Annotated in this window: 52 protein-coding genes, 3 pseudogenes and 2 riboswitches (1 of these 57 running past the window's edge); of the genes and pseudogenes, 23 read left to right on the forward strand and 32 right to left on the reverse strand. The window is 71.4% G+C overall.

The features are described from left to right. The 3 genes in view from ACZ4SW_RS30325 to ACZ4SW_RS30335 are tightly spaced (at most 30 nt apart) and all read right to left on the reverse strand, a layout consistent with a single transcriptional unit that may run on beyond the window. Nucleotides 1–793, reverse strand: partial view of a methionine synthase gene (locus ACZ4SW_RS30325; protein WP_468251902.1) — the 5' portion only. 215 nt of this gene lie to the left of the window's left edge; only the first 793 of its 1,008 coding nucleotides appear in the window; the start codon lies at nt 791–793; its stop codon lies off the left edge, out of view. Nucleotides 794–823: 30 nt separating this feature from the next. After that, nucleotides 824–1,522: an SDR family oxidoreductase gene (locus ACZ4SW_RS30330; protein ID WP_468251903.1), complete on the reverse strand. Its 699-nt coding sequence runs from the start codon at nt 1,520–1,522 to the stop codon at nt 824–826. Between the two features lie 15 nt (nt 1,523–1,537). Continuing rightward, nucleotides 1,538–2,077, reverse strand: a complete 540-nt coding sequence (locus ACZ4SW_RS30335; RefSeq protein WP_468251905.1) for an LOG family protein — start codon at nt 2,075–2,077, stop codon at nt 1,538–1,540. A 51-nt stretch (nt 2,078–2,128) separates the two neighbouring features. Here ACZ4SW_RS30335 and ACZ4SW_RS30340 point away from each other — a divergent pair, with 51 nt between their 5' ends. Both ACZ4SW_RS30340 and ACZ4SW_RS30345 read left to right on the forward strand, forming a co-directional pair. Next, nucleotides 2,129–2,452, forward strand: coding sequence for a DUF427 domain-containing protein (locus ACZ4SW_RS30340; RefSeq protein WP_468251906.1), 324 nt, complete (start codon nt 2,129–2,131; stop codon nt 2,450–2,452). 36 nt (nt 2,453–2,488) lie between these two features. After that, nucleotides 2,489–3,271 carry an alpha/beta fold hydrolase gene (locus ACZ4SW_RS30345; protein WP_468251907.1) on the forward strand — a complete coding sequence of 261 codons (783 nt, stop codon included), beginning with the start codon at nt 2,489–2,491 and terminating at the stop codon, nt 3,269–3,271. A gap of 19 nt (nt 3,272–3,290) precedes the next feature. Here the strand turns inward: ACZ4SW_RS30345 and mnmA are convergent, their stop codons facing one another. Continuing rightward, complete coding sequence (gene mnmA / locus ACZ4SW_RS30350; RefSeq protein ID WP_468251909.1) at nt 3,291–4,415, reverse strand: tRNA 2-thiouridine(34) synthase MnmA; 1,125 nt, start codon at nt 4,413–4,415, stop codon at nt 3,291–3,293. 83 nt (nt 4,416–4,498) lie between these two features. Here mnmA and ACZ4SW_RS30355 point away from each other — a divergent pair, with 83 nt between their 5' ends. Then, entirely contained in the window at nt 4,499–5,155 is a 657-nt protein-coding gene (locus ACZ4SW_RS30355) for an N-acetylmuramoyl-L-alanine amidase (RefSeq protein WP_468251910.1), read from the forward strand. A 16-nt stretch (nt 5,156–5,171) separates the two neighbouring features. Here ACZ4SW_RS30355 and ACZ4SW_RS30360 read toward each other — a convergent pair whose 3' ends face one another. The 3 genes from ACZ4SW_RS30360 to ACZ4SW_RS30370 form a co-directional block, all read right to left on the reverse strand. Continuing rightward, nucleotides 5,172–6,335 (reverse strand): cysteine desulfurase family protein, encoded by a 1,164-nt coding sequence (locus ACZ4SW_RS30360; RefSeq protein ID WP_468251912.1) that lies wholly within the window; start codon nt 6,333–6,335, stop codon nt 5,172–5,174. A gap of 87 nt (nt 6,336–6,422) precedes the next feature. Further along, the gene (locus tag ACZ4SW_RS30365) at nt 6,423–6,755 is read right to left on the reverse strand and encodes a DUF4190 domain-containing protein (protein WP_468251913.1); all 333 of its coding nucleotides are present in this window, start codon (nt 6,753–6,755) and stop codon (nt 6,423–6,425) included. A gap of 38 nt (nt 6,756–6,793) precedes the next feature. Beyond that, nucleotides 6,794–6,961: a hypothetical protein gene (locus tag ACZ4SW_RS30370; RefSeq protein ID WP_468251914.1), complete on the reverse strand. Its 168-nt coding sequence runs from the start codon at nt 6,959–6,961 to the stop codon at nt 6,794–6,796. Between the two features lie 134 nt (nt 6,962–7,095). On the opposite strand from ACZ4SW_RS30370, the gene ACZ4SW_RS30375 reads away from it, so the two are divergent. Further along, complete coding sequence (locus tag ACZ4SW_RS30375; RefSeq protein ID WP_468251916.1) at nt 7,096–7,722, forward strand: TetR family transcriptional regulator; 627 nt, start codon at nt 7,096–7,098, stop codon at nt 7,720–7,722. Between the two features lie 170 nt (nt 7,723–7,892). Here ACZ4SW_RS30375 and ACZ4SW_RS30380 read toward each other — a convergent pair whose 3' ends face one another. Continuing rightward, a complete protein-coding gene (locus ACZ4SW_RS30380) occupies nt 7,893–8,891 on the reverse strand; it encodes a helix-turn-helix transcriptional regulator (RefSeq protein WP_468251917.1) in 999 nt (332 codons plus the stop codon). 120 nt (nt 8,892–9,011) lie between these two features. On the opposite strand from ACZ4SW_RS30380, the gene ACZ4SW_RS30385 reads away from it, so the two are divergent. Continuing rightward, a complete protein-coding gene (locus ACZ4SW_RS30385) occupies nt 9,012–9,593 on the forward strand; it encodes a TIGR03086 family metal-binding protein (RefSeq protein ID WP_468251918.1) in 582 nt (193 codons plus the stop codon). Nucleotides 9,594–10,003: 410 nt separating this feature from the next. Here ACZ4SW_RS30385 and ACZ4SW_RS30390 read toward each other — a convergent pair whose 3' ends face one another. Continuing rightward, nucleotides 10,004–10,864 (reverse strand): thioesterase family protein, encoded by an 861-nt coding sequence (locus ACZ4SW_RS30390; protein WP_468251920.1) that lies wholly within the window; start codon nt 10,862–10,864, stop codon nt 10,004–10,006. A 556-nt stretch (nt 10,865–11,420) separates the two neighbouring features. Here ACZ4SW_RS30390 and ACZ4SW_RS30395 point away from each other — a divergent pair. Further along, a pseudogene (locus ACZ4SW_RS30395) lies at nt 11,421–12,104 on the forward strand (alpha/beta hydrolase); the annotation flags it as partial. A 67-nt stretch (nt 12,105–12,171) separates the two neighbouring features. On the opposite strand, the gene ACZ4SW_RS30400 reads toward ACZ4SW_RS30395, so the two are convergent. The 10 genes from ACZ4SW_RS30400 to ACZ4SW_RS30445 all read right to left on the reverse strand — a co-directional run bounded on the left by ACZ4SW_RS30400 (nt 12,172) and on the right by ACZ4SW_RS30445 (nt 23,902). Next, the gene (locus ACZ4SW_RS30400; protein ID WP_468251975.1) at nt 12,172–12,870 is read right to left on the reverse strand and encodes a trimeric intracellular cation channel family protein; all 699 of its coding nucleotides are present in this window, start codon (nt 12,868–12,870) and stop codon (nt 12,172–12,174) included. Between the two features lie 68 nt (nt 12,871–12,938). After that, nucleotides 12,939–14,339: a M1 family metallopeptidase gene (locus tag ACZ4SW_RS30405; protein ID WP_468251921.1), complete on the reverse strand. Its 1,401-nt coding sequence runs from the start codon at nt 14,337–14,339 to the stop codon at nt 12,939–12,941. Between the two features lie 105 nt (nt 14,340–14,444). Then, complete coding sequence (locus ACZ4SW_RS30410; protein ID WP_468251923.1) at nt 14,445–15,914, reverse strand: ABC transporter ATP-binding protein; 1,470 nt, start codon at nt 15,912–15,914, stop codon at nt 14,445–14,447. Nucleotides 15,915–15,937: 23 nt separating this feature from the next. After that, nucleotides 15,938–17,035 carry an ABC transporter ATP-binding protein gene (locus tag ACZ4SW_RS30415; RefSeq protein WP_468251924.1) on the reverse strand — a complete coding sequence of 366 codons (1,098 nt, stop codon included), beginning with the start codon at nt 17,033–17,035 and terminating at the stop codon, nt 15,938–15,940. Further along, nucleotides 17,032–18,030, reverse strand: a complete 999-nt coding sequence (locus ACZ4SW_RS30420) for an ABC transporter permease (RefSeq protein ID WP_468251925.1) — start codon at nt 18,028–18,030, stop codon at nt 17,032–17,034. The genes ACZ4SW_RS30415 and ACZ4SW_RS30420 overlap by 4 nt, the downstream gene beginning before the upstream one ends. 111 nt (nt 18,031–18,141) lie before the next feature. Then, complete coding sequence (locus ACZ4SW_RS30425; protein WP_468251927.1) at nt 18,142–19,932, reverse strand: ABC transporter substrate-binding protein; 1,791 nt, start codon at nt 19,930–19,932, stop codon at nt 18,142–18,144. Between the two features lie 67 nt (nt 19,933–19,999). Further along, a complete protein-coding gene (locus ACZ4SW_RS30430; protein WP_468251928.1) occupies nt 20,000–21,007 on the reverse strand; it encodes an ABC transporter permease in 1,008 nt (335 codons plus the stop codon). Nucleotides 21,008–21,330: 323 nt separating this feature from the next. Then, a complete protein-coding gene (locus ACZ4SW_RS30435; protein WP_468251977.1) occupies nt 21,331–22,125 on the reverse strand; it encodes an enhanced serine sensitivity protein SseB C-terminal domain-containing protein in 795 nt (264 codons plus the stop codon). Nucleotides 22,126–22,338: 213 nt separating this feature from the next. Beyond that, a complete protein-coding gene (locus tag ACZ4SW_RS30440) occupies nt 22,339–23,142 on the reverse strand; it encodes an enhanced serine sensitivity protein SseB (protein WP_468251978.1) in 804 nt (267 codons plus the stop codon). Between the two features lie 67 nt (nt 23,143–23,209). Continuing rightward, complete coding sequence (locus ACZ4SW_RS30445) at nt 23,210–23,902, reverse strand: AAA family ATPase (protein ID WP_468251979.1); 693 nt, start codon at nt 23,900–23,902, stop codon at nt 23,210–23,212. Between the two features lie 458 nt (nt 23,903–24,360). Continuing rightward, a riboswitch (glycine riboswitch) is annotated at nt 24,361–24,472 on the forward strand. Next, a riboswitch (glycine riboswitch) is annotated at nt 24,473–24,590 on the forward strand. Nucleotides 24,591–24,630: 40 nt separating this feature from the next. Here ACZ4SW_RS30445 and gcvT point away from each other — a divergent pair. The 7 genes and pseudogenes from gcvT to ACZ4SW_RS30480 all read left to right on the forward strand — a co-directional run bounded on the left by gcvT (nt 24,631) and on the right by ACZ4SW_RS30480 (nt 30,185). Further along, nucleotides 24,631–25,752 carry a glycine cleavage system aminomethyltransferase GcvT gene (gene gcvT / locus ACZ4SW_RS30450; protein WP_468251930.1) on the forward strand — a complete coding sequence of 374 codons (1,122 nt, stop codon included), beginning with the start codon at nt 24,631–24,633 and terminating at the stop codon, nt 25,750–25,752. 109 nt (nt 25,753–25,861) lie between these two features. Beyond that, nucleotides 25,862–26,239 carry a glycine cleavage system protein GcvH gene (gene gcvH, locus ACZ4SW_RS30455; protein WP_468251931.1) on the forward strand — a complete coding sequence of 126 codons (378 nt, stop codon included), beginning with the start codon at nt 25,862–25,864 and terminating at the stop codon, nt 26,237–26,239. Nucleotides 26,240–26,253: 14 nt separating this feature from the next. After that, nucleotides 26,254–27,516 (forward strand): serine hydroxymethyltransferase, encoded by a 1,263-nt coding sequence (glyA, locus tag ACZ4SW_RS30460; protein WP_468251933.1) that lies wholly within the window; start codon nt 26,254–26,256, stop codon nt 27,514–27,516. Nucleotides 27,517–27,617: 101 nt separating this feature from the next. After that, a complete protein-coding gene (locus tag ACZ4SW_RS30465; RefSeq protein ID WP_468251934.1) occupies nt 27,618–28,985 on the forward strand; it encodes an L-serine ammonia-lyase in 1,368 nt (455 codons plus the stop codon). 144 nt (nt 28,986–29,129) lie between these two features. Further along, nucleotides 29,130–29,363: pseudogene (locus tag ACZ4SW_RS30470) on the forward strand (DNA-binding protein); the annotation flags it as partial. Between the two features lie 186 nt (nt 29,364–29,549). After that, entirely contained in the window at nt 29,550–29,957 is a 408-nt protein-coding gene (locus ACZ4SW_RS30475; RefSeq protein ID WP_468251935.1) for a hypothetical protein, read from the forward strand. A 9-nt stretch (nt 29,958–29,966) separates the two neighbouring features. Continuing rightward, complete coding sequence (locus tag ACZ4SW_RS30480; protein ID WP_468251937.1) at nt 29,967–30,185, forward strand: helix-turn-helix transcriptional regulator; 219 nt, start codon at nt 29,967–29,969, stop codon at nt 30,183–30,185. 91 nt (nt 30,186–30,276) lie between these two features. Here the strand turns inward: ACZ4SW_RS30480 and ACZ4SW_RS30485 are convergent, their stop codons facing one another. From ACZ4SW_RS30485 to ACZ4SW_RS30495, 3 genes are read right to left on the reverse strand one after another with little or no spacing between them, the layout of a single operon-like run. Beyond that, entirely contained in the window at nt 30,277–31,137 is an 861-nt protein-coding gene (locus ACZ4SW_RS30485; RefSeq protein ID WP_468251938.1) for a class I SAM-dependent methyltransferase, read from the reverse strand. Beyond that, nucleotides 31,134–31,484: a VOC family protein gene (locus ACZ4SW_RS30490; protein WP_468251939.1), complete on the reverse strand. Its 351-nt coding sequence runs from the start codon at nt 31,482–31,484 to the stop codon at nt 31,134–31,136. The genes ACZ4SW_RS30485 and ACZ4SW_RS30490 overlap by 4 nt, the downstream gene beginning before the upstream one ends. 1 nt (nt 31,485) lies before the next feature. Beyond that, entirely contained in the window at nt 31,486–31,665 is a 180-nt protein-coding gene (locus tag ACZ4SW_RS30495) for a CopG family transcriptional regulator (protein WP_468251941.1), read from the reverse strand. A 141-nt stretch (nt 31,666–31,806) separates the two neighbouring features. Here ACZ4SW_RS30495 and ACZ4SW_RS30500 point away from each other — a divergent pair, with 141 nt between their 5' ends. Together ACZ4SW_RS30500 and ACZ4SW_RS30505 are read left to right on the forward strand one after the other, a co-directional pair. Further along, nucleotides 31,807–32,844, forward strand: a complete 1,038-nt coding sequence (locus ACZ4SW_RS30500; RefSeq protein WP_468251942.1) for a phosphatidylinositol-specific phospholipase C domain-containing protein — start codon at nt 31,807–31,809, stop codon at nt 32,842–32,844. Nucleotides 32,845–32,942: 98 nt separating this feature from the next. Next, nucleotides 32,943–33,500 carry a glycoside hydrolase family 25 protein gene (locus ACZ4SW_RS30505; RefSeq protein WP_468251943.1) on the forward strand — a complete coding sequence of 186 codons (558 nt, stop codon included), beginning with the start codon at nt 32,943–32,945 and terminating at the stop codon, nt 33,498–33,500. A 61-nt stretch (nt 33,501–33,561) separates the two neighbouring features. Here ACZ4SW_RS30505 and ACZ4SW_RS30510 read toward each other — a convergent pair whose 3' ends face one another. Both ACZ4SW_RS30510 and ACZ4SW_RS30515 read right to left on the reverse strand, forming a co-directional pair. Then, a complete protein-coding gene (locus tag ACZ4SW_RS30510) occupies nt 33,562–34,332 on the reverse strand; it encodes an NADPH-dependent F420 reductase (RefSeq protein ID WP_468251981.1) in 771 nt (256 codons plus the stop codon). A gap of 136 nt (nt 34,333–34,468) precedes the next feature. Further along, nucleotides 34,469–35,161, reverse strand: a complete 693-nt coding sequence (locus ACZ4SW_RS30515; protein WP_468251945.1) for a FadR/GntR family transcriptional regulator — start codon at nt 35,159–35,161, stop codon at nt 34,469–34,471. A gap of 197 nt (nt 35,162–35,358) precedes the next feature. Between ACZ4SW_RS30515 and ACZ4SW_RS30520 the strand changes: the two genes are divergently transcribed. Next, nucleotides 35,359–37,083: a 2-isopropylmalate synthase gene (locus tag ACZ4SW_RS30520; protein ID WP_468251946.1), complete on the forward strand. Its 1,725-nt coding sequence runs from the start codon at nt 35,359–35,361 to the stop codon at nt 37,081–37,083. Beyond that, complete coding sequence (locus ACZ4SW_RS30525) at nt 37,080–37,868, forward strand: ABC transporter ATP-binding protein (RefSeq protein ID WP_468251947.1); 789 nt, start codon at nt 37,080–37,082, stop codon at nt 37,866–37,868. Before ACZ4SW_RS30520 ends, ACZ4SW_RS30525 begins: the two co-directional genes overlap by 4 nt. A 45-nt stretch (nt 37,869–37,913) precedes the next feature. Here ACZ4SW_RS30525 and ACZ4SW_RS30530 read toward each other — a convergent pair whose 3' ends face one another. Together ACZ4SW_RS30530 and ACZ4SW_RS30535 are read right to left on the reverse strand one after the other, a co-directional pair. Continuing rightward, nucleotides 37,914–38,126: an EF-hand domain-containing protein gene (locus ACZ4SW_RS30530; protein WP_468251949.1), complete on the reverse strand. Its 213-nt coding sequence runs from the start codon at nt 38,124–38,126 to the stop codon at nt 37,914–37,916. 59 nt (nt 38,127–38,185) lie between these two features. Next, nucleotides 38,186–39,097, reverse strand: coding sequence for a MerR family transcriptional regulator (locus tag ACZ4SW_RS30535; protein ID WP_468251950.1), 912 nt, complete (start codon nt 39,095–39,097; stop codon nt 38,186–38,188). Nucleotides 39,098–39,174: 77 nt separating this feature from the next. On the opposite strand from ACZ4SW_RS30535, the pseudogene ACZ4SW_RS30540 reads away from it, so the two are divergent. Beyond that, nucleotides 39,175–39,393, forward strand: a pseudogene (locus ACZ4SW_RS30540) (hypothetical protein); the annotation flags it as partial. Here the strand turns inward: ACZ4SW_RS30540 and ACZ4SW_RS30545 are convergent. The 6 genes from ACZ4SW_RS30545 to ACZ4SW_RS30570 form a co-directional block, all read right to left on the reverse strand. Continuing rightward, nucleotides 39,308–40,480, reverse strand: a complete 1,173-nt coding sequence (locus tag ACZ4SW_RS30545) for a YncE family protein (protein WP_468251951.1) — start codon at nt 40,478–40,480, stop codon at nt 39,308–39,310. The pseudogene ACZ4SW_RS30540 and the gene ACZ4SW_RS30545 sit on opposite strands and share 86 nt — an antisense overlap. After that, nucleotides 40,480–41,334 (reverse strand): polysaccharide deacetylase family protein, encoded by an 855-nt coding sequence (locus ACZ4SW_RS30550; RefSeq protein WP_468251953.1) that lies wholly within the window; start codon nt 41,332–41,334, stop codon nt 40,480–40,482. The genes ACZ4SW_RS30545 and ACZ4SW_RS30550 overlap by 1 nt, the downstream gene beginning before the upstream one ends. 62 nt (nt 41,335–41,396) lie before the next feature. Further along, complete coding sequence (locus ACZ4SW_RS30555) at nt 41,397–41,900, reverse strand: ATP-binding protein (protein ID WP_468251954.1); 504 nt, start codon at nt 41,898–41,900, stop codon at nt 41,397–41,399. A gap of 408 nt (nt 41,901–42,308) precedes the next feature. After that, complete coding sequence (locus ACZ4SW_RS30560; RefSeq protein WP_468251956.1) at nt 42,309–43,076, reverse strand: enoyl-CoA hydratase/isomerase family protein; 768 nt, start codon at nt 43,074–43,076, stop codon at nt 42,309–42,311. A gap of 86 nt (nt 43,077–43,162) precedes the next feature. Next, nucleotides 43,163–44,392, reverse strand: a complete 1,230-nt coding sequence (locus ACZ4SW_RS30565) for a L,D-transpeptidase (protein WP_468251957.1) — start codon at nt 44,390–44,392, stop codon at nt 43,163–43,165. Nucleotides 44,393–44,777: 385 nt separating this feature from the next. Beyond that, nucleotides 44,778–45,971 carry a L,D-transpeptidase gene (locus ACZ4SW_RS30570; protein ID WP_468251982.1) on the reverse strand — a complete coding sequence of 398 codons (1,194 nt, stop codon included), beginning with the start codon at nt 45,969–45,971 and terminating at the stop codon, nt 44,778–44,780. A 166-nt stretch (nt 45,972–46,137) separates the two neighbouring features. On the opposite strand from ACZ4SW_RS30570, the gene glgX reads away from it, so the two are divergent. From glgX to ACZ4SW_RS30595, 5 genes are all read left to right on the forward strand, one after another. Further along, complete coding sequence (gene glgX / locus ACZ4SW_RS30575) at nt 46,138–48,399, forward strand: glycogen debranching protein GlgX (RefSeq protein WP_468251958.1); 2,262 nt, start codon at nt 46,138–46,140, stop codon at nt 48,397–48,399. A 304-nt stretch (nt 48,400–48,703) separates the two neighbouring features. Beyond that, nucleotides 48,704–50,539: an ABC transporter ATP-binding protein gene (locus ACZ4SW_RS30580; protein WP_468251960.1), complete on the forward strand. Its 1,836-nt coding sequence runs from the start codon at nt 48,704–48,706 to the stop codon at nt 50,537–50,539. Beyond that, on the forward strand, nt 50,536–52,404 hold the full coding sequence (locus tag ACZ4SW_RS30585; protein ID WP_468251961.1) for an ABC transporter ATP-binding protein: 1,869 nt from the start codon (nt 50,536–50,538) through the stop codon (nt 52,402–52,404). Before ACZ4SW_RS30580 ends, ACZ4SW_RS30585 begins: the two co-directional genes overlap by 4 nt. 48 nt (nt 52,405–52,452) lie before the next feature. Then, nucleotides 52,453–54,183, forward strand: a complete 1,731-nt coding sequence (locus tag ACZ4SW_RS30590; protein ID WP_468251963.1) for an ABC transporter ATP-binding protein — start codon at nt 52,453–52,455, stop codon at nt 54,181–54,183. After that, on the forward strand, nt 54,180–55,934 hold the full coding sequence (locus tag ACZ4SW_RS30595) for an ABC transporter ATP-binding protein (RefSeq protein WP_468251964.1): 1,755 nt from the start codon (nt 54,180–54,182) through the stop codon (nt 55,932–55,934). Before ACZ4SW_RS30590 ends, ACZ4SW_RS30595 begins: the two co-directional genes overlap by 4 nt. The last annotated feature ends 227 nt before the right edge of the window (nt 55,935–56,161 follow it).

Genomic DNA, 56,161 nt, shown 5'->3' on the forward strand with positions numbered 1-56,161 from the left:
CGACCCCGGCGAACAGCCGCGTACCCCCCTCCACGGCTTCCCCGATCGCCTCGTCGTCACGCTCGGTGAGCAGCGAGAAGTCGAAGGAGACGGCCGCGGCACCGGCCCGGCGCAGGAGGGCGAAGGGGACGTCCGGCGCACACGAGTGCACCACGACCGGGCCGTCCGTGTGCACGCCGACCACGTCCCGCAGCGTGGCCTCGACGATCTGCCGGTCGACGGCGCGGTGGGTGCGGTAGCCGCTCGCGGTCTTCACCCGGCCGCGCAGGACGGCGGTCAGGGACGGTTCGTCGAGCTGGAGGACGAGCCGGGCGCCCGGGATCCGGCGCCGCACCTCGTCGAGGTGGAGCCGCAGGCCCTCGGCGAGCGAGCCGGCGAGGTCCCGGCAGGCGCCGGGGTCGGACAGGGCGGCCTCGCCGTTCTTCAGCTCCAGCGCGGCGGCAAGCGTCCACGGGCCCACCGCCTGCACCTTCAGCGGCCCCTCGTAGTCCTGGGTGAACTCCTCCAGCGCGTCGAGGTCCTCCCCGAGCCAGGAGCGGGCCCGCCGGGTGTCCCGCCCCGGCCGGTCCCCGAACCGCCAGCCGCTGGGCTCCACGCGCGCGTACAGGTCGACGAGCATCCCGGCGGTCCGCCCGATCATGTCCGCGCCGGGCCCACGCGCCGGCAGCTCGGCCAGAAACGGAAAGTCCTCGAAGCTCCCGGTGACGGTCTTGGCGGCCTCCCGGGCGTCCCCACCGGGCATGGACCCTACGCCGGTGGCGGCACCGAACGTGAACTGGCTGCTTTCACTCACCCCGGCAGCCTATGCAATCGCGCGGTGCGCTCACCGCCCCGGCCGTACCGTCACGTCGTTGACCTCCGCGTCCCGCGGCAGGTCCAGGCACATCAGGACCGTCGTCGCCACCGACTCGGGGTCGATCCACCGGGACGGGTCGTACTGCTTGCCCTCCTGCTGGTGGACCTTGGCCTGCATGGGGCTCGCCGTGCGGCCGGGGTAGACGGAGGTGACCCGGACGCCCTGCGCGTGCTCCTCCTCGCGCAGGGAGTCCGCGAGGGCCTTCAGGCCGTGCTTGGAGGCCGCGTACGCCGACCACTCCGCGTGGGCGTTCAGGCCCGCCCCCGAGTTCACGAACACCACGTGGCCGCGTGCGGCGCGAAGCTGGGGCAGGAAGAGACGGGTCAGCTCGGCGGGCGCCACCAGGTTGACGTCGAGCTGGTGGTGCCAGGACTTCGGGGTCAGCTCGCCGATCCGGCCCAGGTCGACCACGCCCGCGATGTGCAGCAGGGAGTCCACCCGGTCCGGAACGCTCTGGTGCGAGAACGCCCAGGACAGCCTGTCGGGCTCCGCGAGGTCGCCGACCAGCGTGCTGGCCCCGGGGAACGCCGCCGCCAGTTCCTTCGCCCGCCCCGCGTCGCGCGCGTGCAGCACGAGGTCGTCCCCGCGCGCGTGCAGGCGGCGGGCGACGGCCGCGCCGATGCCGGAGCCCGCACCGGTGATCACATGAGTAGCCATGCCCGCCATGCTCGCACCACGGCGTCACTGGATCCCCAGCGACTCCTCCAGGTACGCCAGCGCCCCCACCGGCTCCTCCGCGAAGAACACCAGGTCGGCGAGGGGCCTGGGCAGGAAGCCCTCGTCCTCCATGCGCCGGAACTGCTCCTTGAGGCCGTCGTAGAAGCCCGCCGTGTTCAGCAGGACCACCGGCTTGTCCGTGTGCCCGTGCTTCTTCAGCTCCAGGATCTCGGTCGCCTCGTCCAGCGTCCCGGTCCCGCCGACCATGATCACGACACCGTCGGCCTTCTCCAGGAGCAGCTTCTTGCGCTCGGCGAGGTCCTTGGCGACCACCATCTCGTCGACGCCCGCCCTCGCCCTGTCCGAGAGGAACTCGACGGAGACGCCCACCAGCCGCCCGCCGGCCTCGTGCACCCCGTCCGCGACCACTTTCATCAGCCCGACGTCGGAGCCGCCCCACACCAGGGTGTGCCCGCCCTTGCCGAGCAGTTCGGCGAACTCGCGGGCGGGCCGCGTGTAGGTCTCGGAGAGGTCGGCGGCGGAGAGGAAGACGCAGATGTTCATGCCGACCACCGTACGCGGGAAGAACCGGGCCCCCGCGAGCGCTTTTCCGGTATGGCCGAAGGACACACGATCACCATCGAGCAGGGCGACCGGCACGTGCGCGTGGTGCACGACGGACAGGTCCTGGCGGACAGCGACCGCCCCCTGGTACTGCGCGAGACCGGCTGTCCCGTGCGGTACTACATCCCCGTCGAGGATGTCCGAATGGACCTCCTGACACCCTCGGACACCCACACGGTCTGCCCCTTCAAGGGCACGGCGTCGTACTGGTCCCTGCCGGACGCGCCGGACCTCGTCTGGGCGTATCCGGACCCCAAGCCGGACGTCGCCCGGATCAAGGACCACCTCTGCTTCTACGAAGTGGAGGTGTCGTGACCGATTAGCGCCGCGGTCTGCGGCAGTCTCGAAAGCATGGACAAGCAGACCATCTCGCGCGACGGCACCCCCATCGCCTACGAACGCACCGGCAAGGGCCCGGCGGTCGTCCTCGTGAGCGGCGCGATGTCCACGGGCGCCACGGTGGCGCCCCTGGCCGCGCGGCTCTCGGACCGCTTCAGCGTCATCGTGTACGACCGCCGGGGCCGTGGCGCGAGCGGCGACACGGCCCCGTACGCGGTGGACCGCGAGGTCGAGGACCTGGCGGCGCTCATCGAGGCGGCGGGCGGCGAGGCCTCCCTGTACGGCGTCTCGTCGGGCGGCGCGCTGGCGCTCCGGGCGGCGGCGAGCGAGCTGCCGGTCCGTCACGTCGCCGTGTACGAGGTGCCGTTCGCCGACTACGGGCCGAGCGGCGCCGAGGTGCGCGCGGCCTACAGCCGGAACCTGGGCGAGGCGCTGGCGGACGGCCGGCGCGGGGACGCGGTGGAGCTGTTCCTGCGGCTGACCGGACTGGCCGAGGCGGTGATCGCGACCGCGCGCCAGTCCCCCATGTGGGCGGACATGGAGGCGATCGCGCACACCCTCGCCTACGACGACGCCGCGATGGGCGACGGCCTGGTGCCCCGGGAGCTGCTGGCCTCGATCACGGTCCCGGTCCTGGCGGTCGCGGGCGACGCCGGCCCGCAGTGGCTGCGCGAGGCGGCCGAGGCGATCGCCCGGGCGGCACCCCGGGGCACGTACCGCACGCTGGCGGGCCAGACCCACATGGTGGATCCCGAGGTGCTCGCGCCGGTGCTGGCGGAGTTCTTCGACCGGTAGCCCGCCGGTGTGCCGAGGGCTACGCGACCGCCGTGGTCGCCCGCGTCGTCGACGCGATCGTCGCCGAGCCCACCACGCGCGTGCCGTCGTACAGGACGATCGCCTGGCCGGGGGCCACGCCGCGGACCGGCTCGGTGAAGCGGACCCGGAGTTCGCCGTCGATCAGCTCGGCGGTCACCTCGGTCTCGCCGCCGTGGGCGCGGAGCTGGGCCGTGTAGGTGCCGGGGCCGGTGGGGGCCGTTCCGCACCAGCGGGGCTTGATGGCGGTCAGTGCCGAGACGTCCAGGGCGGACGCGGGGCCGACGGTGACCGTGTTCGTCACCGGGGAGATGTCCAGGACGTAGCGCGGTTTGCCGTCCGGGGCCGGGGTGCCGATCCTGAGGCCCTTGCGCTGGCCGATCGTGAAGCCGTACGCGCCGTCGTGCGTGCCCAGCCTGGCGCCGGACTCGTCGACGATGTCGCCCTCCGCCCTGCCGAGCCGGCGGGCCAGGAAGCCCTGGGTGTCGCCGTCGGCGATGAAGCAGATGTCGTGCGAGTCGGGCTTCTTGGCGACCGCGAGACCGCGGCGCTCGGCCTCCGCGCGGATCTCGTCCTTGGTGGTGAGCGTGTCACCGAGCGGGAACATGGCGTGCGCGAGCTGCCTCTCGTCGAGCACGCCGAGGACGTAGGACTGGTCCTTCGCCATGTCGGAGGCCCGGTGGAGCTCGCGGGTGCCGTCGGGCAGGGTCACGATCTTCGCGTAGTGGCCGGTGCAGACGGCGTCGAAGCCGAGGGCCAGCGCCTTGTCGAGGAGCGCAGCGAACTTGATCTTCTCGTTGCAGCGCAGGCACGGGTTCGGGGTGCGCCCGGCCTCGTACTCGGCGACGAAGTCCTCGACGACGTCCTCGCGGAACCTGTCGGCGAGGTCCCAGACGTAGAACGGGATGCCGATGACGTCCGCGGCGCGGCGGGCGTCCCGCGAGTCCTCGATGGTGCAACAGCCGCGGGCGCCCGTGCGGAACGACTGCGGGTTCGCGGACAGCGCGAGGTGGACGCCGGTCACGTCGTGGCCCGCCTCGGCGGCGCGGGCGGCGGCGACGGCGGAGTCGACCCCGCCGGACATGGCGGCGAGGACGCGGAGGGGGCGCTGCGGGGTGTCAGTCATAGCCCTTCAAGGGTACGGGGCCGCGGGAACCGCTGTCGGCGAGTATCCGTTGACGATCACAGCGGGGATCACAGGGGGGTCACATGGCGGACAGGGACGGCGACCGGCGGCTCGGGCGGCGGGCGCTGGTCCTCGGCGGCACGGCGGCCGCCGTGGGCACGGCCGTGCTGGCCCGGCGGGAGCTGGGGCACGTGTGGTGGCGGCTGCCCGGCGTCGAGAAGCCGCGGGTGGAGGGCGCGGTCGACTTCGCGGGCGCCCGGTGGGTGGCGGCGTCGCCGGCGAACCTGCGGCGCGCGGACCGGCCGGACGACTACGGCATAGACCGTGTGATCATCCATGTCACCCAGGGCGGCTACAGCAGCGCGGTGAAGGCGTTCCAGGACCCGGGACACGGCGCGGCGGCGCATTACATCGTGCGCCGGGACGGCCGCATCACACAGATGATCCGCGAGCTGGACGTGGCGTTCCACGCGGGCAACCGGGAGTACAACGAGCGCAGCGTCGGCATCGAGCACGAGGGGTTCGTGGAGCGGGCCTCGTCCTTCACCGACGCGATGTACGCCGCGTCGGCGCGGCTCACGGCGGCGGTCTGCGGGCGGTACGGGATACCCGTCGACCGTGAGCACATCATCGGGCACGCCCAGGTGCCGGGGACGGACCACACGGATCCGGGGCCGCACTGGGACTGGGAGCGGTACATCGGGCTGGTGGGGCGGGAGCGGGCGGCGCGGGCGCGGTAGGGCTCGGACGACCCGGTCAGGTCAGTCCCGCCGTGCGCGCGCGCTCCACCGCCGGGCCGATCGCCTTCGCGACCGCCTCCACGTCGGCCTCCGTGGACGTGTGGCCCAGGGAGAAGCGCAGGGTGCCGCGGGCGAGGTCCGGGTCGGCGCCGGTGGCGAGCAGGACATGGCTCGGCTGGGCCACCCCCGCCGTGCAGGCGGAGCCCGTGGAGCACTCGATGCCCTGTGCGTCCAGCAGCAGGAGCAGGGAGTCGCCCTCGCAGCCGGGGAACGTGAAGTGGGCGTTGGCCGGGAGCCGGTCCACCGGGTCGCCGCCCAGGATCGCGTCCGGGACGGCCTTGCGGACCTCCTCGATCAGGTCGTCGCGCAGGGCGCCGATCTCGCGGGCGAACCACTCGCGCTGCTCGGCGGCGAGCCGCCCGGCGACCGCGAAGGAGGCGATGGCGGGCACGTCCAGGGTGCCGGAGCGCACATGGCGTTCCTGGCCGCCGCCGTGCAGCACCGGGACGGGGCTGTACTGGCGGCCGAGGACCAGCGCGCCGATGCCGTACGGGCCACCGATCTTGTGGCCGGAGACCGTCATCGCGGCGAGGCCCGAGGCCTCGAAGTCGACGGGGACCTGGCCGAAGGCCTGGACGGCGTCCGCGTGCAGCGGGACGTCGAACTCGTGCGCGGTCTCGGCCAGTTCGCGGACCGGCATGACGGTGCCGATCTCGTTGTTGGCCCACATCACGGTGGCGAGGGCCACGTCGTGGGGGTCCCGGGCGATGGCCTCGCGCAGGGCCTCGGGGTGGACACGGCCGTAGGAGTCGACGGGCAGGTACTCGACGGTGGCGCCCTCGTGTTCGCCGAGCCAGTGGACGGCGTCCAGCACGGCGTGGTGTTCCACGGGGCTCGCGAGGACCCGGGTGCGGGCCGGGTCGGCGGCGCGGCGGGCCCAGTACAGGCCCTTCACGGCGAGGTTGTCGGCCTCGGTGCCGCCGGAGGTGAAGACGACCTCGCTGGGGCGGGCGCCGAGGGCCTCGGCGAGGGTTTCGCGGGCCTCTTCGACGGTGCGCCTCGCGCGGCGGCCCGATGCGTGCAGCGAGGAGGCGTTGCCGGTGATGCCGAGGTGCGCGGTCAGCGCCTCTGCCGCCTCGGGGAGCATCGGGGTGGTCGCGGCGTGGTCGAGGTATGCCATGGTGCGGCCAATTCTAGGCCCCCCTCTTTTCCCGGCCGGTGCCGCCGGGCCTCGGCGCCGCCTCACCCGGCGCCGCGGTGGCGGCGGTCAGAAGTTCCAGGACACCGTGTGGTCGAGCTGCATGAACGTCACCAGGACCACCAGGTCCGCGACGCCCAGGCCGAGGCCCAGCAGGGCACGGCCCCGGCGGGTGGTGCCGCGCCACAGGGCCACCGCGGCCAGGACGACGGCGATCGGGCCCAGCACGACGTTGAGGACCAGCAGGCCGAGGAGGCCGAGGATGAAGGACGCCACGGCCATGCCGTTGGCGTCGCGCACGCCGGTGCGGCCGGCGGCCGGAGCGGCGGTCTGCTCGCCGTGTGCGGTGGCGTCCTGGACGTGTGTGTCGGCGTTCTTGGTTCGTACGGCGGTGAGTTGCATGACGGTCAGCTCCCGAAAGTCGGTTGACGTACGGCGGTTCAGTGGGCCGACGTGTGCCGGCGGCGCCCGTGCCGCTCGCGGAGCGCGAAGACCGCGAGCCATACGGCGATGACGGCCGCGGTGACGAGGGTGAAGGAGAGCGGGGCGTGGGCCACGGTGCCCAGGACGGTGCCCAGCAGCAGGAGTGCGGCGACGAGGAACAACATGGGACGAGATCCCCCTTCGGGATGTCTCTCGTGACGTTTCGGTGAACGATTGTGGTTACAGTTGTTCACTGACTTCCCAGTCTAGCGCGTCTCATGACTTTCCAATTCCAGAGAACAGTTGTTAACTGCATGGCATGAGTCACACCCTCGGCATCCGGCAGGCCCAGAAGCAGAAGACCCGGCAGGCGCTGCTGGACGCGGCGCTCGGCCTGCTGGAGGAGCAGAGCCTGAGCAGCCTGGGTCTGCGCGAGGTCACGCGCGCGGTCGGCGTCGCACCGACCGCCTTCTACCGGCATTTCCGGTCGACCGCGGACCTCGGCGTCGAGCTGGTCGAGGAGGCCCTCGGCAGCCTCCACCCGATGATCGAGACCACGGTCTCCGCGACCGGCGACAGCGACGAACGCATCGAGCGCGCCGTTGCGCTGATCGCCCGTCATGTGGACGCGTACCCCGCACACGTACGGTTCATCGCCCGGGAACGGCACGGCGGCGTGCAGCCGGTGCGGGAGGCGATACGCCGGCAACTGGCCCGGTTCGCCGAGGAGGTCAAGGTCGCGCTGGCCGAGCACCCCGAGTCCGCGGGGTGGAGCGACGAGGATCTGCTGATGCTCGCGGGTCTGTACGTCGACCAGATGCTGGTGACGGCCTCCCAGTTCCTGGAGGCGATGGAGGGCGGCGCCGAGGACCGGGAGCGGGTGGCCCGGCTCGCGAGCCAGCGGATGCGGCTGATCAGCATCGGCCGCCACCACTGGAAGGAGTGACGGCGCGACGGCGACCGGCGCTACGGCCGTGGGCGGTGCTCCCGGACACCCGGACCCCGAGCGCACCGCCCACCCGACGGCCCGCCCACCCGACGGCCCGACCACCCGACGGCCCGCCCACCCGAGGGCCCGTCCGCCCGTCACCGGTCCGCCCGTCAAACGTCCGCCCGTCACCCGTCCGGCCCGCGCGTTCGCCCCGCGGCTCGGCTCCGGCGCCGGTACAGGTCCGTGACGGAGGCCGCCGCCCGTGCCAGTTCCTCGCGGGCCTCGGACGGCGCCAGGACCTCCAGCCGGTCGGCGAACACCAGCAGTTGCCGCACCTCCCGGACGACCCCGTACGACAGCCGGGCCGTCACCCAGGGGCTCTCACCGTCGTCCTCCGGCAGCGCGGCCAGCGCGGACGCGGTCAGCCGCTGGAACATGTCGAGGACCTCACGGCGCACCCGGACCGTCACCTCTAAACCGCCCGGCCGCTCCTCGACCTGCCGGCGCAGCACCTCCCAGACGTCGGCGAGTTCGACGCCCGGACGCCGCCGCACCGGGTCCGGCAGCAGGGTCGCCGAGCGCACCCGGTCCGCGCGGAAGAGCCGGGGGCCGCCGCGGCGGTCGGCGACCAGGTACCAGACGCCCGCCTTCGAGACGAGCCCGTACGGGTCCACGGTGTACGTACGCGGGGTGGTGGCGCCGCTGTGCCGGTAGCGCAGCCTGAGGCGGCGGTCGGCGAACACCGCGTCCTGGAGGGTGTCGAGGTCGAAGGCGGGCTGTGGGCCGCCCTTCCAGCGCGTGGCGTCGACCAGGATGCGGCGGCTGGTGGCCTCGGCGGCCGGGCGGTGCGGCGCGGGCAGGGCGGCCATCACCTTGCGCAGCGCGGAGCCGAGGGCGGCGTCGAGGCCGAGCGCGGCGTGCGCGCCCTGGGCGGCCAGGATGAACAGGGCGCGGGACTCGTCGGCGGTCAGGCCGGTGACGTCCGTACGGAACCCGGCGAGCAGTTCGATGCCGCCATGCCGTCCGCGCTCCGCGTACACGGGGACGCCGGAGGCCGAGAGGGCCTCGATGTCGCGGTAGATCGTGCGCACCGACACCTCGAGCCGCTCGGCGAGTTCGTGGGCGGGGACGCGGCCGCGGGTCTGGAGCAGCAGGAGGATCGACAGCAGGCGGTCGGACTTCACGCGCACAGGATCGCGGGCGGGGATCGGGTGCGCAAATGTTGACGGGAACTGTCAGGTTATGGCGCGAGCCTGTGGTCGTCCCTCGCGGACCCGAACCGGACAGAGACGGAGAGCACCACGATGACGACCGACCCCCGCCCCATGTACGCGCGCGCCGCCGAGCAGATGGCCGCGCTGATCAAGACCGTACGGCCCGAGCAGCTCTCGGGGCCGACGCCGTGTACGGAGTTCGACGTACGGACCCTGTTGTCGCACATCGTCGGCGGCACCCGGCGTATCGCGCAGGTGGGCGCGGGCGGCGACGGGATGGCCGTACGGCCCTTCGTGGACGGCGTCCCCGACGACGGCTGGCCGGCCGCCTATGACGAGGCCAGGAGCGAGGTGCAGCGGAACTGGGCGGCCGACGGCCGGCTGGACGCGCCGGTGCGCGTGCCGTGGGGCGAGACGCCGGGCCGCGACGCGCTGGCCGGATACGTGATGGAGTGCGTGGCCCACACCTGGGACCTCTGGCAGGCGCTGGGCCGGCCCGGTGATCTCGACCCGGAACCGGCGGAGTTCGCGCTCGCGGTGGCCCGCCGGGTCCTGCCGGACGGGGAACGGGGCGACGACCTTCCGTTCGCCTCGGCGGTTCCGGCCCCCGAGGGAGCGGATGCCCATGCGCGCCTGGCGGCGTGGCTGGGGCGGCGTCCGCTCGGCGCGTAGGGCGGGGGGCCGGGGGTGCGGCTGTGCGGCGATGTGGCTATGCGGCGGTGCCGCCAGGGTGGGTTTCGCCCCCGCCGCCCTTACCCGTTCCCGTCCCCAGGGGCTTCGCCCCTTCGACCCCACCAGGGGCTCCGCCCCTGAACCCGCCGGGGACTCCGTCCCCCGCCCCTGGCAGGGCTTCGCCCCTGCACCCCGCCCGGGACTCCGTCCCCCGCCCCCCTGGCAGGGCTCCGCCCCTGCACCCCAACCCGCGCGTGCCCAGCCGCCCCGCCCGATCTGCGCCCCAGCCCGCGCGAGCCCGCCCGCCCGATCTGCGCCCCGACCCGCCCGTGCCCGCCCGTGCGACCTGCGGCCCAGCCCGGTCACGGGCTCCGCCCCGCCCCGGCCGCGCGTGCTCGCGGGTGGTTCGGTCAGCCCAGTCGGACGCGGGCCAGTTGGCGGGACTGGGCCACCAGGCGGTCGTCGGTGTCCCAGACCTCCGCGTCCTCCTCCAGGAAGCCGCCGGCGAGGTTGCGTGTGGTGATCGACACCCGCAGGGGGCCCGGGGCCGGGCGGGAGCGTACGTGCGTGGTCAGCTCGATCGTCGGCACCCAGCCGGAGATGCCCATCTCGAAGGCGGTGGGCGGCAGTGCGTCCACCGCGAGCAGCAGGGACAGGGGGTCTGCGTCCCGGCCGTCGGCGAGACCGAACCACGCCCGCATCTCCCCCTTGCCGGAAGGCGCTCCGAGTGCCCAGCCCAGGGTGGCCGGATCCAGCTTGAGCATCAGCCGGTCGGTGATGGCCGAGCTGCCGGGGACCGGCGCCGGACCGTCCTGCGGACCGAAGCACTGCTCCAGGGGCGGCATCGCGGGCGGCCGCGCGCTCGTACGGACGTCGTCGGGCAGGGAGTCCAGGTCCCCGTACGAGGCGAGGACGCGGATGCGCTCCACCTCGCGGCCGTCCTCGTCGTACTGGAAGAGGGACGCCTGGCCCGTCGAGAGGGTGCGGCCCGTGCGCACCACCTCCGTGCGTACGACGGCCGGGCCCGGCTGCGACGCCGTCAGGTAGTGCGCCGAGATCGTGAAGGGGTCCGGGTGCGGCAGGGCGTCCGCGAGGGCGCGGCCCAGCACGGCCAGCAGGTAGCCGCCGTTGACGGCGTTGATGATCGTCCAGCCGGCGGAGAGGTCGATGTCGTAGACGCCGGGTTCCCGTCGGGTGACCGCGGTGTCGCGGTCGAACTCGCTGTCGCCGATCGTGGCCCGCGTGGCCCCTGCGGTAGCTGCTTCTGGCATGCCGGAACGGTACAACAGGAAATTACTAAGCGGTAGCTTTGAAGGGGCGCACAGAGATGCGGACGCTGAATCTCCGCGCGATTTCCGCCATTCTCAGGTGAGGTTTCGGCAATTTCTCGGTAAGTGTCCCCACTCGTCCGTGACCGATGGCCCGCCGGCTCCCTCTCAGAAGACGTACAGCCAGTTTCGCCCGTTCACAGGAAGAGCCGCATAGCCGATGAGCCTGACCGGGACGCCGTTCCTCATCACGTCGATCGTCCTCTTGGCGGTCGCCCTCATCCTGCCGTTCTTCCTGTGGTCGCGGCTCAGGGGCCCGTTCCTGCTGCGCCAGGCCGTCCGGGGACTGATGCTGCTGTTCGCCCAGGCGACGGCGGTCACTCTCGTCTTCGTCCTGGTGAACAACGCCAACGGCCTCTACGACAACTGGTCCGACCTGTTCGGCACGGGCAACCACGTGCAGCAGGCCGCCGACCTCGGCAAGGACGGCACCGGCGGCATCCAGGTCAGCTCGCTGCCGAAGGTCCACCAGACGTTCACGCCGGCCGACGGCCCGGGCATGCACGCGGCCGGCGGGGTGCGCGTCACCCAGCTCAAGGGCCGGGTCTCGGGCGTCGACGCCGAGGTCTACGTGTGGCTGCCGCCGCAGTACGACGACCCGGCCTACAAGGACAAGAAGTTCCCCGTGGTGGAGCTGCTGTCCGGCTACCCGGGCTCGGCCAAGGCCTGGTTCGGCTCGCTGAAGGTGCACGAGCAACTGCTGCCGTTGATGAAGAGCGGGCAGGTGGAGCCGTTCATCCTGGTGTCCCCGCGCACCAACCTGATCGCCAAGGTCGACACCGGATGCGCGAACATCCCGGGGACCGTGAACGCCGACACCTGGCTCAGCGTCGACGTGCCCAAGATGATCATGGACAACTTCCGCGCGCAGGCGGCGCCGGACGGCTGGGCGGCCGCCGGGTACTCCGCGGGAGCCCACTGCGCCGCGAAGCTCGTGGTCGCGCACCCCGACCGCTACCGGGCCGCGATCAGCCTGTCCGGCTACAACGACCCGATCGGCGAGCGCAACTCCCTGGCCGCGCAGAGCGTTCAGCTACGCCGCCAGAACAACCCGTACTTCATCCTGAAGGGCTACCGCACCCCGCCCCGCGTCTCGCTCTACCTGTCCGGCGAGTCCGGCGACGGCTACCAGGCGGCCGCGGCCCTGCAGGAGATCGCGAAGCCGCCGACGCGGGTGCGCGCGGTGCTGATCCCGCGCAGCGCCGGCGGGCACAGCATGGCCCTGTGGCGCCCGCAGATCCCGACGGTGTTCACCTGGCTGAGCCAGCAGATGACCGGCCAGGCCACGGGGAGCCTTCCTCAGCCACATTGGACCGCCGGTTCCAAGCGCGCGGAGCTCGCCAGTGGTACTTCATCGCCATCAGGCGTAGTACGAAAGCGGTGACGACGGCGAGCCCCGAGGTGAGCGGGGTGAGGGCGCCGAACCGTATGCACAGCGCCACCATGGTGGCCCCGACGATCGCCGGGACCGCGTAGAGGTCGCGGTCCCAGCGCAGCAGCGAGGGCACCTCGTTGGCGAGCACGTCGCGCAGGACACCGCCGCCCACGGCCGTCGCGAGGCCGAGGGCGGCGGAGGCCGTCAGGCCGAGCCCGTAGTCGTACGCCTTGGTGGTCCCCGCGACACAGAACAGACCGAGGCCCGCCGCGTCGAAGACGTTGACGGCGACCTGGATGCGCTCCACCTGCGGGTGGAGGAAGACGACCAGGAGGGCGGCGAGCAGCGGGGTCAGGAAGTACCCCAGGTCCGTGAACGCGGCCGGCGGCACGGCGCCGATGATCACGTCCCGGAACAGCCCTCCGCCCAGCGCGGTGACCTCGGCGAGCACGGCGATGCCGAACACGTCGAAGTTCTTCCGGACGGCCAGCAGGGCGCCGGAGATCGCGAAGACGAAGATGCCGACGAGATCCAGCGTGTGCTGGACGGAGGGGCTGAAAAGTTGCTGGAGCACCCTTACATTCTCACCCATGCAGGCGAGAACACCTTACAAACCAAGGTGTAATCCCGGTGTCGCCTAGATTACAGGGACGGCTTTCCGGTCGTGTAGAGCCACTTCTGGAACAGGTCGTCGAGCCGCTGCCCCGAGATCTTCTCCGCGAGCCGGATGAAGTCGCCGGTGTTCGCGTTGCCGTAGCGGTGGAGCGCGGTCCAGGCGGGCAGCAGCTTGAAGAACGCCGTGTCGCCGATGCGCTCGCGCAGCGCCTGGAGGGTCATCGCGCCCCGCTGGTAGACCGCGGAGGCGAACATGGTGTCGCGCTGCGGGTCGGCCACCTTGATCTGCCAGAAGGCGTTGTCGGCGGGGCGGGAGTCGTAGGCCGCGCGGAAGGAGTCGTGCGCCGAGCCGGTGCCCTTGTGCTCGGCCCACAGCCACTGGGCGTAGGTCGCGAAGCCCTCGTTGAGCCAGATGTCCTTCCAGCGCTCCACCGAGACCGAGTCCCCGAACCACTGGTGGGCCAGTTCGTGGACGATCGTCGTCTCGTTGCGGACCGCCGAGTACGCGGGCTTCGACTGGACCTCCAGGGAGAAGCCGGCCTCGGGCATGTCGTCGACGATGGCGCCGGTCTCCTCGAAGGGGTACGGCCCGAAGACCTTCGACCAGTAGTCGGTGGCCTCGGCGGTGACGGCGTACACGTCGACGCTGTTGCTGTTCTTCAGCACGGGGTCGATGGCGACGTAGACCGGGATCCCGGACGGCGTCTTCCCGGTCCGCACGTCGAACCTGCCGATGGTCGCCGTCGCCAGGTAGGTGGCCATCGGCTTGGACTCCCGCCAGTGGGTGACGGTCTGGTCCCCCTTGTCGTACGTCGACACGAGCCGTCCGTTGGAGACCGCTGTCAGGCCCTTGGGCGCCTTGATGCGGATGTCGTAGGTGGCCTTGTCGGAGGGGTGGTCGCTGGACGGGAACCAGGTGGAGGCGGCGTTGGGCTCGCAGGCGACGAAGACGCCGTCGGCGGTCTTCATCCACCCGTACTTGGAGCCGAAGACGATGGGGCCGCCGAGGGGCTGCGGGATGCCGCCGTAGGTGACGGCGACCGTGAAGTCGCGGCCCTTGGGCAGGACGCCGCGCGGGGTGATGCGGATCTCGTCGCCCTGGCGCGTGAAGCGGGCGCGTCTGCCGTTCACCTCGACCTTCGTGACGTCGAGCTGCTGCAGGTCCAGGTCGAAGGAGGTGAGGCTCTGGGTGGCACGGGCCGTGATCGTCGTCAGGCCGTCGAGTCGGCCAGTGTCCGGGGCGTACGCCACGTCGAGTGCGTAGTGGCGGGCGTCGAAACCGCCGTTGCCGAGCTGCGGGAAGTAGGAGTCGCCGATGCCGTCGGAGCCCGGGGCCGGGGCGGAGGACGCCGCGACGGCGAGGAACGAGGCCGCCGCGGTGGCCAGGACGCCTAAGCGCGCCGAACGTGCCGAACGGGAGAGTGCCATGGAGTCATCCCTTCGAGCGTGCGTCGATCGGTCGATCGGACGGTCACGCCAGACTCTGCGCTCTCCCGTTCAGGCATGTACATGACTTTACCAAGTCGTCATGCGTTACTTGTCGCTTGACTCCTGACGGTCGGTCTCCGACCCCTCCGGCCCGGCTTCGGCGGACTCCCCGACGGGCGTCTCCTCTGCGGGCGTCTCCGCGGCGGAGGCCTCGGCCGTGTCCTCCGCGGAGGTCTCGGCCGTCTCCCCGGCGGACGCCTCGGCCTTGACGCCGGTCTCGACCTTGGGCGCGGCCTCGGCCTTCGGAGCGGTACCCGCCTTGGAGGGCGCCTCCGCCTCGGGGGCCGCCTCGGCCGGCTCCTCGGCCTCCGGGGTCCCCTCGGCCTCCGGGGTCTCCTCGGCCTCGGCCGACGCCGGATCCGCCACCTCCGCGGCCACCGCCGCCGACGTCTCCGCGGACTCCGCCAGGACCTCGTCGGCCACCAGCTTCGCCGCCTCCTTGGCGTCGGACAGCAGCACCGTGTCCTGCGGTGCCTGGTCCTCGAAGTTCTCCGGGTGGTGGCAGGCCACCCGCTGGCCCGGCTTCAGCTCCAGCAGTTCCGGCTCGGTGGTCCGGCAGATCTCCGTCGCCTTCCAGCACCGGGTGTGGAACCGGCAACCGCTCGGCGGGGCGATCGGCGAGGGGACGTCGCCCTTGAGCAGGATGCGCTCGCTCTTGGCGTTCTTCCGCTTCGGGTCCGGGATCGGGACCGCCGACATCAGCGCCTTGGTGTACGGGTGCATCGGCGCCCTGTACAGCGCGTCGCGGTCGGCCAGCTCGACGATCTTGCCGAGGTACATCACCGCGATCCGGTCCGAGACGTGCCGGACGACCGAGAGGTCGTGGGCGATGATCACGTACGTCAGGCCGAGCTCCTGCTGGAGGTCGTCGAGCAGGTTGACGACCTGCGCCTGGATCGACACGTCGAGCGCGGAGACCGGCTCGTCGGCCACGACCAGCTTCGGGTTGAGCGCGAGCGCGCGGGCGATGCCGATGCGCTGGCGCTGACCGCCGGAGAACTCGTGCGGATAGCGGTTGTAGTGCTCGGGGTTGAGCCCCACGACCGACAGCAGCCGCTGCACTTCCTTCTTGATGCCGCCCTCGGGCGTGACGCCCTGCAGCCGGAAGGGAGCACCGACGATGGTGCCGATGGTGTGGCGCGGGTTCAGCGACGAGTACGGGTCCTGGAAGATCATCTGCACGTCGCGGCGCAGCGGGCGCATCCCGCTCACCCCGAGGTGCGTGATGTCCTTGCCCTCGAACTCGACCTTCCCGTCCGTGGGTTCGAGCAGCCTGGTGATCAGCCGGCCCATCGTCGACTTGCCGCAGCCCGACTCGCCCACGACGCCCAGGGTTTCACCGGCCCTGACCTCGAAGTCGAGGCCGTCGACCGCGCGCACGGCCCCGACCTGCCGCTGGAGCAGGCCCTTGCGGATGGGGAAGTGCTTCTTGAGGCCGGTCACCTTCAGCAGGGTCTCGCCGGGTGCGGCGTCCTTGGTGAGGGTGGCACCGTCGCTCTGCGCAGGAATCGTCACTGCTGTGTCTTTGGGGTTCTCGCTCACAGCTTCGGCGCAATCTCTTCGGTCCAGATACGCTCCCGCTGCTCCTGCGACATGTGGCAGGCGGCCCAGTGCCGGCTGCCGACCTCGGTCAGCTCGGGCCGGACGGTGCGGGTGACGTTGTCCTTCGGGACGTCGGCGTACGGGCAGCGCGGGTTGAAGGCGCAGCCGGACGGGACGTTGATCAGGGAGGGCGGGGAGCCCTTGACCGGGATCAGACGCTCCTGCTGCTCGCGGTCCAGGCGCGGCATCGAGCCGAGCAGGCCCCAGGTGTAGGGGTGGCGGGGCTCATAGAACACCTTCTCGGCCGGGCCGCGTTCCACGCAGCGGCCGCCGTACATCACCAGGATGTCGTCCGCCAGTTCGGCGACGACGCCCAGGTCGTGGGTGATGACGATGACGGCGGAGCCGAACTCCTTCTGCAGATCGCGGATGAGGTCGAGGATCTGCGCCTGGACGGTCACGTCCAGGGCGGTGGTCGGCTCGTCCGCGATGAGCAGTTCGGGGTTGTTGACCAGCGACATCGCGATCATCGCGCGCTGGCGCATACCGCCGGAGAACTCGTGCGGGTAGTTGTCGACCCGCTTGTCCGGCTGCGGGATGCCCACCCGGTCGAGCATCTCGATCGCCCGCTTGCGGGCGGTCTTCTTGTCGACGTCGTGGTGGATCCGGTACGCCTCCACGATCTGCTGGCCGATCGTGTAGTACGGGTGCAGCGCGGACAGCGGGTCCTGGAAGATCATCGCCATCTCGCGGCCGCGCATCTTGCGCACCCGGTCGGGGTCGGCCGACAGCAGCTCGGTGCCGTTCAGCCAGATCTCGCCGGAGATCTGCGCCTTGCGCTTGCCGTACTGGCCCGTGGTGTGCAGGCCCATGATGCCGAGCGAGGTGACGGACTTGCCGGAACCCGACTCGCCCACGATGCCGAGGGTCTTGCCCTTCTCGAGCTGGAAGCTGAGCCCGTCGACGGACTTCACCAGACCGTCGTCGGTCGGGAAGTGCACCTTCAGGTCGCGCACTTCGAGGAAGGCGGTGGGGGCGGGCGAGTCGCTGGTGGGCTCGCCCAGGGCCGTTCCGGTCCTGCTGGGTTCGGTCATGCCAGCCTCACTCGGGGGTCGATCGCGGCGTACAGGATGTCCACCACGAGGTTGGCGACGATCACCGCGAGCGAGGTGATCAGGGTGACGCCCAGAATGAACGGCAGGTCCTGGTTCTTGATGGCGTCCAGCACCTTCTGGCCCAGACCGGGCAGGCTGAAGGTGGTCTCGGTCAGGACCGCGCCGCCGATGAGGGCGCCGAGGTCCATGCCGAGCATGGTGAGGATCGGCGTCATCGTGGAGCGCATGGCGTGCTTGCCGATGACCACCTGCTCCTTGAGGCCCTTGGCGCGCGCGGTGCGGATGTAGTCCTCGCCGAGGATCTCCAGCATGGTGGCGCGGGTGATCCGGGCGTACATCGCCGCGTACAGGAACGCGAGCGTGATCCAGGGCAGGATCATGCCGCCGAGCCAGCCCGTGAAGCTGTCGCCGATGGACACGTACTGGCCGTCGATCCAGCCCAGTCCGTAGCTGAAGATCGCCAGGCTGAGCAGTCCGGTGAAGTAGATGGGCAGCGAGACGCCCGCGAGGGCGATGACCATCGCGCCGCGGTCCCAGAGGCTTCCGCGCTTCAGGGCGGAGAGCACACCCGCCGCGACACCGAAGACCAGCCACAGGATCGCGGCGCCGAGCGCCAGTTCCAGGGTCACCGGGAACCGGTCGGTCAGCACCGGCCAGACGGCCTGTTCGCTGCGGAAGGAGTAGCCGAAGCAGGGCGCGGCGCAGTGGGTGACGTCACCGCCGGCCGCGTAGGTGCGGCCCACGAAGATTCCCTTGAAGAACTGCCAGACCTGAGCGTAGATCGGGTCGCCCAGGCCCAGCTTCTGCCGCACCGCCTCCACGGCGGCGGGGTCCGCCTGCTTGCCGACGAAGTTCCGGGCGATGTCGACGCCCGCCCACTTGGGGACGAGGAAGAAGATGCAGAAGACCACCAGGATGATGACCACCAGCATCACTGCGGCGGCGATCAGCCGCCTGATGAGGTAAGCGAGCACAGCTTACGGCCCGCCGCGAGCCCGCGGGCCACCGGAGGACGTCCGGTGGCCCGCGGTCACGCCGCGCCGGCCTTCACCTGCCTTTCGTGCCGTACGGCGGGTGTGCCGGGATTACTTCGTGTCCTTCAGGCCCAGGTTGACGAAGTCGTAGACGCCGCTGTATCCGTTCGTCGTGTACACGTTGGCCAGTCGCGAGGAGCGCCAGTCGATGTACTTCTCGAAGACGAACGGCAGGTAGTAGCCGCCCTCCATCACCTTGTGGTTGATCTGCGTGGCGATCTGGGCCTGCTGCGACGTGTCGGTCGCCTTGACGTACTGGTCGAACAGGCCGTCGATCGTCTTGTCGTTGATCATCGCAAAGTTGTTGTTACCGCTCTGCGTGATGTACTTGCTGTCCCACAGCGGCAGACCGTAGCCCTGGACGGACGGGAAGTCCGGGCCCCAGCCCATGATGATGATGCCGTAGCCCTTCTTCTTCACGTTGTCGGGGCTGCCGATGACGCTGGCGTAGTTCGCGCCGTCGTACTGGTCGATCTGGGCGTTGATGCCGACCTTCTTCAGCGACGCCTGCAGCGACTGGGCGGTGGCCACCTCGGTCGGCTTGTTGTTGCGGACGGCGATGGTGGTGCTGAAGCCGTTCGGCTGGCCGCAGGCCTTCAGCTCCTCCTTGGCCTTGGCGGCGTTGCCGTTCTTGTTCGCGCCGGCCATCTGGAACGGGTCGTACTTCTGGCCCTCGGCACCCGGCACGGCCGGCGGCAGCATGTTGGTGCCGATGTCACCACCCGCGATCGGGCCACCGCGCGCGGTCTGCAGCGACACGTGGTCCGCGCCGTAGAGGACGGCGTTGCGGCAGTGGATGTTGTCGAACGGCTTCACGGTCGTCGGGAAGGCCGCGTAACGGATGTAGCCGGACGTCGGGTTGTCCAGGTTGGCCTTGTGCTGCTTGAGGGCGATGGTGCGGCCCTGCGGCGACATGCCGTTCTGGCTGAAGTCCAGGTCGTAGTCACCGGCGATCAGGCGCTGGTCCATGTCGTCGGAGTTGGTGAAGTACTTGATGCTGATCTTGTCCGGGTACGCCTTGCGGACCGGGTCCGAGGACGCCTTCCAGTTGCTGTTGCGGACCAGCATCAGTTCCTTGCCCGGCTCGTAGGACTGGAACTTGTACGGGCCGGAGGAGAAGGGGTGCAGACCGTACTTGGACTTGGTGTCCTTGTCCTGGCGGACCGGGGACGCCGCGGGCATCGCGAGCATCTGCAGGAAGTCCGAGTTGGCCTCAGGCAGGTGGAAGACGATCGTCTTGTCGTTGGGGGTGTCGATCGCCTTCAGGCCCAGGTGGTCCGGGGAGGAGTCCTTGTACGGGCCCTTGTACGTGTTCTTGGGGTCGAGCACGTTCTTGAGGTAGATCGGGCCGCCCGACAGGACGTCCTGCGCCCAGGAGCGCTCGATGCCGTACTTGACGTCCTTGGAGGTGAGCGGCTTGCCGTCCTCCCAGGTGAGCCCGTCACGCAGGGTGAAGGTGTAGGTCTTGCCGCCGTCGGAGACCTTGCCCATGTCCGTGGCCAGGTCCGGCGTGAGCTCGGAGCCCGCAGCACCGGGTTCGGTCTTGTAGGTGACGAGCTGACGGCTGTAGTAGCGCATGAAGTCCCACACGACGCCGTAGTAGGCACGCGTGGTGTCCCAGGAGTCGGCGTCCTGGACGGTCGCGAACTTCAGCTCGCCGCCCTTCTTCACCTGCGAGGCCTGGGCGACCTTGTTGTTCGCGGCGTTGAACCCGGCCGCGCCGTTCTTCGAGCCGCCGCCGTTGTCACCGCCGCCGCACGCCGCCGTGGTCAGCAGCCCGGCGACCACGGCGGCAGCGGCCATGGCCTGCTTGCGCCGCCCTGAGGTGCGTTGGGTAGTCACGATCTCGGATCCTCCGAATAGATGAGAGACCCCGTGCATGTGCCACGGGTCGCTGGGGGTACGGCAGTTAGCGGGAGCCCTTGGGGTCCAGCGCGTCGCGCACGCCGTCACCGAAGAGGTTGAACGCAAGGACGGTGATGAAGATCGCCACGCCCGGGACCACCATGTACATGGGGTCCGAGTTGTAGTAGTCGATCGCGCTGGAGAGCATCTGACCCCAGGAGGCCGTGGGGGGCTTGACGCCCACACCCAGGAAGCTCAGGGCCGCCTCGGTCAGGATGTTCGTCGGGATCATCATCGTCATGTAGACGATGATCGGCGCCACGAGGTTGGGCAGCAGTTCCTTGAAGAGGATGTAGAACCGCCCGGCGCCGAGGGAGCGGGCCGCCTCGACGTACTCGCGTTCACGCATCGACAGTGTCTGGCCGCGCACGACGCGTCCCACGTAGGGCCAGCCGAAGAAGCCGATGACCACGATCATCACGAAGACGCGCACGCCCGTACCGCTCAGGCCCAGCATCTGGCTCGGCATGACCGAGACCAGCGCGATGATGAACAGCAGCTGGGGGAAGGCGAGAAGGCCGTCCATCACCCGGCTGATGACCGAGTCGACCCAGCCGCCGAAGAAGCCGGCGAGGATGCCCAGCACCGTGCCGAAGACCACCGCGACCAGCGCGGAGAGGAAGCCCACGAGCAGCGAGATCTGGGCGCCGTAGAGGATGCGGGCGAAGATGTCGCGGCCGTTGACCGGTTCGACGCCGAGGAGGTGGTCGCCGCTGATACCCCCCAGGGACCCCGTCGGCGTTCCGAAGAGCGGGTCGATCAGGTTCTCGTGGTACGCGTCGGGATCCTGTCCGACCAGGTTCGTGATCACCGGCGCGAGAATCGCGACCAGGACCAGCAGCAGGACAACGATGCCACCCGACAGGGCCAGCTTGTCCCGCTTCAGGCGCTCCCAGGCGATCCGGCCCAGGGAACGCCCCTGGACGGCCTTCGCATCGGCGCTGGCAACGGCCGCTTCCTCGGCAGCACTCGCGGCCGCTTCCGCAGTCGGCTCGTGCAATGGTGCCGTCATCTGGCAGGGACCCCTCTCAACCGGCGGTGACCGGCCCGCACTTGCCGCGGTGGCGGCATGACTCAGTCCGTCGTACACAGGGGCGAAACCCCTTGAAGCCGGAGTCTTCAATGCTTCGCCGATCAGTGACCAGACTTGACGGGGAAAGGATGCATAAACGTGATGCGGACTGGGGAGATCCGTTATCCGGACAGCGGGTAACGCGGGCCGGACGCAGGCAAATTGGGCGAGACCGGACGAGAGTGGGACTATCCACCCTCATCTACGCGCGAAGAAGGGCTCCGAGTGCCGGACGGTGTCAACTGCCGTGCACTACAGGGGTGTCAGTACGCCCCGCGTGCCGGCGGGTAGCCGTAGCCGCCGGCCGCGGGCGCCGGTGCCGTGGCGTGGGCCTCGCGGTCGTAGAACGGGCGGGTGCTGGCGCGCAGCCACATCGCCACCGGGTCGTGCTCGTCGGACAGCGCGACCGTCGACACCGGCAGGCCCTCGGGGACGGCCGTGACGGACTGCTGCATCATCGCGCGCACCGAGTCGACGGCGGGCGGCGAGGTGTCGTAGACGTCCAGGCCGATCGCCAGGTACGGGGCGCCGAGGGAGGGCTGCACCCAGGCGCGGCGCAGGGAACGCACGGCGGGGGTGCGGTGCGCGTTCTGCGTGAGCAGGGCGTAGAACTGCGGGATCTCGATGGCCGGTTCCGACAGCCTCAGGGGGCCCGCGGGCTGGCGCTCCAGGCCGGCGGCGATGCGGCGCAGGTCCGGCCAGGGGATGCCGACGCCGCCGCCGGGGGCGTGCGGATTGAGCCACAGGCCGTAGTGACCGGGGTAGAGGGCGCGGGCCACGTCGGCGCCGTCGATCACCTCGTAGGAGCGGGTCCAGCCGCTGGCCGAGAGTTCCTGGGCCGAGGTGACGCAGGGCGCGTAGCCGTGGCCGTCCACCTCCATGGTCGCGTACTGGGCGTCGGGCGAGCCGGCCTGGCCCTGCCACAGCAGCATCCAGACCCTGCCGGTGGACGGGGTCGCGAGCGCCTGCAGGAGCGCCTCGTAGGCGTCGTAACGCCCGGGCGTCACCTGGCGCAGCATGTGCTCGACCTGGCCGGCCGCGGTGCCGCTCGCGCTCACCCCGCTCACCCTTTACCGCCCCTTCGCTGACGATGTGCTCCGCATATGAAACCAGGTTAGGCGGGTCCGCTGACAGCCGGTGCGGGGTGGCTGCCGCCGGCCGCGGTGTCCAGGAGCTCGGGGTCTGCTGCCGGTCGGCGGGCGCGGGTCGTTCATGGCCGGGCGCCCAGTTCCCCGCGCCCCTGAGGGGGCGCCCTTGACGGGACGCCCTGCTCAGTAGCCGTGCTGGTAGAACGGCCGGACCTGTTCCCTCATCCACTCGGCCACCGGGTCATCGGTCACGTCCAGGAGGACGAGGTTGACCGGCCAGGGGACCGCCGCCTTGGCCAGGGCGCGGCCCAGGGCGTCCATGGGGAGGGCGCGGAGGTCGCCCTCCCACTGGGAGAGTTCCACGCCGACGAACAACACCGGGTCCGCCGTCTCGATGGCGGCGAGGCAGCGGCGTGCCGTACGGACCACGCCGATCCCCGCGAACTCGGCGGACGCGGCGGCGAGGAAGTCCACCGGGTCGTCCTGCCAGTCCGGCTCGAAGAGGCGGACGCGGCCGCCGCTCGCGGGGCCGTCCAGCGGGGTGCGTCCGACCCGGCACAGTTCGGCCACCGCGTCGGGCGGCAGGGGTATGCCGACCACGCCCTCCGGGTTGACCGCGATGCCGACCTGCGGGGGCAGCCCGCGGGCGAACTCGACGGCGGGCGCGATCGTGTACGACATGTGGCCGCCCGCGACGTGGCGGAACTGCTCCTCCGAGCTGAACACCGGGACGTACGCCTGGCCCTCGATCTCCAGGGTGGGCAGGTCGAGGGGGCCGCTGTGCGGGCCGCCGCCGTTCGGCAGCGGCACCCACAGGAAGCTGCGGCCGAGCACCTCGATGATCCGGCCGCCCGCCGCGGGCATGCCGAGGGAGGCGGAGAGCACCTCCTCCAGTTCGTTGCCCGGCCATCCGCCGTGCGGATGGGGGTGCGCCTGTGCCGGGAAGTCCGGGGGGAAGCCCGCGGGAAGGTCCGCCGGGAAGTCCATCTGCCTCATCACCTGCCGAGTACCTCTGGTGTGGCGAAAAGGCTAACGGGTGCACGGACCGGGCGATTCATTCCGCTCCTTCCGCCCAGTCCGCGAAGTCGATCCGGCGCAGCACGTCCGCCGCGTCCCGGTCGAGCAGGACCGCCGAGCCGCAGCCCTCCGGGAGCCGGCCCCCCTCCACGGCGCGCAGCAGGTGCCGGGTGGCGCGACGGTGCCGCAGGAAGGCGTACCGGGAGACGCCTCGGCCACGCTGCCGCTGGCCGTCCAGGGCGGTGTCCTCGGCGACGTCGAGCAGGACCAGGTGCAGGGTGCCGCCGCGGCGCCGGGCCTCGCGGGCCAGCCAGGTACGCACCCACGTCTGGGTGCCGCAGTCGTGCACGACGACCCCGGTGCCGGCACGCAGGGCGCGGCGCAGGCCCGCGTAGTGCGCCAGGCGGACCAGGGGGCGGTAGACCGCGTACGGCAGGAACCGGGCCAGGCGCGCGTCCCAGCGGTCGCGGGTGTCCTGGGAGTCGACGCATGCGCCGCGCACCGCGCGCCGCATGAGTGTGGACTTGCCGCTGCCGGGCAGGCCGGTGACCACGACGAGGTCGCGGACGCCGAAGGTGAGCCCGTACGGACTGCGGCCCCCGCGGTCGCGCAGATCCCGGACCACCGGCGCCGGCACCGGTGCGCCGGCAGCCCGGGCCGGGGCTCCGGGCTGCCGGGGTACCGCGACACCCGTGGTCGTGGCGTACGCCGTCGTCCTGTTCACCGTGATCGTCCTCCCTTGCGGTCAGGAAGTCCCATCCCCGCCGAATGTAAAGAGAAGGTAATGGAAGACGTCTTGCGATTTCGTGCGCGTACCGCCACAAGCCGGTTACAGATACGACCGGAAGCCGGTCGCCGGCGTGGCCGGAGCCCGTACGGACGCCGCGGGAACCGGTCCCGGCGCGACCCTGATCCGTCCCCCGGCGCGACCCGAAGCCCGTCCCCGGCGTGACCCGAAGCCGTCCCCGGCACGACCTTCAGCCCGTCCCGCCAGGGCCCGAAGCCGTCCCCGGCACGACCTTCAGCCCATCCCGCCACGGCCCGAAGCCGTCCCCGGCGTGACCCGAAGCTAGTCCCGGCGCGCCCCGAAGCCCGTCACCGACGCGGCCCGGGACCGGTTGCCCATGCGGCCTGCCGCGACCGGGCGAGGCGTGCAATGATGTGCGCGCCAACTGCATACCGGCCGCTTGAATCCGCGCGGGAGAGTTCCGGGGACGTACGGGGTACGTACGTGGGCCCGGGCGCCGAAGGAGCAAGTCCCTCCCTTGAATCTCTCAGGCCCCGATACCGCGCGGGCGAGGCACATCTGGAAAGCGGGCCGCTTCGCCGTGGCTCCACCCAAGGTGCAAGCCGTGACGACCCGCCGCGCGGGGGCGTTCATGGCGAACCTCTCAGGTTCCGATGACAGATGGGGAGGACCGACCTCGCCCGTCCTGCCCTGCCTTGGGAGCACAACCGATGAGCAGTAGTAGCCCCCTGCGCCGTACCGCGCTCGATGCCCTGCATCGTTCGCTCGGCGCGACGATGACCGACTTCGCCGGCTGGGACATGCCCCTCAGGTACGGCTCCGAGCGCGACGAGCACGTCGCCGTCCGCACCAAGGCGGGGCTGTTCGACCTGTCGCACATGGGCGAGATCACGGTGACCGGCCCCGAGGCGGACCGGTTCCTCAACCAGGCGCTGGTCGGCGACATCGCCTCCGTCCGTGTGGGCCGCGCCCGCTACACCATGATCTGCCGGGAGGACGGCGGCATCCTGGACGACCTGATCGTCTACCGGCTCGCCGACGCGCAGTACATGGTCGTGGCCAACGCCTCCAACGCCCAGGTGGTGCTGGACGCGCTGACCGAGCGCGCCGCGGGCTTCGCCGCCGCGGTCCGCGACGACCGGGACGCCTACGCGCTGATCGCCGTCCAGGGCCCCGAGTCCCCCGGCATCCTGAAGTCCCTCACCGACGCCGTCCTCGACGGCCTGAAGTACTACGCGGGCCTGCCCGGCACGGTCGCGGGCGTCCCCGCCCTCATCGCGCGCACCGGCTATACCGGCGAGGACGGCTTCGAGCTGTTCGTCGCGCCCGAGCACGCCGAGCAGCTGTGGCGGGCGCTGACCGAGGCCGGCGCGCCCGTCGGTCTGATCCCCTGCGGGCTCTCCTGCCGGGACACGCTGCGCCTGGAGGCGGGCATGCCGCTGTACGGGCACGAGCTCAGCACCTCGCTGACGCCCTTCGACGCCGGGCTCGGCCGGGTGGTGAAGTTCGAGAAGGAGGGCGACTTCGTCGGGCGCGCCGCGCTGGAGGAGGCCGCGTCCCGTGCGCAGGAGAACCCGCCGCGCGTCCTCGTCGGCCTGGTCGCCGACGGCCGGCGCGTGCCGCGGGCCGGATACCCGGTCGTCGCGGGCGGCGAGGTGATCGGCGAGGTCACCTCCGGGGCGCCCTCCCCCACGCTGGGCAGGCCGATCGCGATGGCGTACGTCGACGCCGCGCACTCCGCGCCGGGCACACCCGGGGTCGGGGTGGACATCCGGGGCAGCCACGAGCCCCACGAGGTCGTGGCGCTGCCGTTCTACAAGCGCCGGAAGTAGCCACTCGGCGGGCGGGTGACGCGATCCCGCGCACCTCCGCCGTGCTCACGCACGTCTCCAGAAGTACTCCCTTCACCACCACTCCCCCGCGTACAGGAGAATCCAGGCCATGAACAACCCCCAGCAGCTCCGCTACAGCAAGGAGCACGAGTGGCTGTCGGACGCCCAGGACGGCGTTGCGACGGTCGGCATCACGGAGCACGCGGCCAACGCCCTCGGCGACGTCGTCTTCGTCCAGCTCCCGGAGGTCGGCGACACGGTGACCGCGGGTGAGACCTGCGGCGAGCTGGAGTCGACCAAGTCGGTCAGCGACCTGTACTCCCCGGTCACCGGCGAGATCACGGAGGTCAACGAGGACGTGGTCAACGACCCGTCGCTGGTGAACTCCGAGCCGTTCGAGGGCGGCTGGCTGTTCAAGGTGCGCATCTCCGAGGAGCCGGCCGACCTGCTGTCCGCCGACGAGTACGACGCCCACATCGCCGGCTGAGAACGGACCCGCAGATGACCCTCCTGAACACGCCCCTGCACGAGCTCGACCCGGATGTGGCCGCCGCGGTCGACGCCGAGCTGCACCGGCAGCAGTCCACCCTGGAGATGATCGCCTCCGAGAACTTCGCCCCGCTGGCGGTCATGGAGGCGCAGGGCTCGGTCCTCACCAACAAGTACGCCGAGGGCTACCCGGGCCGCCGCTACTACGGCGGCTGCGAGCACGTCGACGTCGCCGAGCAGATCGCCATCGACCGGATCAAGGAGCTGTTCGGCGCCGAGTACGCCAACGTGCAGCCCCACTCCGGCGCCTCCGCGAACCAGGCGGCGCTGTTCGCCCTCGCCCAGCCCGGGGACACCATCCTCGGTCTGGACCTGGCGCACGGCGGTCACCTGACCCACGGCATGCGGCTGAACTTCTCCGGCAAGCAGTTCGACGTGGTCGCGTACCACGTGGACGAGACCGGCCTGGTCGACATGGCCGAGGTCGAGCGGCTCGCCAAGGAGCACCGCCCGAAGGTGATCATCGCCGGCTGGTCGGCGTACCCGCGACAGCTCGACTTCGCCGAGTTCCGCCGGATCGCCGACGAGGTCGAGGCGTACCTCTGGGTCGACATGGCGCACTTCGCCGGCCTGGTCGCGGCGGGACTGCACCCGAACCCGGTGGAGTACGCGGATGTGGTCACCTCCACGACCCACAAGACCCTCGGCGGACCCCGCGGCGGCATCATCCTGGCGAAGAAGGAGTTCGCGAAGAAGCTGAACTCCTCCGTCTTCCCGGGCTTCCAGGGCGGCCCCCTGGAGCATGTGATCGCGGCCAAGGCGGTGTCCTTCAAGGTCGCCGCGTCGGAGGAGTTCCGCGAGCGCCAGCGCCGTACGGTCGAGGGCGCGAAGATCCTCGCCGAGCGGCTGACGGCCGCCGACGCCCGCGAGGCCGGGGTGAACGTTCTGACCGGCGGCACGGACGTGCACCTGATCCTGGTCGACCTGCGCGACTCCGAGCTGGACGGGCAGCAGGCCGAGGACCGCCTGCACGAGGTCGGCATCACGGTCAACCGCAACGCGGTCCCGAACGACCCGCGCCCGCCGATGGTGACCTCCGGTCTGCGCATCGGCACGCCCGCCCTGGCCACCCGCGGCTTCACGGCCGAGGACTTCGCGGAGGTCGCGGACGTCATCGCCGAGGCGCTCAAGCCGTCCTACGACGCCGAGGCGCTGAAGGCCCGGGTGAAGGCCCTGGCCGACAAGCACCCGCTGTACCCGGGTCTGAACAAGTAAGTCACTTTTGCGGGGCACCGCGCACACTGGGAGTACCGGCGTGCGCGGTGCCCGCATCCCTGTACCGCCTTTCGCACCACCCCCGTATTGAGGAGTCACCCGTGGCCATCTCGGTCTTCGACCTGTTCTCGATCGGCATCGGCCCGTCCAGCTCCCACACGGTCGGTCCGATGCGCGCGGCGCGCATGTTCGTCCGTCGGCTGCGCAACGAGGACCTGCTGGCCCGGGTGGCGTCCGTGCGCTGCGAGCTGTACGGCTCCCTCGGCGCGACCGGCCACGGCCACGGCACCCCGAAGGCGGTCCTGCTCGGCCTGGAGGGTGCCTCCCCGCGCACGGTGGACGTCGAGAGGGCCGACGAGCGGGTGGAGGAGATCAGGGCGGCGGGCCGCCTGAAGCTGCTCGGCGAGCACGAGATCCCCTTCTCCTTCGACGACGACCTGGTCCTGCACCGCCGCAAGGCCCTGCCGTACCACGCCAACGGCATGACGATATGGGCGTACGACGCTTCCGGCGCGGAGCTGCTCTCCAAGACGTACTACTCGGTCGGCGGCGGCTTCGTCGTGGACGAGGACGCGGTGGGCGCCGACCGCATCAAGCTCGACGACACGGTCCTGAAGTACCCCTTCCGCACGGGCGACGAGCTGCTGCGTCTGACGAAGGAGACGGGCCTGTCGATCTCCTCCCTGATGCTGGAGAACGAGCGGGCCTGGCGCGGCGAGGAGGAGATCCGGGTCGGCCTGCTGGAGATCTGGCAGGTGATGCGGGAGTGCGTGGCGCGCGGCATGTCCCGGGAGGGCATCCTGCCGGGCGGTCTGAAGGTGCGTCGCCGCGCGGCCGTCACCGCGCGCCAGCTTCGCGCCGAGGGCGACCCGACGGCCCGCGCGATGGAGTGGATCACGCTCTACGCGATGGCGGTGAACGAGGAGAACGCGGCCGGCGGCCGGGTCGTGACCGCGCCCACGAACGGCGCCGCGGGCATCATCCCGGCGGTCCTGCACTACTACATCAACTTCGTGCCCGGCGCGGACGAGGACGGGGTCGTCCGCTTCCTGCTCGCCGCGGGAGCGATCGGCATGCTCTTCAAGGAGAACGCGTCCATCTCCGGCGCGGAGGTCGGCTGCCAGGGCGAGGTCGGCTCGGCCTGCTCCATGGCTGCGGGCGCGCTGGCGGAGGTGCTGGGCGGCACGCCGGAGCAGGTGGAGAACGCGGCCGAGATCGGCATGGAGCACAACCTCGGCCTGACCTGCGACCCGGTCGGCGGTCTGGTCCAGATCCCGTGCATCGAGCGCAACGGCATGGCCGCGGTGAAGGCGGTCACGGCGGCCCGCATGGCGATGCGCGGCGACGGCTCGCACAAGGTCTCCCTCGACAAGGTCATCAAGACGATGAAGGAGACCGGCGCGGACATGAGCGTCAAGTACAAGGAGACGGCGCGGGGCGGGCTCGCGGTGAACATCATCGAGTGCTAGGGAAGTAGTCCCTGACCAGCGCGTTCGTGTCTTTCAGCGCTGTCGGGTCCTTTCCTGCCTACGCGGCGGAAAGTCCCTGGAACCTCCCTGGGACAGGCGTGAAAGTCCCTGAGAAGTCCCTGGGACAGGCCGACTCACCAGCCCCGAGCGCGCTTCGATTACGCCGTCTCGCGCATGAACATCGTCCCGCCCACCGAAGCTGTCGCCCGTCACGTAAGCACAATCCTCGCCGGAGCCGGGCTGCACGGCCACAAGTACGCCCTCGATGCGATCGTGGCCGCCACCGCACTCGTCTCACCCTCCCCGGTGACGGTTCTGACCTCGGACCCCGAGGTCCTCCTCATGCTGTGCGGCCCCGGCGTCCACGTCTTCAACGTGAGGACGACGGTTCAAGACTCAGTGAGCCGGCTGCCTCGTCTGTGCGTTGCTGAGGCCACGGCGGTACCGAGCAGTGCTCGGCGGGTCCGGAGCCGTCTCTCGTTCAACACGGCCAGAATGTAAGGGATCCCTTCCATCAAGTCAGGGACGCTTGACTCCATGGAAAGGAGACCTTACATTCCTCGCATGGCAAAGCAGGTACAGCAGGACCATGTGACGCGCGCGGCCCGCCGCGCTGTACTCATCGACGGCATACCCGTGTCCGCTTTGGGCGTGATAGCCCTGGCTCTGGGCAGCAACCCCCATCAGAGCACCGCCCAGAAGGCCTGGTGGATCGCGACCACCGCCGTCTTCACCCTCGCGATCGCCTGGGTGCTGCTGCGGGCATTCCGGCGCGCGGACGAGTACCTGCGCCGGATTCAGCTGGAGAGTATGGCCATCGCTTTCGCCGCAGTCCTCGTGGGGCTGCAAGTGGCCACTCTGCTCGATGCCGCAGGTGTCATCCAGCTCCATCAGCTCGCGCAATTGATCCTCCTCGGCGGCGTGGCAATCTGGATGACGATCGCGGACTTGCGTACCCGCCTGAACCGGTGAGGGCGCGTTGTGAAGAACCGACTACGCGAACTGCGTGCAGCTCGCCGGTGGAGCCAGGCCGACCTGGCCGACCGGTGCCAAGTCTCTCGGCAGGCCATCAACGCCATCGAAACCGAGCGGTACGATCCCAGCCTGCCTCTGGCGTTCACCATCGCCGACGTCTTCGGCCTGACCATCGAGGAGATCTTCCGTCCTGACCGGACGGAAACGACGGACAAGCCTGCCTGATATCGAGCCTTCTCATGCCCCTGCCTTGCCTCACAGTGAGTCCGCACATGCCCGCGGGGCTCGCGGTCGACGCCCTCGCGTGCCGCCCGCGTCACGTCCGGGCCAGCAGCAGGTCCTCCCCCGTTGACGGGCGCAGGCCGTCGGGGCGGTCGGTGAAGTAGCGCTCGGTGTGCGAGGCGCCCGAGATGTGCCGGGCGTCCTGGAAGCCGGCTGCGCGGGCCAGGTTCAGCATTTCGCGCGGGGTGTAGAAGCTGAGGAACGGCGTGCCCGATGCCCGTGCCCCCGCCTCGCTCGCCCTCAGGCCGGGGCGGTCGGCCTCGGCGACGAGGTCTTCCGGGAGCAGGAAGGTCAGGGCCAGGGTCGAGCCGGGTGCCAGCGCGGCGATCTGGCGCAGGGTGGCCGCGGTGGCCTCCTTGGTGAGGTACATCGTGACGCCGGTGGAGGCGATGACCGCCGCACGGCCGGGATCGAAACCGGCCGCGGTGAGCCGCTCCAGCCAGGAGCCGACGCCCGCTTCGAAGTCCACCGGCACCAGGTGCAGCCACTCCGGGACGCCGAGGCCGAGTTCGGCCAGGCGGCGGCGCTTCCAGGCCTGCGGGCCCGGCCGGTCGACCTCGAAAACCCGCAGCCGGGAGGCGGTGTCCGGCTTGCGCTGGGCGAAGGTGTCCAGGCCTGCGCCCAGGATGACGTACTGGTCGACGCCGCGGTCGGCCTGCTCGGCGACCAGGTCCTCGACGAAACGGGCGCGGGCCACGATGGCAGCACGGAACGCCCTGGTGGCGTCCGGGTCCATGTCCGGGCGGTCGCGCCAGTCCGGCTCGGGGTCCGCGAGCCGCAGGCCGATCTCGTCCTCGAACACATGGGGCGGCGGGTCGACCTGGACGTGCATCGCCCGCCACAGGGCGCACCGTACCGCCGTGCCGTCCGGCGCCTCGGTCCGCTCGCCGGTCACGACTGGTCCTTCCGGGGGGCCTGAAGGCTCCACAGCCGTCCGTCGGGGTCGCGGACCGTCATCATGCGGGTCCCGAAGTGGGTGTCCTCGAACGGCGTGACCACCTCCACGGCGGGATCGGCGTGGAACGCGTCCGCGTCCGGCACCTTGAACACGATCTCCGTGCGCGGCTCTCGGTCCTCGGGGATCTCGGCGATGAAGACGGACGGGCCGTCACCGTTGCGGAACTGCCCGGAGTTGTGGTCGGTCGCGAACTCCAGGTCGTAGCCCAGGGCTTGGAAGAAACGCGCCGCCCTGCCCCAGTTGTGCGTCTCCAGGAACACCGCTTCGATGCCCTCGGTCGCCATGTCAGCTCTCCCTCTCGGTCGACTGCTGTTCCTGCCGTCGGGCGTCGTCGAGGTAAGCACGCAGCGCGTCCTGGACCAGAGCCGACAAGGACATTCCCGACTCGATGGCGCGGTACTTGACCTGCTTGATCAGCCCGATCGGCAGGTACACGTTGAACTGTTTGACTTCCTCGTCACCCACGCCGTCGAGGCTAGCATGCTAGCAACCTAGCCGCACTGCGGAACGCCCGGAAGTGGTCGATGTTCCTCCAGGGGCTACCGCGCGGTAACCGCATGCTCCTACGCTGCCGCCAACTCGGTGACAGCGAAGGGGAGTTGACGCATGCGCGCAGGGAGATCGATGGCGGCGTTCGCAGGGGCCGCCGCACTGCTGGTGATGGGGCCGGGCAACGCCCACGCGGCAGCGCCCAAGTTGTCCGAGACGACGGCCATCGGCACGCACAACGCGTACGACAAGGCCAAGTACACCTACTTCGCACAGGCGTTGGACTCCGGCGCCTCGCTGCTGGAGCTGGACGTGTACGTGGACAGCATCACCCACCGCTGGCGGGTCAGCCACAGCAATCCGCTGGGCAACGACAACAACTGCGAAGCCGCCAAGACCCCGAGCGACCTGTACAGCAAGAGCCGCAACCAGGATCTCGGCGGCTGCCTGGACAACATCGCGGCCTGGAACCAGCTCCATCCCGACCACCCCCCGATCGTGTTCAAGGTCGAGATGAAGGTCGGCTTCAACAACAACGCCGGTATGGGACCGGACGAGTTCGACACGCTCGTGCGGCAGAAGCTCGGCAGCAGTGTCTACAAGCCGGCCGATCTGCTGGGTGGCACGTACGACTCGCTCGACGCGGCCGCCAAGGCGAACGCCTGGCCCGACCGCGACTCCCTGCGGGGCAAGTTCCTCTTCGAGCTGATCCCGGGCACGGTGGAGCAGGCGAACCCCGTCGACCACTACTGGACGGACCAGGAGTACGGCGACCACCTGCGCGACCTGTACGCGGCCGGGAACATCGCGCAGGCGCAGGCCTTTCCCGCGGTGCTCGGCGCGGCGGGCGGCGACCCGCGGGCGAGCCGCTGGAGTTCCGACACCTCGATCCGCCCGTGGTTCGTGTTCTTCGACGGGGACGCGGCGACGTACGTCGACAACGGCTACGACACGTCCTGGTACGACACCAACCACTACTTCCTCATCATGACGGACGCGGCCGGCGTGTCCCCGGCGATCTCGTCCACCGACCCGACGGACGCCGAGGTCGCGGCACGCCTGTCGCTGCTCGCCCACGACCACGCCAGTGTGATCACCTCCGACTGGGCGGCGAAGTCGGCGTCGGTCCTCAGTTCGGTGGCCCACCGGGGCTGACCTCCGAACGCAAGGGGCATACCACCCGTACAAAGGTGACAACAGGCATCGATCCCTGTCGGTGCCTGTTCCCCCCACCACCTCTTCAGGGAGCCCCCATGCTGCAAGGCATCGACGTCAGCGCCTACCAGTCCTCCGCGTACGACACGGACGGTCTCTCCTTCGTCTTCATCAAGGCGACGGAGGGGCGTTCGTATGTGAACCCGAAGCTCTCCGCCCAGACTAAGACCGCCCGGGACGCCGGTTGCGTGGTCGGCTTCTACCACTTCCTGTGGCCGGGCGACATCACCGCCCAGGCGGAGTACTTCGTGAGCAAGGCCCCGGAGAAGGCGGGTGATCTGCTGGCCGTCGACTGGGAGACGACCGGCGACGGGACGCACGCGAGCAACGCGGACAAGGACGCCTTCATCCGCAAGGTGAAGCAGCTCCGCCCCGACAACCGCGTCGTCCTCTACACCAACCGCCAGTTCTGGCTGACCATCGACACCACGTCCTACGCCGGGGACGGCCTGTGGATCGCCGACTACGTCACCGCGGGCAAGCCCCGCATCAAGGCCTCGTGGCGCTTCCACCAGTACACGTCGGACCCGGTGGACCGGAACGTGGCGAACTTCTCCAGCAAGGCGGCGCTCGAGCAGTGGGCGCGAGACGCCTGAGCCGCCCGCACGCCCACCCGGGCACGGGGCGGCAGGCGGGCGAAACGCGGTGAGGAAACGCCTACGCGCGGAACTCCGCGGGGCGTTCGGGCGACGCCTGTTCCAGCGCCTTGCCGACCTCGGCCAGGCCGGCGCGCAGGCCGTAGACCGGGGTGCCGGGCTGCTGGCGCCAGGAGTCGTCGATGCCGCCCGCGTCGACCGTGTCGAAGCCCAGTTCCTCGATCAGGGCCCTGACCTTCGCCTTCGCCGATTCGTCGTCGCCCGCCACCGGCAGCGCCATGCGGTCGGGCGCACCGGCCGGACGGGGACGGTCCAGGATGTCCTGGGCGTAGGTGCCGTTGAAGGCCTTGATCACGGGGTGGCCGATCTGCCGTTCGGTCCAGCGGCTCTCGGTGAGGCCCTCGTCCTCGATCGCCGCGATCCTCCCGTCCCGCTGCTGGGGGTAGTAGTTGCCGGTGTCGATCACGGCGACGTCCTCCGCCGCGCCGTCCAGCAGCCCGGACGGCAGGTCCGGTACGGCCTTCACCGGGATGGTGATCACGACGACCTCGGCGCCGCGGGCCGCCTCCTGCACCGTGACGGGGGTCGCGCCCGTCTCCTTTGCGAGTGCGGTGAGCGTGTGCGGGCCGCGGGAGTTGGCGACGGAGACGTCGTGGCCGAGGGCGGTGAGCCGCCGGGTCAGGTTGCCGCCGATGTTGCCCGCTCCGATGATGCCGATCTTCATGACGTGCCTCGCCCTTCCGGGGGTCGGTGTCCGTGCACAGCGTCTGCCGGTAGAACAACCCCCGGACGCGCCGGGCCATTCCGGCGCGTGGCGAACGGGTGACGTCAGATCCTCACGGCGATCTCGCCCGTGTGCCCGGTGGACTCCCTGAGGCGGTGGGCGCCCGGATGCGGTCGAGACCGCCGAACGACGACCTGCCGAGAGAGAGCGGGGTGGCGCCGGAGCCGTACCGCCGACGGGCTTCCTAGGGCTGCGCCCGCAGCAGGCCGAGGGTCTCCTGAAGCTCCTCGCGCAGTACGGCGCCGGCCGCCTCCGCGTCCCCGTCCGTCACGGCCCGTACGAGGGCCGCGTGGGTGTCGTCGCCCGTGTTCGCGTCCTGGTCGCGCAGGCGGGTCAGGGACAGCATGGCGATGAGCGCTTCGCGCAGGGCGGGGGTGAACTCGGCGAACAGGTCCGCCAGGACGGGGTTGTGCGCGGCGGCGACCACCGCCGTGTGCAGGGCGATGTCGGCGTCGACGAACGCGGCGTCATCGGCCGCCGAGGCCGTGCGCCGGCCCTCCAGGGCGGTCGCCATCGCCGTGATGTCGTCCGGGGTGCGGCGGTGCGCGGCCAGGCGGGCCGCGTGGACCTCGACCGCCATGCGGACCTCGTAGACGTCCGTCACCGCCGCCCGCCGCAGCCTGGTGGGCCAGTCCTCGACGGGCTCGGTGGCGACGACGAAGACGCCGGACCCGTGGCGCGGCTGCACCAGCCCGGCGCCGGCCAGCGCGCGCAGCGCCTCCCGCACCGTGGAGCGGCCCACGCCGAGTTCCTTGGCGAGGGTGGTCTCGCCGGGCAGCCGGGTGCCGACCGGCCAGTGGCCACCGGTGATCTGCGCGCGCAGCCGGTCCGCGGCCTGTTCGACCAGCGGACTGGGGCGGACGGCGTCGAGCGGCATGGCGGAATCACCAACTTGTCTGAGGAGTAAAGCGGTTCGCACTTGTCTGAGGAGCTGAGCAGTGGATAGCGTACCGGCATGACGCTCCGTGGTCTCCTTCTCGGCTGCCGCGGCGGGGTTTGATGCGACCGGCGCCCCGCCGCGGGGTGCCGTGCTGCCGGTCACCGTCCGACCGAGCCGAAGGGCAGCAGCAGACGATGACCACCCTTGACGAGACGCCCGCGTGGAATCCGCAGCGTCCCGGCCCCATGCCGTACTTCCGGTACCGCTCCTTCCACGAACGTGTGCACGTCCCCACCGGGGAGCGGAGCTGGCCCTCCGCCCGCATCGAGCGCGCACCCCTTTGGGTCCCCGTCGACCTGCGCGACGGCAACCAGGCGCTGGCCGAGCCGATGGACACGCCTCGCAAGCGCCGCTTCTTCGACCTGCTGGTCGCCACCGGGTTCAAGGAGATCGAGGTCGGCTATCCGTCCGCGAGCCGAACCGACTTCGACTTCGTGCGCCACCTGGTGACCACCGGTGCCGTCCCGGACGACGTCACGCCGGTCGTCTTCACGCCGGCGCGCCCCGATCTGATCGACACCACGTTCGACGCGATCGAGGGGCTGCCGAGGGCCGTCGTGCACCTGTACATCGCGACCTCGCCGGTGTGGCGCGAGGTGGTGCTCGGCCGGGACCGGGCCGAGGTGCGGCGGACCGTGCGGGAGGCGGCGGCGCACATGGCGCGGCGCGCGGAGCGGATGACGTCCTCCTACGTCCGCTTCCAGTTCTCCCCGGAGACGTTCAACCTCACCGAGCCCGACTTCGTCCTCGAACTGTGCGACGGGCTCACCGAGTTGTGGGACGCGAGCCCGGACCGTCCGGTCACCCACAACCTTCCCGCGACCGTCGAGATCGCCACCCCGAACGTCTACGCCGACCAGATCGAGTACGTGCACCGGCACCTCGCCCGCCGGGACGCCGTGATCCTGTCCGTGCATCCGCACAACGACCGCGGCACGGGCGTCGCCTGCGCCGAGCTCGCCGTACTGGCCGGTGCGCAGCGCGTGGAGGGCTGCCTGTTCGGTAACGGCGAACGCACCGGCAACGTCGACCTGGTGACCCTGGCCCTGAACCTGTACGCCCAGGGGATCGACCCGATGCTCGACTTCCGGGACCTGGACGCGGTCCGCGCGACGGTCGAGCACTGCAACCGGCTCCCGGTGCACCCGCGCCACCCGTACGCCGGCGATCTGGTGCACACCGCCTTCTCCGGCACGCACCAGGACGCGATCAGCAAGGGGTTCGACCACCACGCGCGGATGGCGGCCGAGTCGGGGGTGCCCGAGGGCGAGGCCCCGTGGGCGGTGCCGTATCTGCCGATCGACCCCGCCGACGTGGGACGTTCGTACGAGGCGGTGATCCGCGTCAACTCGCAGTCCGGCAAGGGCGGGGTGGCGTATCTGCTGCGCACGCACGCGGGCATCGACCTGCCGCCCCGTATGCGGCCCGACTTCTCCCGCGTCGTCCAGGAGGCCACGGACGACAGCGGGCGGGAGGCGACGCCCAAGGAGGTGTACGAGCTGTTCCGGACCGTCTACCTGGACGAGGGCGAGGTGCGGCTCGCCGCCTGGTCCGCGCACCCGGACGCCTCCGGCACCCACCGTTTCGTCTGCACCCTGGAGACCGACGCCCGCTCCGGTGACCACGAGGGCACCGGCAGCGGCGCCCTGACCGCCTTCGTCGACGCGCTCGCGGGGGCCGGGTACGGGGTCGAGGTGCTGGACTTCGCCGAGCAGGCGGGCGTGGACGGGGAGGTGGTCGCCTACGCGGAGTGCCGGGTCGACGGCACCACGGTCTGGGGTGCGGGCCGGGACGCCTCATCCCTCGGGGCGTCGGTCCGGGCGGTGCTCTCCGCGGTGAACCGGGCGGTGCAGCGGTGACGGAGGTGCTGCGGGCGCAGGACGTCGACGTCGTACGGGACGGGCGGGCGATCCTCCAGGAGGTGTCCCTGACCGTCCGGGCCGGCGAGCACTGGGCCCTGCTCGGCCCGAACGGCGCGGGCAAGTCCACGCTGCTCGGCCTGCTGGGCGCCCTGATCCACCCCACCCGCGGCACCGTGGAAGTCCTCGGGCACCGTCTGGGACGCGTCGACCTGCGGGAGCTGAGGTCCCGTGTCGGTCATGTCGACCCCCGTCATCCCCTGGCCTCGCCGTTGCGCGTGCGGGACGTGGTGCTGACCGGGCTGACCAACTCGGTGGAGCCGCTGCCCCGATGGCGGCCGGCACCGGAACAGGAGGAGCGGGCCGATCGGCTCATCCGGACCCTGGGACTCGCCGACCACCGCGAGGCGCGCTGGCCCACGCTCTCCCAGGGCCAGCGCGGCCGGACCCTGATCGCCCGCGCCCTCATGCCGCAGCCCCGGCTCCTGCTGCTGGACGAACCGGCCACCGGCCTCGACCTGCCGGGCCGGGAGCAACTGATCGGCGCGCTGGAGGAGCTGCGGCCGGCCCATCCGCGGCTGGCGACGGTCCTGGTCACACACCACCTGGAGGAGCTGCCGCCGGGCACCACGCACGCCGTGCTGCTGCGCGAGGGCCGGGTGCTGGCCCGGGGCCCCGTCGCCGAGGTGCTGACCGGTGACCAGGTCGGCAAGTGTTTCGACCTGCCGCTCACGCTGGAACGACGGGACGGGCGCTGGGCCGCGCGGATCCGGCGGTGCGCATGACGAAGGGGGCGCCGGTCCGTACGCACCGGCGCCCCCCTCATCGCGTCACTTGTTCAGGTGCGTCCAGAACTCGTCGAACGACAGCACCTTGTCGCCGTTGAGGTCCCGGGACTTGATGATGGCCTCGGCCACCGCCTCGGTGACGTTCCAGTCGCCCCCCTGGGCCAGGGCGCTCTTGAACTCGGCGGCGGTGATGAAGCCGTCACCGTCCGCATCGATCCGCTGGAACTGCTTGCGTGCTTCCTCGATGTCCGCCACCGATCCGCCCCTTTGTGTCGCGTTCGTTCTGTCGTGTCGTCGTACTGACGCAGGTCAGACTAACGGGCCGCGCGTGCCCTCAGCGCGGCGACCACCCAGGCGAACTCCTCCTGGTGCGGAGGCTGGGGCCGGTCATTGACGATGGACAGCAGTTCCCGGTAGCGGGCGACCCGCTCGTCGAAGGCCGTCTCCATGCGCTCCAGCACGGCGGCCCGGTCGGCGTCGCCGTAGAGGTCCCTGAGTACCGCGTCGGCCTCGGGCGCCTCCGGTGCGATGCCCCGCTCCCGGGCCCCGCCCGCGAGTTCCACGAGACGTTTGGCGAACCACAGGGACGCTCCCGCGGGGACGTCGGGCCCCCGGTCGGCCGCGTTGAACTCGGCCGCCTTCCGCATCTGCGCCCGGAACTCCGGGTCCTGGAGCATCTCGGCCAGCTCCACCCAGGCGTCGACCTGCTCGGGAGTCGGGTCGTCGGGCAGGTCCGCCGCCGTGCGGCGCATCCGCTCCCGGATCTCCGGGTCGACGCCGTCCAGTCCGTGGAGCATCTCGTCCACGAACTCCGCAACGATCCGCTGCCGCTCGGCCGCCGACAGCCGCGCCAGTTTGTTCATCAAGGTCGTCTCCTCCGCGTTCGAGCCTCGCCGTGCCACTGTGGACAGCACCGCCCTGGTCACCCTCAGGGCGCGGATCCGCGCGTCCAGCGCCGCGACGTGCGCGGCGGCCACCTCGGCGACCGTCCGCTCGCCCGCCAGCACCCCGCGCACGTCGGCCAGGCCGAGGCCCAGTTCGCGCAGCGTGCGGATCAGCTCCAGGCGGGCCACGGACGTGGCGTCGTACAGCCGGTAACCGCCGGTGGAGCGGGCCACCGGGGGCAGGACGCCCTCGTCCGACCAGTAGCGGATGGTGCGCACGGTCAGTCCGGTGGCGCGGGCCAGGTCGCCGATGGTGAAAAGGCCGGTGCCGTCGTCGATCACGTCTGCGAGTCTGGGCCTTCCAGTGGGTGGAGACTCAAGGAGCGTACGGCGGCGGTGGGTGTGGGCTGCCGATGGGCGCGGCCAGGCGGCTTGCCGCCGGGCCGGTGTGGGCGCAGATCGGACCGGGGAACGCCCGCAGCACGCGGGCGTTCCAGGCGGCGGGCTGTGTGCCGGTCGGCGCGGAGGCGCTGCTCCTCGCGCGGTGGGGCGTCAGCGGAAGACGCCCGTGTGGCCGAGCGAGTAGCGGCCCGGCTGCGGGTAGACGGCGAGGCCGTGCGGGCCGCTGCCGACCTTGATACGGGCCAGTTGCCGGCCGGTCTTGGTGTCGATGGCGTACACCTCGGAGTTGTAGCGGCCGGACAGCCACAGCACCGTGCCGTCCGCCGAGACGCCCCCCATGTCGGGGCTGCCGCCGCCCGGCAGGCGCCACTTCCCGGTCAGCCGGTCCCCCTTGAAGTCGAAGACGGAGATGGTGCCCTCGCCCCGGTTGGAGATGTACATCTGGCGGGAGTCGCGGCTGACGTAGAGTCCGTGCGCGCCCTTGCCGGTGGGCAGGAACGACGGCTTGGCGAAGCTGTCGCCGTCCAGGATCCACAGGCCGTCGGCGACCATGTCGGCGATGTAGAACCTCCTGCCGTCCGGGGAGACCTTGACGTCCTGCGGCATGGCGCCGTGGTGCGGCAGTTTCTGCTGGGCGACGACCTGCATCTTCTCGGTGTCGACCTTCAGCAGTTCGCCGCTGAACTCGCAGGAGACGATGAAGTAGCGTCCGTCGAGCGAGAAGTCGGCGTGGTTGACGCCGTAGCAGCTCACCGGGACGGCCTTCTTCACCTTCATGGTGTGTGCGTCGCGGAAGACCAACTGGCGGTCCTTGGAGGCCATCACCACCGCGTACTTGCCGTCCGGGGTGAAGTACAGGTTGTAGGGGTCGTGCACGGCGACCGGCTTGCCCGCCCGGCCGGTCCTCGGGTCGATGGGGGTGAGGGAGTTGCCGAGGTCGTTGTTGACCCAGAGCGTCTTCAGGTCCCAGGACGGCACCACGTGCTGGGGCTGGCGGCCGACCCGGATGGTCTCCATGACCTTGTAGGTCTTCGGGTCGATGACGGAGACCGTGTCGGAGTTGGTGTTGGGTACGTAGATCCGGGACGGGAAGTCCTTGACCACCGGGGAGAGCTGCCCGGGGCGGTCGGCGGCGTAGACGTCGTCGGGGTCGAGCACGGGCGGCATGCCCGGCAGTTGCCGGAGGGCCTGCTGCTGGGCGCGCTGGGTGGGGACCGTGGAGGCCGTGTCCCCGCCCTTGTGGTGGGGGGACCCGCTGCAGCCGGCCAGCACGGCGAGGGCGGCGCCGGCGATCAGTACGCGCTTGACGGTCGTGGGATGCATCAGCTCAGCAGCTCCGTGGTGGTCACCGCGGCCAGGCCGCGGTCTTCGAGTGCGTGCAGGATGTCGGGGAGGGCGGCGACCGTGTCCGGGTATCCGAAATGCAGGCTCACCACCGATCCGTTGCGGATCTCGTCGGTGACCTTGCGGGTGACGGCGGCGGCGCCCGGTGAGGTGTAGTCGAGCGAGTCGACGTCGTACGACAGGACGTGCGGGTAGCCGGCGCGGCGGGCCAGGCGTTCGACGAGAGGGGTGGCGCGCTGCGTCCGGGACGGGCGGAACCAGGTGCCGATGCCTCCGGTGAGGTGGCGCAGCCGTTCGGCGCATCCGTTGATCTCGGCGAACGCATCGGGCTCGGGCATGGTGTTGATGCCGAGGTGGCGCAGGGTGTGGTTGCCGAGATCGTGACCGCCCTCCAGGATGCGGCCGGCGATCGCGGGGTGCTTGTCGAGCCAGGTGCCGACCGCGAGGACGGTGACCTTGACGCCCGCCTTCTCGGCCGTGTCGAGGATCGCCGTGGCGTAGGAGGGGTCGCCCTGGCCGTGGAAGGTGAGCGCGATGCGGGCGCGGTTGCGGGGACCGTTGGCGATCTGGGCGGGCTTCCCCGGGAAGGAGCGCGGGACCGGTGTGGGCGCGGGGGCGCGCGAACCGGTGGCGGGGCGGGGGGTGTCGGTGGTGCGGGACGGGAGGTCCTTGTGGACGACGGTGTCGCCGGCGGAACAGGCGGCGGCGAGAGCGCCGGCGGCAGCGAGCCCCGCGCCCGCGCGCAGCGCCGCGCGGCGGTCGGGCACCGTGCGCGCGGTGCCCGTCTCACGGTCGGACGGGGAGGGAGGGACGGGCGTGGTCACTCTCCCCATTTAAGGACGGGTTGGTGGAGAAATCGACGATTTGACCTTTTCCTGGACGGGGCGGGTCGCGGTCACCGGTCGGGGACCCGCATCTCGAACCAGGTCGTCTTGCCGCGGGGCAGCAGGTCGACGCCCCAGCGGTCGGCGAGTTTGTCGACGAGGAAGAGGCCGCGGCCACTGAGGTCCAGCTCCTGAACGGGCATCAGGCAGGGCAGGCCGCGGGAGGGGTCCCGCACCTCGACGCGGATCCAGCCGCGGCGCCGACGCATCCGTAATCCGAAGACGCGTGCGCCGGTGTGCCGTACAGCGTTGCCGACGAGTTCGGAGACGAGCAGTACGGCGTCCTCGGTCATGCGCGGGCCGAGCCCCCAGTGGCGCAGGATCACGACCTGGGCGAGTCGGCGGGCGGTGGCGGCGGATTCGGGCCGGGACGGCAGCGGCACATCGGCCTCGGCGGGGTTTCCGAACAACTCCAGCGCCTTGAGCGCCTGTTCGTCCTCGATCGCAGGCGACCAGCGAGCCGCGGTGACACTCCCGTGCCGCCGCGACGGCTCCATACCCTCCAGCCCCGCCATGGACCCATCATGGCCGCCGGGAGGGGGGCTCGGGGTCGTTACGACGGAATGCGCCCCCCGGAAGCACACATTCATCACCATTCGACCGGCATATGCCAATCGCAACCCGGGGCCCGCCGCACCCCAACTGACCTGTGGCGACAGGCCAGTTGGGGGCAATCGCCGGATGAACCCGGCGCGAAATCTTTAAGGTTGCCTTAAGGCTTCCATAATCCGCTCCATCGGGGGACAGGCGAAAGGGCGTCCCGTCAACTGCGCGTGTATCAGCCCGACTTGCTGAACAATGCTCAGGTTACGCGCGTCCGACGGCGTTCGGAACGAACTTCGGACGAACTTCTGAGCGGACTTCCGGGCGGACTTCTCGACGGGCTTCCGCACGGGCTTCTCGACAGGCTTCCGGGCGGACTCCTAGACGAACTTCGCCTTGCCCGGTCCCTCCTCCACGAAGCTGCGCATTCCGCGCTCGCGGTCCTCGGTGGCGAACAGGCCCGCGAACCAGTTGCGTTCCACCGCGAGGCCGGTCTCGATGTCCGTCTCGAGACCGGTGTCGATCGACTCCTTGGCGGCGCGCAGGGCGATCGCCGGACCCTGCGCGAGCTTCGCGGCCCAGGCGTGCGCTTCGGCGTAGACCTGCTCGGCCGGGACGACCCGGTCGACCAGGCCCAGCGTCAGTGCCTCCTCGGCCCTGACCTGACGCCCGGTGAAGATGAGGTCCTTCGCCTTGGACGGGCCGATCAGGCGGGCCAGCCGCTGGGTGCCGCCCGCGCCCGGGATCAGCCCGAGCAGGATCTCCGGCTGCCCCAGCTTGGCGTTCTCGCCGGCGATGCGGTAGTCCGCGCACAGCGCCAGCTCGCAGCCGCCGCCCAGGGCGTAGCCGGTGACGGCGGCGACGACGGGCTTGGGGATGCGGGCCACGGCGGTGAAGGACTCCTGCAGGGCGCGGGAGCGCAGGACCATCGCGGTGTGGTCCATCACCTGCATCTCCTTGATGTCCGCGCCCGCGGCGAACACCTTCTCCCCGCCGTACAGGACCACGGCGCGCACGTCGTCGCGGCGCGTGACCTCCTCGGCGAGTTCCTTGAGCCGGTCCTGGGTGGCGACGTCCAGCGCGTTCATCGGCGGGCGGTCCAGGCGGAGGGTGCCCACGCCCTCGGCGACTTCGAGATGTACGGTCATGGGACGAGGTTAACGGCCACTAACGGCAGCGGGCCCGGTGTGCTCGCTCACAGCGGCGCACCGGGCCCGGTCACTGCCGGCCGGCGTTACTCGATCCACTCGTCCCAGGGCATGTTCCAGCCGTTGAGCCCGTTGTCGGGCGCCACCGTCCGGTCGTGGGAGTTCTTCACGATGACGACGTCACCGAGCATCGACTGGTTGTAGAACCAGGCGGCCGGCACCGAGCCGTCGTAGCCGCCCTTCACGTCGCGCAGGCCGACGCAGCCGTGGCTGGCGTTGTAGTTGCCGAAGGCGTCGCCGCCCCAGTAGTTGCCGTGGATGAAGGTGCCGGAGTCGGTCAGGCGCTGGGCGTGCGGCACGTCCTTGATGTCGTACTCACCGCCGTAGCCGACCGTTTCGCCGTTCATCCGGGTCACCACCAGGCGCTCGCTGATGACCATCTGGCCGTTCCAGGTGTCGTAGCCGGGCTTGCCCGTGGTGACCGGGATGGTCCTGAGGACCTTGCCGTCACGCCGGACGACCATCGTGTGCGCCTTGGCGTCCACGGTGGAGACCTGGCTGCGGCCGATGGTGAAGCTCACGGTCCTGGCCTGCTCGCCGTAGACGCCGGGGCGGCCCTGCACGCCGTCCAGGTTCAGGTTCACGGTGACCTTGGTGCCCGGCTTCCAGTACTCCTTGGGCCGGAAGTCGAGACGGTCGTTGCCGAACCAGTGGCCGCGGACCTCGACGGCGGGCTCGGTCTTGATGGTGATGGCCTTCTCGATGTCGGCCGGGTGGGTGATGCCCCGGCTGAACCGGACCGAGAACGGCATGCCGACGCCGACGGTCGAGCCGTTGTCGGGCGTGTAGACGCCGACGAAGGTGTTCTTCGGCGTGAGCGTGGTGAAGGACGAGTCCGCGGCGGAGGTGAGGCCCGACGCGTCCTTGGCGACCGCGTGGACCTTGTACGTGGTGGCCGAGGCCAGGTGGGTCGACGGGGCCCAGGAGGTCCCCCCGCCGGTGATGCTCCCGGCGACCTCGTGCCCCTTGGAGTCCTCGACCCGGACCTGGGTGAGTCTGCCCTTGACGGCGGACACCTTGAGGGCGCCGCTGGTGTCCACGCCCTTGGCGCCGTCCTTCGGGGCTATGGTGACGACGGCCTGCGACCGCCGGGCCGCCGCCTCGCCGGCGTCCTTGCCCTTGGCGTCGCCGCCTCCCCCTCCCCCGCCGCACGCGCTGACGCTCAGCAGGAGGGCACCGAGTATCAGCGCCGAGAACTTCTTCCCCCCACGTCCGCGCGCACCAGCCGACGCGCCCGATATCGGTCGCCCGTTCACGTTCCCTCTCCCCTCGCACGGCCTGATCGGCTCAGGCCCCCCACTCCGGCGCGTCCCGCACGCGCAGGGCGCAAATCAATCACACCCCACGACCCGATGGCTCCCCGCCGCTGTCACTGTTCAGTCCCGACTTCGGACCGCGCGAAGGCGCATCGGTGGCCGCGGGACGCGCCCCCGACGTGCCGCCGTGCCGGGCTGCCGCCCTTTCAGGGCGCTCTCCGGATTCCTCGTTCACAGCACTTGATGTTCGGCGCCGGTAAATGGTTGCGTCACCGGGGGGACAAGGCCGTGGGGAGAGCCCGATACGGCCTTCGGAAGACCGGACGGCCCCGGACACACGGTGGCGCCGCGCCGGTGCGGCAACAGGCACCAGGTGTATCGACGACTAGGGGGTGGCCCCGCCCGCTTTCCAGTCGCTCCAGTTCATGTTCCAGCCGCCGAGGCCGTTGTCGGGCGCGACCTGCTTGTCGTCGCTGTGGACCACCTCGACGACGTCGCCGACGAGGCTGTGGTCGAAGAACCAGCCCGCCGGGGTGTCCTTGCCGCCACCCTTGACGTCCCTGAGGCCCACGCAGCCGTGGCTGACGTTGGTGCGGCCGGGGGCGTCCGGAGCCCAGTAGTTTCCGTGGACGAAGGTGCCGGACTCGGTCAGGCGCAGGGCGTGCGGGACGTCCGGGATGTCGTACTCGCCGCCGAAGCCGACCGTGCGGCCGTTCATGCGGGTGACCGCGAGCCTCTCCATCACCACCATCTTCCCGTTGTACGTGGTGGTCTTCGGGGCGCCCGCGGTGATCGGCACGGTGGCGAGCAGCCGGCCGTCGCGGCGGACCCGCATGGTGTGCCGGGCCGCGTCCACGAGGGAGACCTGGCTGCGGCCGATGGTGAAGGCGACGGTCCGGTACTGCTGTCCGTAGACCCCGGGCGCGCCCTTCACGTCGCGCAGCCGGAGGCTGACGGTGACCCGGGTGCCGGGCTTCCAGTACTCCTCGGGCCGGAAGTCGAGGCGGTCCCTGCCGAACCAGTGGGGGCGGATCTCGACGGCCGGCCTGGCGGTCACACGGATGGCGCGCTCTACCGCGGCCCGGTCCTCGATCCGCCGGTTGAACTGCACGGACACGATCATTCCGGTGCCGACGGTGGAGCGGTCCTCCGGGGTGACGTACCCGATGAACCGGTGCTCGGGCACATACGTGGTGAAGGTCGCGTGACGGGCCGAGCGGCGGCCGTGGCCGTCGCGGGCCACCGCGTCGACCGTGTACTTGGCGGCGAGGGCGAGGCGGGGGCCGTCGGGCTCCCAGACGGTGCCGTCCGCCGAGAGACGGCCGGGCACCGGGGAGTCCTGGGCGTCCTGGGACCTGACGACGGTCACCGACTCCAGGCGTCCGCTCGCCGCTTCGACTCGCAGCCGCCGGTCGGCGGGCACACCCCTGCTGCCGTCCTCGGGGGAGATCCGGATGACGTCCTCCGGGGCCGGATGCTTGTCGAAGACGCCGTCGAGTCCATGGCCGGTGCAGCCGGCCAGGAGGGCCGCCCAGGTCAGTACCGCGGCCAGTGCGGCGCCCGCGCGCCGCGCGCGCATGTGTACGTGCGTCACGACGATCTCAACGACCCAGCGCCGCCCGGGAAACGTGAGTGCGAGCCGTGCACTGGGCAGAACAGGGGGGAGGGAGACGGGATCAGGGTGGGCGGCCGGGACGCCGTGCACCCATTTTCCCGTCGTTCCGCGAGCCGCGGGAGGCGTGCAGGTGTCCAGCGCAGCCGAGCAGGAGGCAGTGCAGGAGGAGCGGGCGGGCGAGGGACGGTCCACGCGCTCGGCCGCCGTGCTCAACGGCAGGCGGCGCCCGGTGCCCACGGTGCCGGTGTGGCCGGGTGCGCCGACCCCGCTCGGGGCGCGCTTCCGGGCCGGGCCGGACGGGGTCGTGGGCACCAACTTCGCGCTGTGGGCGGGGGGCGCGGAGGCGGTCGAACTGTGTCTGTTCGACGGGGCGGGGCCGGAGAGCAAAGAGACCCGGGTCCGGCTGACCGAACTGACGCACGAGATATGGCACGGTTTCGTCCCGGGCGTGATGCCGGGGCAGCGCTACGGCTACCGGGTGCACGGCCGCTGGGACCCGTGGACCGGCGCCCGCTGGAACCCCGCGAAGCTCCTCCTGGACCCGTACGCCCGCGCGGTGGACGGGGAGTTCTCCCTGCCGCCGGAGGTGTACGGGCACGTACGGGACTGGCCCGACCAGCACGTCGCCGACACCGTGCGCGACGACCGGGACTCGGCGCCGTACGTCCCCAAGGGCGTCGTCGTGCACGATGACGACGACTGGGCGGACGACCGCCGCCCGAAGACGCCGTGGGCGGACTCGGTGATCTACGAGCTGCACGTGCGCGGCTTCACCCGGTTGCACCCGGACATCCCCGAGGAACTGCGCGGCACCTACGCCGGCCTCGCGCACCCGGCGGCGATCGAGCACCTGGTGACGCTGGGCGTCACAGCGGTCGAACTGCTGCCCGTGCACCAGTTCGCGCACGAGGACCACCTGCTGCGCCGCGGCCTGCGGAACTACTGGGGCTACAACTCGATCGGCTACTTCGCCCCGCACGCCGCCTACGCCTCCACCGGCACGGCCGGCCAGCAGGTCGGCGAGTTCAAGCGGATGGTGAAGGCGCTGCACGCGGCCGGGATCGAGGTGATCCTCGACGTGGTGTACAACCACACCGCGGAGGCGGGCGAGCTGGGCCCGACGCTGTCGCTGAAGGGCATCGACAACCGCGGCTACTACCGCCTGCAGACCGACGCGCGCCGCTACGCGGACTACACCGGCTGCGGCAACACCCTGCACGTGGTGCAGCCGCACGTGCTGCGCCTGATCACCGACTCGCTGCGCTACTGGGTGACGGAGATGGGCGTGGACGGCTTCCGCTTCGACCTGGCGGCGGCGCTCGCGCGCTCCATGCACGACGTCGACATGCTCTCCCCGTTCCTCGCGGTCATCGCCCAGGACCCGGTGCTGCGCCGGGTGAAGCTGATCGCGGAGCCGTGGGACGTCGGCTCGGGCGGCTACCAGGTCGGGGCCTTCCCCCCGCTGTGGACGGAGTGGAACGACCGCTACCGGGGTGCCGTACGGGACTTCTGGCGGGGCGCACTGCCGGACGTGCGGGACCTGGGGTACCGCCTGTCGGGCTCGAGCGACCTGTACGCGTGGGGCGGGCGCCGCCCCTACGCGTCCGTCAACTTCGTGACCGCGCACGACGGTTTCACGCTGCGCGACCTGGTGTCGTACGAACGCAAGCACAACGAGGCCAACGGCGAGGGCAACCGCGACGGCTCCGACGACAACCGCTCCTGGAACTGCGGCGCGGAGGGCGACACGGACGACGAGCGGATACGGGCGCTGCGGCGCCGGCACCTGCGGAACCTCCTGACGACCCTCCTGCTGTCGACGGGCGTGCCGATGCTGGTCGCGGGCGACGAGATGGGCCGCACCCAGCACGGCAACAACAACGCCTACTGCCAGGACAACGAGATCGGCTGGGTGGACTGGAGCCTGTCCGCCGACCCCGGCTGGCGGGCGCTGTTCGACCTGACGGCCCGGCTGATCGCGCTGCGGCACCGCCATCCGGTGCTGCGCCGCCGGGCGTTCTTCTCCGGGCGGCCTCAAGCCGCGGACGGCCTCAGGGACCTGGCCTGGTTCACGCCCCGCGGGGCGGAGATGACGGAAGGCGACTGGTACGCGCCCGCCGCGACCCTCGGCATGTATCTGTCCGGCCGGGACATACCGGGCCGCGACGCCCGGGGCGGACCCGTGGTGGACGACAGCTTCCTCGCGGTGCTGCACGCCGGGGACCGTCCGGTGAGCTTCGTGCTGCCGGGGCCGCCGTGGGCCGAACGCTACGAACTGGTCGTGGACACCTCCCGCGAGGAGCAGGCTCAGGCGCCGGGGACGGTGCACCGGGCCGGCGCGACGGTGACGGTGCCGGCCCGGTCGGTGCTGCTGCTGAAGGTCGCCGGCTGAGAACCCGGGTCACACCCCCGGCACACGGGCTGTGCGACCGTCAGCCCAGGATCCCGCGGTCATAGGCCACCGCCACCGCGGCCGCCCGGTCGCGGAGCGCGCGCTGCTTCTGGCCGCCGCTGAGCTTGCCGAACCGGGTGGTGAGCTTGAGGGGCATCAACCGATCGGCTGACCGGGTGATACGACCGGGTGACCGCCACGGTCGTACGACCCTTCGAACATGCAGGTCGTAGGACCAGCGGCGGATCGGGGCCGGGCCGAAACTCGGTGGGCAGTGTCAGTGCCGATCCGTAGGCTCGCAATGATGCCGACGACACGTGCAACCACCAGCGACCGTTCCGCCGTCCGCACTCTGCTGCGCCTGTGGCCGTATGTGCGGCCGGTGCGGCTGCGGCTGTTCACCGCGGCGTTCGTCGCGATCGTCGCCTCCTGCGTGGGACTGGTGATCCCGCTCGTCCTGAAGTGGATGGTGGACGGCCCCGTCACCGACCGGGACCCGGCGGGCGTGTGGCTCGGCGCGCTGTACCTGCTGCTGCTCGGGTTCGCCGAGGCCGGACTGTTCGGGATGCGGCGGTGGCTGGTGGCCCGGCCGCTGTCGCGGGTCGAGGCGGAGATGCGGGCGGACCTGTACCGGCACCTGCAGCGGCTGCCGGTCGCCTTCCACGACCGGTGGGCGTCGGGGCAGTTGCTGTCCCGGGGCACGACGGACCTGATGCTGCTGCGTCAGTTCCTGGCGTTTCCACTGACGTTCCTGCTGGTGAACGGCGTGACCATCCTCGTGGGTGTGGTCATCATGCTGCTCCAGGACTGGACCCTCGGGCTGGTCGTGCTGGGGCCCGGCATCCCGGTGGTCGTGATGTGCGCCGTCTTCGAACGGCGGTACGCGCTGGTGGCGCGGCGGGCGCAGGACCAGGTGGGCGATCTGACCACCGTGGTCGAGGAGAGCGTGCTCGGCATCCGGATCATCAAGGGCTTCGGGCGCCACCGCAGCCAGGCCCGGGCGTTCCGCGAACTGTCGCGGACGCTGCGCGGGACGGAGCTGGCGAAGGCGCGGCTGCTGGCGGCGATCTGGGCGGTCATCGTCACGCTGCCGGAGGTGGCTCTCGGGGCGGCTCTGGTCGTCGGGGCGGTGCAGGTCGCGGACGGCGGGTTGTCGGCGGGAACGCTGGTGGCCTTTCTCTCCACGGCTCTCGCGCTGCGGTGGCCGGTGGAGTCCATCGGCTTCCTGCTGGCGATGAGCCAGGAGGCGGCGACGGCGACGCAGCGGTACTTCGAAGTCATGGACGAGGAGCCGGAGGCGTCGAGCGTCCCGGCATCGGCGCCGGCCGGGGGCGGGTCCCGCGACTCGGCGCAGCGGGGTGCCGCCGCCGGCCGGAGCGACGGTCTGCGGTTCGACAACGTTTCCTTCCGCTACCCCGACGCACCCCCCGGCTCCCCGCCCGTCCTGGACCGTATCGACCTCCACGTCCGCCCCGGCGAGACCATGGCCCTGGTCGGCGCCACCGGCAGCGGCAAGACCACGCTCACCGCGCTCATCCCCCGCCTGCACGAGGTGACCTCGGGACGCATCACCCTCGACGGAGCCGACATCACCGCCATGTCCCGCCGGGAGCTGCGCTCCATGGTGGCCGTCGCCTTCGAGGAACCCACGCTCTTCTCCGCCACCGTCGCCGACAACGTCCTCATGGGCGCCCCCGAAACCGCCGGCGAGAAGGAGCTGGAGCGCGCCCTCGCCATCGCCCAGGCCGACTTCGCCCACGCCCTCCCCCAGGGCACCCGCACCCAGGTCGGCGAGCAGGGTCTGAGCCTGTCCGGCGGCCAGCGGCAGCGCCTCGCGCTGGCCCGCGCCGTCGTCGGCAGCCCCCGCTTCCTGGTCCTGGACGACCCGCTCTCCGCCCTCGACGTGCACACCGAGGCCGCGGTCGAGGCCGCCCTGCGCCGCGTGCTCGACGGAACGACCGCCCTGGTCGTCGCGCACCGCCCGTCCACCGTCCTGCTCGCCGACCGCGTCGCCCTGCTCTCGGGCGGCCGTGTCGCCGCCGTCGGCACCCACCACGAACTGCTGCGCACCAACGCCGAGTACGCCCGTCTGATGTCCGGAGACCCCGCACACTCCGAGGACAGCGAGGAGGCCCGATGACGGCGCCCACGACGACCGCGCCGAACGACGAGGAACAGGACCGGGAGGGACCCGCCCCGGCCTCCGCCGCCTCCGGCGACCCCTTCGACCGCGACGCCCTCCCCGCGCCCCCGGGCGCCACCGCCGCCCTGCTGCGCTCGCTGCTCGCCCCGCTCAGGGCGCGTACCGCCCTGGCCTGCGTCCTGCTGCTGCTCCAGCAGGCGGCGGTGCAGGTGGGCCCGCTGCTGGTGGCGTACGCCATCGACCGCGCCGTACCGGCGTTCCGGCACGGCGACCACGGACCGCTCACCGCGGTGGCGGTCGGCTATCTGCTGTCGGCGGCGGCGTCCGGCGTGCTGCAGTACGCGTTCACGGTCGCCTCCGCCCGCGTCAACCAGGACGTGCTGCTCGATCTGCGGGGCCGCATCTTCCGCCACGCGCAGGCGCTGAGCATCGACTTCCACGAGCGCTACACCTCGGGCCGGCTGATCTCGCGGTCCACGACGGACGTCGAGTCGCTGCGCGAGCTGCTCAGCGAGGGCCTTCAGGAACTGGTCACGGTCATCCTGTCGTTCGTCTACATCTCGGCGATGCTGCTCTGGCTGGACCTGGGCCTCGGCGCGGTCGCGGTGGCCTCCCTGGTGCCGCTGTACGGGCTGGTGCGGCTCTACCAGCGGCGGGCGGGGCGGGTCTTCCGCAGGCGGTCGACCGCGATCGCCGCGGTGATCGTGAAGTTCGCGGAGACGATGAACGGCATCCGCCCGGTGCGCGCGTTCCGCCGTGAGGAGGCCAACGACGCCGACTTCCGCGTGCTGAACCGGCGGCACGAGCGGACCAACGGCGACGCGCTGCTGGAGATGGCCCGCTATGTCACCGGCTCCCGTCTGGTGGCCAACACGGCGGTGGCCGGAATCGTGCTGTGGGGCGCGTACCGGGTGGCGGAGGGCTCCCTCGCGCTCGGCGTGCTGGCGGCGGCGGTGCTGTATCTGCGGCGGCTGTACGACCCCATCGACCGGCTGGGCATGTTCCTGAACTCCTACCAGTCGGCCGCGGCCTCGCTGGAGAAGATCGCGGGGCTGCTGGCGCAGACGCCGTCCGTGCCGGAGCCGGCCCAGCCCAGGGAGCTTCCGCCGTCCACCGGTGGCCGGCCGGGCCGTGAGGTGGTCTTCGAGGACGTCCGGTTCGCGTACCGCACGGGCGGCGAGGTGCTGCCGCGCTTCTCGCTGACCCTGCCGGCCGGGCAGACGGTCGCGGTGGTCGGCGCGACCGGCGCGGGCAAGTCGACGCTCGCCAAGCTGCTGGCGCGCTTCTACGACCCCACCGACGGCCGGGTCCTGCTGGACGGCGTGGACCTGCGCGACCTGGCCCTGCCCGACCTCAGGCGCGGGGTGGTGATGGTGACCCAGGAGGCGTTCCTGTTCTCCGGGACGGTCGCCGAGAACATCGCGATCGGCCGCCCGGACGCGACCCGCGAGGAGATGGAGACGGCGGCGAAGGCGATCGGCGCGCACGACTTCATCGCCGCGCTGCCGGAGGGCTACGACACCGACGTCCGCAAGCGCGGCGGCCGCATCTCGGCCGGGCAGCGGCAACTCGTCGCGTTCGCCCGCGCGTTGCTCGCCGACCCGGCGGTGCTGATCCTCGACGAGGCGACCAGTTCCCTGGACATCCCCGGTGAGCGGGCCGTGCAGCGGGCGATGGAGACGGTGCTGCGGGGCCGTACGGCCGTGGTGATCGCGCACCGGCTGTCGACCGTGGAGATCGCCGACCGGGTGCTCGTGATGGAGGGCGGCCGCATCGTCGAGGACGGCAGCCCGTCGGAACTGATCGCGGGGACGGGACGGTTCGCGGACCTGCACCGGGCGTGGCGGGACAGCCTGGCGTGAGCGCGTCCGGGGAGACCGGGAGAACGGGAGAACGGGGAGACGACACGGATGATCGACGCTTACGAGGACCCCGGCGAGCCCGACTGCCGTGGCGGCGCCCGGTACCTGTGGTGGCTGGTGACCAGGCAGCCGGGGCGGTCCGTCGCGGGGGCGCTGCTCGGCAGCGTGTGGATGGTGCTGCTGGCGGCGACGCCGTATCTGATGGCCCGTGCGGTCGACAAGGGTCTTCGCCCGGGTGACATGGGCGCCCTCGCCGGGTGGTCCGGCGCGCTGTTCGTCGTGGGGGCGTTCAACGCCTGGCTGAGCGTCATGCGGCACCGCGTGATGACGCGGGTGCGGATGGACGCCAACTTCCGCACCGTCAAGGTGGTCGTGGGGCACGCGGTGCGGCTGGGGGCCGCGCTGCCGCGGCGGGCCGGGGCCGGTGAGGTGGTCACGATCGGTGTGAGCGATGTGCAGACCATCGCCGGCGCCCTGACGGTCGTGGGGCCCGGTGTCGGGGCGGTCGTCGCCTATCTGGTGGTGGCCGGGCTGCTGCTGTCGGTCTCCGTGCGGCTCGCCGCGGTGGTCGTGCTCGGGGTGCCGGTGATCGCCCTGATCGTCGGACCGTTGATGCGGCGCCTGCAGGACACGGAGGGGGAGTACCGGGAGCGGCAGGGTGTGCTGGCCGCCCGGATCGGCGATCTCGCGGGCGGGCTGCGGGTCCTCAACGGCCTCGGCGGCAAGGGCATTTTCGCGGACGCCTTCCGCCGGGACTCCGCGCGGCTGCGGGAGCAGGGATACCGGGTCGGGGCGGTGACCAGTTGGATGCAGGCGCTCGGGGTGGGGCTGCCGACGCTGTTCCTCGCCGTCGTGACCTGGCTCGCGGCGCGGCTGGCCGCCCGCGGGGACATCACCGTGGGTGAGCTGGTGGCGGTATACGGGTATGTCGCCGTGATCGTGCGTCCGGTGGCGGCCTTGATCGACTGGGGTTACCAGGTCGCCCGTGGCGTGGTGGCCGCGCGGCGCGTCGTACGGCTGCTGCGGCTGGAGCCGGAGCCGGACGACGGCACCTGCGACGCCCCCGCGGAACCGTCCGTGCTGCACGACCCGGAGTCCGGGGTGCGGGTGGTGCCGGGGCGGCTGACCGCCCTGGCCGGGGCGCGGCCCGCGGACGCCGCGGCCGTCGTGGACCGCCTGGGCCGGTACGCCCCGTCCGCGGCGACCTGGGGCGGGGTGCGCCTGGACGAGATCCCGCTGTCGCAGGTGCGGGCGCGGATCCTGGTCGCCGACAACGAGGCCGACCTGTTCGCCGGGACGCTGCGCGAGCTGGTCGCGGGCGCCCGGGAGCCCGGGGACGTCGACGAGGCGGCGGTCGGGCGGGCGGTGCACGCCGCCGTCGCCGACGACATCGTGCAGGGCCTGCCGGACGGGCTCGGTTCGGCGATCGACGCGCAGGGACGCAACCTGTCCGGCGGCCAGCGGCAGCGCGTCCGGCTCGTGCGGGCGCTGCTCGCCGACCCGGAGGTGCTGCTGGCCGTCGAGCCCACGTCGGCGCTGGACGCGCACACGGAAGCCGCGGTCGCGGGGCGGCTGCGGGAGGCGGGCGAGGGCCGTACGACCGTGGTGACGACCACCTCCCCGCTGGTCCTGGACCGCGCGGACACCGTCCACTACCTGGTCGACGGGAAGGTCGCGGCCACCGGGAGCCACCGGCATCTGCTGGAGACGGAGCCGGGCTACCGGGCGCTGGTGGCGCGGGACACCGACACCGCCGATACCGAGGAGGTCGTGGCGTGAGCCGGGGACAGCTCCCCGTCGCCGAACCGGTCGACGTGCGGCGGGCCGCCGTACGGCTGGTGCGGGCCGACGGGCGGGCCTTCGCGGCCGTCCTGGCCCTGAACGCGGCGGCCTCCGGGACCGGGCTCGCCGGGCCGTGGCTGCTCGGGCGGATCGTGGACGAGGTGCGGGCCGGGAACGGCGTCGGTGCCGTGGACCGGCTGGCGCTCGGCATCCTGCTGTGCACGCTGGCGCAGCTGCTGCTGTCGCGCTGGGCCCGGTACGTGGGGCACCGCTTCGGGGAGCGGACCCTCGCCCGGGTGCGCGAGGAGTTCGTCGACCGGGCCCTCGCGCTGCCCGCGTCCGTGGTGGAGCGGGCCGGCACCGGGGACCTGACCGCGCGCGGCACCGCCGACGTGGCCACCGTGGGCACCACACTGCGCGACGTCGGTCCGGAGCTGCTGATCAGCACCGTGCAGGCGCTGTTCCTGCTGGGCGCGGTCTTCGCGCTCGACCCGCTGCTCGGCGCGATCGGCGTGTTCGGTCTGATCCCCATCTGGTGCGTGCTGCGCTGGTATCTGCGCCGGGCCAGGGACGGCTACCTCGCCGAGGGGGAGGCGAACTCCCAGGTCGCGGAGATCCTGGCGGCGACGGCGTCCGGGGCCCGCACGGTGGAGGCGTTCCGGCTGCACCAGCGGCGGGTCGCGACGAGCCGGGACGCGCTGGACGTCTCCCGGCGCCGGCGTCTGTACACGTTGTCCCTCAGGTCGGTGTTCTTCCCGGTGGTGGAGGTCTCCTACGTCCTGCCGGTGGCCGCGGTGCTGCTGGCCGGCGGCGTGCTGCACGCGCACGGGGTGATGAGCCTGGGGTCGGTGGTGGCCGCCGCGGTGTATCTGCAGCAGTTCAGCTCGCCGCTGGACGAGATCCTGATGCGGGTCGAGCAGTTGCAGAGCAGCGGCGCGTCCTTCGCCCGGGTGGAGGGGCTCGCCCGGGCCCCGCAGGCGGACCCGGAGGGCACCTCGGCCGTCCCGGCGGACGACCGGATCGACGTGACGGACGTGCACTACGCCTACGACCGCGGGGGCGAGGTGCTGCGCGGGGTGGACCTGACCGTGCGGCCCGGGGAGCGGCTGGCGGTGGTCGGCCCGTCCGGCGCCGGCAAGACCACCCTGAGCCGGCTGCTGGCCGGCATCGACACGCCGACCGAGGGCTCGGTGACGGTGGGCGGCGTGCCCGTCTCGTCCCTCGGCCCGGAGCGGCTGCGCCGACAGGTCGTCCTCGTCACCCAGGAGCACCATGTCTTCCTCGGGACGGTCCGCGACAACCTGCGGGTCGCCGAGCCGTCCGCGACGGACGGACAACTGTGGGCGGCGCTCGCCGCGGTCAGCGCCGACGACTGGGTGCGGGAGCTGCCGGAGGGCCTGGACACCGAGCTGGGCGGAACCGGTTGCCGCACGGACGGCTCACAGGCCCAGCAACTGGCCCTGGCCCGGGTGGTGCTGGCGGACCCGCACACGCTGATCCTCGACGAGGCCACGGCCCTGCTGGATCCGACGACGGCCCGCCACACGGAACGCGCGCTGGCGGCGGTCCTGCAGGGCCGCACGGTCATCGCGATCGCCCACCGCCTCCACACGGCCCACGACGCCGACCGGGTGGCGGTCATGGAGGACGGCCGCCTGACGGAACTGGGCACACACGAGGACCTGGTGACGGCACGGGGCGCGTACGCGGCGTTGTGGCGGACGTGGCACGGCGGGGGTGCGTCGTAGGGGCTGTCGCGGCAGCCCTTCGCGGTCGCGTCCACCCGCCGGTTGAACAGGCCGTATACCGATGAACAGTCCGTATACCGAACATGACCAACCGGCCAACGAACGATTTCCAGCCAACCTATTGATGCGCTCCTGACAATTGTCGCGCCCTCTGCCACGCTTCCCACGACCCCTGCACAGCAACCCCACAGCTTCGCACGCCGTGCCGGGACGAGACACCTTTCACG

This window comes from Streptomyces sp. NPDC028331, assembly GCF_055565775.1.

Bases quoted from the DNA above. Each gene is read 5' to 3' on its own strand.
- ACZ4SW_RS30335 (WP_468251905.1), bottom strand. From the start codon at position 2,077: ATGAACATCTGCGTCTTCCTCTCCGCCGCCGACCTCTCCGAGACCTAC.
- ACZ4SW_RS30330 (WP_468251903.1), bottom strand. From the start codon at position 1,522: ATGGCGGGCATGGCTACTCATGTGATCACCGGTGCGGGCTCCGGCATC.
- ACZ4SW_RS30345 (WP_468251907.1), top strand. From the start codon at position 2,489: ATGGACAAGCAGACCATCTCGCGCGACGGCACCCCCATCGCCTACGAA.
- gcvT (WP_468251930.1), top strand. From the start codon at position 24,631: ATGAGCAGTAGTAGCCCCCTGCGCCGTACCGCGCTCGATGCCCTGCAT.
- ACZ4SW_RS30440 (WP_468251978.1), bottom strand. From the start codon at position 23,142: ATGGACTTCCCGGCGGACCTTCCCGCGGGCTTCCCCCCGGACTTCCCG.
- ACZ4SW_RS30475 (WP_468251935.1), top strand. From the start codon at position 29,550: ATGGCAAAGCAGGTACAGCAGGACCATGTGACGCGCGCGGCCCGCCGC.
- ACZ4SW_RS30515 (WP_468251945.1), bottom strand. From the start codon at position 35,161: ATGCCGCTCGACGCCGTCCGCCCCAGTCCGCTGGTCGAACAGGCCGCG.
- ACZ4SW_RS30360 (WP_468251912.1), bottom strand. From the start codon at position 6,335: ATGGCATACCTCGACCACGCCGCGACCACCCCGATGCTCCCCGAGGCG.
- ACZ4SW_RS30505 (WP_468251943.1), top strand. From the start codon at position 32,943: ATGCTGCAAGGCATCGACGTCAGCGCCTACCAGTCCTCCGCGTACGAC.
- ACZ4SW_RS30365 (WP_468251913.1), bottom strand. From the start codon at position 6,755: ATGCAACTCACCGCCGTACGAACCAAGAACGCCGACACACACGTCCAG.
- ACZ4SW_RS30545 (WP_468251951.1), bottom strand. From the start codon at position 40,480: ATGCATCCCACGACCGTCAAGCGCGTACTGATCGCCGGCGCCGCCCTC.
- ACZ4SW_RS30430 (WP_468251928.1), bottom strand. From the start codon at position 21,007: ATGACGGCACCATTGCACGAGCCGACTGCGGAAGCGGCCGCGAGTGCT.
- ACZ4SW_RS30555 (WP_468251954.1), bottom strand. From the start codon at position 41,900: ATGGCGGGGCTGGAGGGTATGGAGCCGTCGCGGCGGCACGGGAGTGTC.
- ACZ4SW_RS30590 (WP_468251963.1), top strand. From the start codon at position 52,453: ATGATCGACGCTTACGAGGACCCCGGCGAGCCCGACTGCCGTGGCGGC.
- ACZ4SW_RS30580 (WP_468251960.1), top strand. From the start codon at position 48,704: ATGCCGACGACACGTGCAACCACCAGCGACCGTTCCGCCGTCCGCACT.
- ACZ4SW_RS30520 (WP_468251946.1), top strand. From the start codon at position 35,359: ATGACCACCCTTGACGAGACGCCCGCGTGGAATCCGCAGCGTCCCGGC.
- ACZ4SW_RS30585 (WP_468251961.1), top strand. From the start codon at position 50,536: ATGACGGCGCCCACGACGACCGCGCCGAACGACGAGGAACAGGACCGG.
- ACZ4SW_RS30385 (WP_468251918.1), top strand. From the start codon at position 9,012: ATGACGACCGACCCCCGCCCCATGTACGCGCGCGCCGCCGAGCAGATG.
- gcvH (WP_468251931.1), top strand. From the start codon at position 25,862: ATGAACAACCCCCAGCAGCTCCGCTACAGCAAGGAGCACGAGTGGCTG.
- ACZ4SW_RS30415 (WP_468251924.1), bottom strand. From the start codon at position 17,035: ATGACCGAACCCAGCAGGACCGGAACGGCCCTGGGCGAGCCCACCAGC.
- ACZ4SW_RS30490 (WP_468251939.1), bottom strand. From the start codon at position 31,484: ATGGCGACCGAGGGCATCGAAGCGGTGTTCCTGGAGACGCACAACTGG.
- ACZ4SW_RS30390 (WP_468251920.1), bottom strand. From the start codon at position 10,864: ATGCCAGAAGCAGCTACCGCAGGGGCCACGCGGGCCACGATCGGCGAC.
- ACZ4SW_RS30375 (WP_468251916.1), top strand. From the start codon at position 7,096: ATGAGTCACACCCTCGGCATCCGGCAGGCCCAGAAGCAGAAGACCCGG.
- ACZ4SW_RS30560 (WP_468251956.1), bottom strand. From the start codon at position 43,076: ATGACCGTACATCTCGAAGTCGCCGAGGGCGTGGGCACCCTCCGCCTG.
- ACZ4SW_RS30355 (WP_468251910.1), top strand. From the start codon at position 4,499: ATGGCGGACAGGGACGGCGACCGGCGGCTCGGGCGGCGGGCGCTGGTC.
- ACZ4SW_RS30340 (WP_468251906.1), top strand. From the start codon at position 2,129: ATGGCCGAAGGACACACGATCACCATCGAGCAGGGCGACCGGCACGTG.
- ACZ4SW_RS30405 (WP_468251921.1), bottom strand. From the start codon at position 14,339: ATGGCACTCTCCCGTTCGGCACGTTCGGCGCGCTTAGGCGTCCTGGCC.
- mnmA (WP_468251909.1), bottom strand. From the start codon at position 4,415: ATGACTGACACCCCGCAGCGCCCCCTCCGCGTCCTCGCCGCCATGTCC.
- glyA (WP_468251933.1), top strand. From the start codon at position 26,254: ATGACCCTCCTGAACACGCCCCTGCACGAGCTCGACCCGGATGTGGCC.
- ACZ4SW_RS30550 (WP_468251953.1), bottom strand. From the start codon at position 41,334: ATGGGGAGAGTGACCACGCCCGTCCCTCCCTCCCCGTCCGACCGTGAG.
- ACZ4SW_RS30570 (WP_468251982.1), bottom strand. From the start codon at position 45,971: ATGCGCGCGCGGCGCGCGGGCGCCGCACTGGCCGCGGTACTGACCTGG.
- ACZ4SW_RS30500 (WP_468251942.1), top strand. From the start codon at position 31,807: ATGCGCGCAGGGAGATCGATGGCGGCGTTCGCAGGGGCCGCCGCACTG.
- ACZ4SW_RS30370 (WP_468251914.1), bottom strand. From the start codon at position 6,961: ATGTTGTTCCTCGTCGCCGCACTCCTGCTGCTGGGCACCGTCCTGGGC.